We start from the raw sequence: 56,794 nt of genomic DNA on the forward strand, positions 1-56,794 counted from the left end.
GGACACAGGCGCGAAAGTCTATCTCAAATCGCCCCGCGCGTCGCGGCTCCAGCGGCGTCACACTGGGCATAAAACCGCGCAGGTAGCATAAAAATAAAGCTGAATCGGTTCAGCCGAGCATGCCGGCCAGGCGCCAGGCCAGCGGCATCATCAGCGCCGTCAACACCCCGGTCAGCGTCATGCCGAGAGAAGCGAAGGCACCGGCGGTGGGGCCCAGCTCGAAGGCGCGCACAGTACCGATGGCGTGGCCGTTGATGCCCAGTGCCAGCCCCAGCAGGCGCTGATCGGTGATTTTCAAGAGCCGGCCGAACAGGCTGACGCAGGCGGTGGCCGCGACGCCGGTGATCAACAATCCCCCCATCAGGATCGGCACGGAGCCGCCCAGGCGCTCGGTGATGCCCATGGCGATGGGAGCGGTCACCGATTTGGGTGCCAGCGAGGCCAGCAGTTCCGGCGGCGCCCCCAGTGCCCAGGCGATCAGCAACGCATAGCAGGCGGCCAGCACCGTCGACACCGGCAGGCAGACCAGCAGCGGCCGCCACAACGCGCGTATGTGGTGCATCTGCTGGTAGAGCGGTACCGCCAGGGCCACCGTGGCCGGGCCCAGCAACAGCATCAGCCACTGGGCGCCCTGGCGATAGTCGACGTAGGCGATGCCGGCCGCCTTGAGCGTCGCGGCGAGCAGCAACGAGGCCAGCAGTACCGGCGGGCACCAGCCGGGAGAGCCGAGCCGCCGAAACAGCGCCATGCCGGCCAAGTAGGCGCCGATGGACAGGGCGATGGCCAGCATTGGGGTATCGAGGTGATCGACCACGGCGAGGTTCATGAGGTCTTTCCTTGGGCGGTGGTGGTCGCCTCGGAGGGCGTCGCCGGCAGCAGGCGGCGCATCAGCCACAGGGTGCTGGCAACGCTCAGCAGGGTGCCCAGGGTCAGCGCCAGCCCCACGGCGAGCCAGTGCCCCGAGATCTGGTCGAGCACCCAGAACACCCCGACCACGCCGGGCATGATCAGCATCGCCAGCAGCATGATCAGCGGCTGTGCCGCCGCTGCCACGTCTTCGTGCATGCGGCCTCGTAGTACGAAGACACCAGTCAATAGCATCAGTCCGACGACGCCGGGGGACAGCGGCAGTTCACCCAGGCTGACCACCAGGTCGCCGACCAGCCACAACAGCGAAAGCCATAAAAAGCCTCGTAACACGGACATTGCAATCCTCTTGGGTCATTGTCACTGGCCGGGGCCAGGGGAATTGAGCCATTGTGCCGACTCATGGTGCCTTGGTCAGCAGGGGCTCTCGTTGCAGCGCGTCATCCGCTACCCTGTGTAGACTGACTATTCGCCTACCGCCCGACGGGGTCGGGCATGACAGGGAGATTGATGATGAGTGATATTGCCAGCTGGCTGGGTGCCGAGGCAGAGGACCTTTTGACTCATGAATGTCGCGGTATCGCCAAGGAGCAACTCCACCTGCCGGGATCGGACTTCGTCGACAGGGTGATGATGGACTCCGACCGCTCGCCGGCGGTGCTGCGCAGCATGCAGACGATGTTCAACCATGGCCGTCTGGGGGGCACCGGTTACCTCAGCATCCTGCCGGTGGATCAGGGGATCGAACACTCCGCTGGCGCCTCCTTCGCACCCAACCCGATCTACTTCGATCCGGCCAACATTGTGGAGCTGGCGATCGAGGGCGGCTGCAACGCCGTGGCTTCTACCCTGGGTGGCCTGTCGTCGGTGGCGCGCCGCTATGCCCACCGCATCCCGATGATGCTCAAGTTGAACCACAACGAGACGCTGACCTATCCGGCGATCTACGATCAGACCCTGTTCGCCGAGGTCGACCAGGCCTTCGACATGGGGTGCGTCGCCGTGGGTGCGACCATCTACTTCGGTTCCCCCGAGAGCCGTCGCCAGATCGAAGAGATCAGCGCGGCCTTCGAGCGCGCCCACGAGTTGGGCATGGTGACGGTGCTGTGGGCCTATCTGCGTAACCCGGCCTTCAAGCATGAGGGCACCGACTATCATGTGGCCTCCGACCTCACCAGTCAGGCGGTCCACCTGGCGGCGACGCTCAAGGCGGACATCGTCAAGCAGAAGCTGCCCGAGAACAACGATGGCTATCGTACCATCGGCTTCGGCAACACCCACGAGAAGGTCTACAGCGAGTTGACCAGCGATCACCCGATCGATCTGGCCCGCTATCAGGTGGCCAACGCCTACATGGGGCGTGCCGGGCTGATCAACTCCGGCGGTGCCTCCACCGGAGAAGGCGATCTGACCCAGGCGGTGCGTACCGCGGTGATCAACAAGCGGGCCGGTGGCATGGGCCTGATCTCCGGGCGCAAGGCCTTCCAGAAGCCGATGCGCGACGGGGTAAGCCTGCTCAACGCCATTCAGGACGTCTATCTGGCGCCGGATGTCACCATCGCCTGATCCAAGCCTGCCTCAACAACCGCGCAGGATAGAGGATCAGGCCGCCTAGGCCGACCATCAAGGTCGCTAGATACAGCAGGGGCACGGCCTAAGCCGTGCCCCTGCTCGTTTCTGCTGGTCACGCTTTCGGTCGCAACAGGCCGGGCGTGCCGGCCCGCGCTGGACTTAACCCAGCAGCGCCTTGGCGCGTTCCACCAGGTTGTCCACGGTGAAACCGAAGTGCTTGAACAGGTCGCCCGCCGGGGCCGACTCGCCAAAGCTGGACATGCCGATGGTGTCACCGTCGAGGCCCACGTACTTGCTCCAGTAGTCGCGATGGCCTGCCTCGATGGCCAGACGGGCGCGAACACTGCGCGGCAGGACGGACTCACGGTAGTCGGCGTCCTGGCTGTCGAAGACGTCGGTGGCCGGCATCGATACCACGCGCACCTGCTTGCCTTCGGCTTCCAGGGTTTCGGCGGCCTGCATGGCCAGTGTCACCTCGGAGCCGGTGGCGATCAGGATCAGCTCAGGGGTGCCTTCGCTGTCCTTGAGTACGTAGCCACCGCGCTGGATGTTGGCCAGCTGGCTCTTGTTGCGCTCTTGGTGAGGCAGGCCCTGACGGGACAGTACCAGCGCGGTGGGGCCGGCGCTGCGCTTGACCGCGTGGGCCCAGGCGGCTGCGGTCTCGACCGCATCGCAGGGACGCCAGGTGCACAGGTTCGGGGTGGTACGCAGACTGGTCAGCTGCTCGATCGGCTGGTGGGTCGGGCCGTCCTCGCCCAGACCGATGGAGTCGTGGGTGTAGACGAAGATGGCGCGCTGGTTCATCAGCGCCGCCATGCGCACGGCGTTGCGCATGTATTCCATGAAGATCAGGAAGGTGGCGCCGTAGGGCACGAAGCCGCCGTGCAGGGCGATACCATTCATGATGGCGCCCATACCGAACTCGCGTACCCCGTAGTGCAGGTAGTTGCCGCCTGCTGCTTCGGCGCTGATGGCCTCGGCACCCTTCCAGAAGGTCAGGTTGGAAGGCGCCAGGTCGGCGCTGCCACCCAGCAGCTCCGGCAGTTGCGGGCCGAGCTCGTTGAGGCAGTTCAGCGAGGCCTTGCGTGAGGCCACGGACTCGCCCTTCTCCTGGGCGGCCTCGACCAGCGCTTCGCTGTTGAGCTCGCTCGGCAATTCACCCTTCTGGCGACGCAGGAATTCGCGGGCCAGCTCCGGGTGCTCCTGCTGGTAGCGCTCGAAGCGAGCCTGCCAGTCGGCCTGGTGCTTCTGGCCACGCTCGCAGGCGTCCCAGCCCTGGTAGATATCCTCGGGGATATGGAAGGGCGCGTGGGGCCAGTCGAGTTGCTTGCGCGCCGCTGCGACTTCCTCTTCGCCGAGTGCCGCGCCGTGGCATTCTTCCTTGCCCTGCTTGTTGGGGGCGCCGAAGCCGATGACGGTCTTGCAGATGATCAGGGTCGGGCGATCCTGCTGGGTGCGGGCCATCTCGATGGCGGCCTTGATCTCCTCGGGCTTGTGCCCGTCCACCGCCGGTACCACGTGCCAGCCGTAGGCTTCGAAGCGCTTGGCGGTATCGTCGGTGAACCAGCCTTCGACCTCGCCGTCGATGGAGATGCCGTTGTCATCGTAGAAGGCGATCAGCTTGCCGAGCTGGTGGGTGCCGGCAAGCGAGGCGACCTCATGGGAGATGCCTTCCATCAGGCAGCCGTCGCCGAGGAAGCAGTAGGTGTAGTGGTCGACGATCTCGTGGCCCGGGCGGTTGAACTGACCCGCCAGGGTGCGCTCTGCCATGGCCATGCCGACGGCGTTGGCCAGGCCCTGGCCGAGGGGGCCGGTGGTGGTCTCGACGCCGGGAGCGTAGCCGTACTCGGGGTGACCTGCGGTCTTGGCGTGGAGCTGGCGGAAGTTCTGCAGTTCTTCCAGACCCAGGTCGTAGCCTGACAGGTGCAGCAGGGAGTACAGCAGCATGGAGCCGTGGCCGTTGGACAGCACGAAACGGTCGCGATCGGCCCACTTGGGATCGTCAGGGTTGTGAACGAGGTAGTCGTTCCACAGCACCTCGGCGATATCGGCCATACCCATCGGGGCTCCGGGGTGGCCGGAGTTGGCCTTCTGGACGGCATCCATGGAAAGGGCGCGAATGGCGTTGGCCAGTTCGAAACGGGACGGCATTGAGGGCTCCTCGCCTGGGGCAAAGTGGCAATCTGACGTTGGCCTGCCCGGTGGGGGCGGCGCAGCGGCGTCAAGGATAGGCGCCGCCTGTCGTGCCTGTGGACAACGAGGGCGGGAGGGGCGGCGCGGATCGATCGGGGACATATTGTCGCCGGAAATGACAGATCCATCAAATGCCGGGGACTTGATCCATGCCTGGCAGGGTCTGCCATGGCCCGGCCTGTCGCTAGGAACCGGACGGTCGAGCGTGTAGAATTTCGTCCCGCCAGGTCCACGCGGAATCTGCATAGTGCGATCGTCGATCACGGTCGCTCCCGTTTCCATCTTGCCAGGCCCGCCTGCCGATTATCCTACAGAGGGTCGAGGACGCCATGAGCGAATACTCCCTGTTTACCTCCGAGTCCGTGTCCGAAGGACACCCGGACAAGATTGCCGATCAGATTTCCGATGCCGTGCTCGATGCCCTGATCGCGCGGGACAAGAATGCCCGTGTGGCCTGCGAGACCCTGGTCAAGACCGGTGTCGCCATCGTGGCCGGCGAGATCACCACCTCCGCCTGGGTGGATCTCGAGGAGCTGGTGCGCAAGGTGATCATGGATATCGGCTATACCTCCTCCGACGTCGGTTTCGACGGCGAGACCTGCGGGGTGCTCAACCTGATCGGCAAGCAAAGCGTCGAAATCGCCCAGGGCGTCGATCGCGAAAAGCCCGAGGATCAGGGCGCCGGTGATCAGGGCCTGATGTTCGGCTATGCCACCAACGAAACCGACTCTTACATGCCGGCGCCGATCCACTACAGCCATCGGCTGGTGGAGCGCCAGGCCGAGCTGCGTAAGCGTGGCCTGCTGCCCTGGCTGCGTCCCGATGCCAAGAGCCAGCTGACCTTCCGTTACGACGATGCCGGCAAGCCCTGCGCGGTCGATGCCGTGGTGCTGTCCACCCAGCATGATCCGGACATCGACCAGGAGCAGCTGCGCCAGATGGTCCAGCGCGAGATCATCGAGCAGGTACTGCCGGCGGAGTGGCTGTCCGACAGCACGCGTTATCACATCAACCCGACCGGCAAGTTCGTCATCGGCGGCCCGGTGGGTGACTGTGGCCTGACCGGGCGCAAGATCATCGTCGACACCTACGGCGGCATGGCGCGACATGGTGGTGGCGCCTTCTCCGGCAAGGACCCGTCCAAGGTCGACCGCAGCGCCGCCTACGCCGGCCGCTACGTGGCCAAGAACGTGGTAGCGGCGGGACTGGCCGAGCGTTGCGAGATCCAGGTGTCCTACGCCATCGGTGTCGCCGAGCCGACCTCGGTGTCGATCAACACCTTCGGCACCGGTCGTATCGATGACGAACGTATCGTCGAGCTGGTGCGCGATCACTTCGACCTGCGCCCCAATGCCATTACTCGCATGCTGGATCTGCTGCATCCCATGTATCAGCTGACCGCAGCCTACGGTCACTTTGGCCGTGAGCCCTTCGAGACCAGCTATAGCTGGACCGATACCGAAGGCGAGATCCACACCGAGACTTTTACCGCCTTCCCGTGGGAGAAGGTCGACCGGGCCGACGCTCTGCGCGCCGCCGCCGGTATCTGAGCCCTCATCCGACAGTATCGGCACGGTGTCCGCGCCTGCCGACATGACAAGGCCCGCCTGGTTCGCCAGGCGGGCCTTGTCGCATTGTGGCGGCGGGGGGGCCGCGAATGTGCGAAGAGACGTTGGCAGAGCGGTCGCAAGTCTTCTGGTGACCTGGTGGTGATTGTGCGTCTTTGCCTACCTCTTTGTCGCCGGGTTATGCGTCAAACGGCGACATCATCTCATTCCTTTTCATATCCGCGCATGCGGGCGGAGAAGCCTTTGGCTCACGGCTAATATTAGATGGAGACAGGATGCAGATGCCGCTTAGTCGGCAGCGCGGTATCGCATCAGCGCGTCATCATCTGTCAGGCAGCCAGTGATGGTCGTTGGTTCTCGGTAGTCAAAGGTTCGATGTGTCGTTGTCCATCGCCAGATCGTTGTCGAGAAACCACTGTCGAGAAACCGCTGTTCGAGAAACCATCGGCGGCCAAGTGGCCTGCACGGGAAAGTGACGCCCACGTCGCCGGAAAAACGGTTAGAAAGCGGTTGGAAGGCGGCCAGAACGTGAGAATGATTAGCGATAAAAAACGCCGGCGAGCCGCCTGAAAGATGTCAGGAAAGAGGCGCTTTCGGCGACAGGCATATATGGCCTGTGTGAGTTGGACGTCGGTATATATCCATGTCCTTGGCATTTGGGGCGCTGGACAGAAGGCGGTTCGTGGAAGCACATGTCTTGGCCGCGATTGAAGTGTGGCCGGCACGATGGTGTGGTCGGCACGATGGAAAGAGGCCATAGCGCCCGTGACAGGAATACTGGCTGGTGCCCCGGGCGGCACGAAGAAGAGCCGATGTGCGGGTGAGACAGGATCAGGGACATGAGCGCTGCGCCAAGACGGTAGCAACGACAGGGGGATCAGAAGATGGGCGAAGCAAGGCACCACTATCACTTCTATCAGCGCCATCATCAGGGGCACTTTCAGCGTCTTCACGCGGACCCGACCTGCTCGCGAACCAGGCTGGCGTCACAGCAGGAACTCTGGCGCAAGGAGTCGCCGTCGCGCAAGGGGGCTGGCGATGACGGGACCACCGAGGCTGGAGGGCGATACTCCCATGACGTGGTATCGCCGGAAGGTGACGATGATTATCTCCAGTATCGTGAGCTATTCATGACCAAGCTGGCGCTGGAGGCTACCGCCGCACTGGCAACGTTCCTGGTGACTGCCGCCGCCATCATGATGATTCTGCTTCAGCACCAGGGACTCTTGACCGCCGTCATCGTCATTGCACTGAGCGTGCCCGCCTTTGTGCTGTCGACGCAGCGCCTTTCGTGCCTGGGGCATGATGCAACGATGTTCGAGAGCGAACCCTTGGGAGATATTCGATTATGAGCATCGGTCAACAGGTGCTGCTCGGCGTCGCCATCACCTCGCCGTTGCTGGTGCTGACATGGTGGTCGGTACGACGTACCGATCGCCATCTGAGAAAGCGTCGCCAGTAGCACCTCAGCATACGGGCTCTCCGTACAGCCGCGCCGTTCAGGTATGCCGTCTGATCACGCCGTTCGAACGTGCCGATCGGTCGAGGCGTTCGGCCGAGGCGTTCGGCCGTCATGTCAGGTCGTGGTCTGCGATGGTGACCTTCGGTCGTGACCAAGGAGGGCCAGATGGCCGGGCGTCTCGTCTCTTGTCAGAGTTTCGTATCTCGTCAGAAAAGCACCACCCTCTCGTCTCTCCATTCCTCAGCCAGCTGGCGATGCCTGCTGTTCGTGGTGTCGCTGGTCCTGCCGTCGTGGGCCAACGCCAGCTGTCCTGACTGGACGGCGAGCACGGCGTCCAGTCGCATCACCGAGTTGACCAGCCACCTGCGGCAGTGGGAGCAGGCCTACCGAAAGGACGGCAGCTCGCCGGTCAGCGATGATGTGTTCGACCAGACCGAACGTCGGTGGCGCGAACTCCAGCGCTGTTTTCCCGAGCTCGAGGTGGCGGACTTCAAGGATAGGGCTTCCGCGCCGACAGCGGATAGTGCCATCCCCTGGCAGCGCCATCCTGTGGCGCATACTGGGCTGCGCAAGGCGCAGGACGCTGCCGAGGTGCAGCGTTGGCTGGTGACTGAAGGTCCAGGCTCGCCGCCTGCGGCACCGGCCGACCGCGCTACCGATGTCTGGATTCAGCCCAAGGTAGATGGCGTGGCGGTCAGCCTTGTCTATCACGAAGGCCGCCTGGCGGGCGTGTACAGTCGTGGGGACGGGCGGACCGGCCAGGACTGGACACGCCATGCCGCGGTCATCCCGTCGATTCCCCAGCGCCTGGCAGGTGATTGGCAGTCGCTTGCCGACGGCGATGGTCTGGTGTTTCAGGGTGAGCTGTATGAGCACCTTGAAGATCATGTCCAGCAGCGGGATGGCGGGGCAGGGGCACGCTCCCATGTGGCCGGCTGGCTTGCCCGCGATGAGTTGTCCCCTGCGCTGGGCCAGCGTATCGGTCTGTTCGTCTGGTCCTGGCCGATGGGGCCGCGGGCGCTCGAGGAGCGACTGTCAGGGCTCGAGCGCCTGGGCCTGGGTCAAATATCGCGATACACCCACCCTGTTGAATCCCAGGAGGACGCCGCCGCCTGGCGCGAGCGCTGGTATCGCTCGCCGCTGCCCTTCGCCACCGATGGCGTGGTACTACGGCGTGGGCGCAGGCCCGACGGTGTGACCTGGCAGGCCGAGCCGCCGCACTGGGCACTGGCCTGGAAGTATCCTCCGCGAGAGGCCCTGGCGGAGGTAGCCGACATAGCGTTCCGCATTGGTCGCAGCGGTCGCATCACCCCGGTGGCCCGGCTTGTGCCGGTGGAGGTGGATGGACGCAGGCTGAGCCAGGTCAGCCTGGGGAGCCTGTCACGCTGGCGTGAGTGGGATCTGCGGCCCGGCGATCAGGTGATCATCGAGTTGGCCGGGCTGATCATCCCTCAGCTAAAGGGGGTGGCCTGGCGCGCAGCCGAGAGGCCTGACCTCGAGGTTCCCGCGGAATCGGACTTTCACCTGCTGAGCTGCTGGCACCCGACCCCGGGCTGCCGGCAGCAGTTTCTGGCTCGCCTGGCCTGGCTCAGTAATTCATCGGCGCTGGATCTCGACGGCGTCGGGGAAGGCACCTGGAAGGCGCTGGTGGACGCTGGCCTGGTGGAGGGGTTGCTGGACTGGCGGGAACTGACGCCAGAGCGACTGGCCCAGGCAGGCGGCATCGGCAAGGTCACCGCAGAGCGTCTTGGTGTTGCCTTCTCCGAGACCAGCCATCGCGGCTTCCCGCAGTGGCTAAGCGCCCTGGGAGCGCCCTCGGCCGGGGGTATCTCCGAGCACGACTCCTGGCGCACGCTGTCGGCGTTGGACGCTGCCGGCTGGCGCCACCGCCCCGGCGTCGGTGATGTCGGCGCCAGGCGCTGGCGCGCGTTTCTATCGCATCCCGAGGTCGACGCCCTGGCGCGGCAACTGGCCGACGCCGGTATTGCTGGCTTCGTCGGGGCCTTCGACGATGACGCGACACGTTCGATTGCCACGCCGGGCTCAGCTAGCCCTTCGCATGGCCCTTCGCATAGCCCTTCGAACCGCTCTCCAGCTAGTCTCTCACACCGCGCACCAGCTTCCCCCTCAGCGACTCGACTGAAAAGTGATGCTGGCGCCCGGCTAGAGATCGGCGCAGCGCCCTGGTGGTTGGCGAGTCCGCCATGGTGACTCCTATAGTGAAGGCTGGATAACCAGCAGGAGGCGAGCATGACTCCGACCGAGGCTTCGCAAAGGGCGCAGTGGGCTCAGCGTCAGGGTGACTACCGGGTCGCCGATATCGGCCTGGCCGACTGGGGGCGCCGCGAGATTCGCATCGCCGAAAGCGAGATGCCGGCCTTGATGTCCCTCAGGGCCCGGTACCGTGAGGTCCAGCCGCTGAAGGGCGCACGTATCGCTGGCTGTATCCATATGACGATTCAGACCGCGGTGCTGATCGAGACCCTGGTCGACCTTGGTGCGAGCGTACGCTGGTCGTCCTGCAATATCTTTTCCACCCAGGACCACGCCGCCGCGGCCATCGCCGCAGCAGGCATCCCGGTATTTGCCTGGAAGGGCGAGAGCGAGGACGAGTTCTGGTGGTGTATCGAGCAGACGGTGGATGGCGCCGACGGCTGGACCCCCAATCTGGTGCTGGATGATGGCGGAGACCTGACGCTGCTGTTGCACGAGCGACATCCGGACAAGCTTGACGCCATCCACGGCATCAGTGAAGAGACCACCACCGGTGTCCATCGACTGCTCGAGATGCTCAGGGCAGGCACCTTGAAAGTGCCGGCCATCAACGTCAACGACGCCGTCACCAAGTCGAAGAATGACAACAAGTATGGCTGCCGTCACAGTTTGAATGACGCCATCAAGCGCGGGCTCGATCACCTGCTGGCGGGGAAGCAGGCATTGGTGATGGGCTATGGGGACGTGGGCAAGGGGTCGGCGGCCTCGCTGCGCCAGGAGGGCATGATCGTGCGTGTCGCCGAGATCGACCCGATCTGTGCCATGCAGGCCTGCATGGATGGCTTCGAGGTGGTTTCTCCCTATCGCGGCGGTGTCAATCGTGGCGTCGACAGTCTCGATCTCGAACTGCTCGGCAAGACCGACCTGGTGGTGACCTGCACCGGTAATATCGGCGCCTGTGACGCCGCCATGCTGGGCGCTCTCAAGAATGGCGCGGTGGTCTGCAATATCGGCCACTTCGACAGCGAGATCGATACCGCCTACATGCGAAAGCAATGGCTCTGGGAGGAGGTCAAGCCCCAGGTGCACAAGATCTACCGTGACGCCGGGCCGGGGCAGACGTACGATCCCGACAGCCGCAATGTTATCTACCTGCTGGCCGAGGGGCGTCTGGTCAACCTGGGCAACGCCACCGGCCACCCCTCGCGGGTGATGGACGGCTCCTTCGCCAATCAGGTGCTGGCGCAGATGCACCTGTACGCCCGGCGTTTTGCCGAGCTGGGCCCCGACGAGCGCGACGGCATGATCGATGTCACGGTGCTGCCACGCCATCTCGACGAGGAGGTGGCACGCTACATGGTGGAGGGCTTTGGCGGCGTGATCACTCAGCTGACCGAGGCTCAGTCGGAGTACGTCGGAGTGCCGGTGGAGGGGCCATACAAGCCAGACCACTATCGTTACTGAGGCTTGCCGGATAGGGGGCTGTGCGCCCCGCCAGCCTTGATCGGGGCAGGGAACCAGGGCTAGGTAGTCAGCCTGGGGCGAGCCTGGGGAATAGCGGGGCAGGGGGCGGCACCGGTCATCGTTTCGTCATGGTCGCGCCACGGCAGTGTCACCGGGACAGGACAGGCTGGGAGGGCGTCACAGGAGACTGCCCATGGCCACATCACTGACCGCTCGTACCCTGTTCATTTCCGATCTTCACCTCGGCACCCGGGATTGCCAGGCCGCCTTGCTGTCGCGGCTGCTGCGCCGCGTGCGCCCGGAGCGCCTGTATCTGGTAGGGGATGTGATCGACCTTATCGCCATGCACCGTCGGGCGTCACTGCCGGCGGAGCAGCAGCGTCTGGTGGGGCGACTGTTGCGCCTGGCCAAGGGCGGATGCGAGATCATCTACATCCCCGGCAACCACGACGCGGCCTTGCGTCAGCTGTGTGGCATCCGTATGCACCGGGTGCGCATCGAGCGCCGGGCGATTCACGAGACCGCCGATGGTCGTCGCCTGCTGGTGAGCCACGGCGACGAGTTCGATACCCATGTGCGCCTGGCCCCCTGGCTGATGGCGCTGGGTGATGGCATGCATCAGTTCGTGCTGTCGCTCAATCGCTGGTGCAACAAGGCGCGCAGCCTGCTGGGCCTGCCTTACTGGTCGCTGGCGGCGGCGGTCAAGGGGCGCATCGGCGCGGCCCAGCGCTATGTCGAACAGTTCGAGCAGGCGGCCATCCACCAGGCGGCCCGGGAAGGACTCGATGGCTACGTCGGCGGGCATATTCACAAGGCAGGATTTCGTGCCCAGGATGGCGTGCTCTACTGCAACGACGGTGACTGGGTGGAGCATTGCACGGCGCTGATCGAGCGCCCCGACGGCAGCCTGGCGCTGATCGACTGGGAAGGGCAGGTGATCGAGGCCGAGCCTTCGATGCCCCGCGCCTGCCCCGAGGGCGCCCTGGCGGGGGCCTGAGAGGCCTCCCCCATCGCTCGTGTTGTATCCGTTCGCTTTACCGGCCTTGCTCAGTCGTTTTCTTCAGGCTTCCTGGCCGACAACGCCGCTCCGACTGACGGGTAGCGCATTGGCCTTTGCCAGTGTTCTGCCAGCCTCCAGTAATTCTTCCGCCAGCTGCGGGTCATTGACCGTACGCGCCATGGCCAGACTGCCGATCATTGCAATCGTCTGGCCGAGCGCGCGCTTTCGCGTGTCGGTGTCCATGTCAGAGGTGTCGACAAAGCGCGTCAGGAAGCCTTCCAGCAGGGCGGTATAGGTGGTGCGCACCTGCTCGTCGCGCTGTGCCACATCGCTGACCAGGCAGGCCAGTGGGCAGGTTGCCTCGTCCTTGGCGAGAGATTGGCTCAAGTAGGCCTCGATGCGGGCTTCTCGACTTTCGAGGTGATCGAGCGCGATGGCCCCGCGCCTGGCAGCATGACGGATGGCATTGGCGTAGAGCGTCGACTTGCTGTCGAAGTGGGCGTAGAAGGCGCCCCGGGTCAGGCCGGCGGCGGCCATCACCTCGTCGATACTGACGGCATCGTAGCCTTTTCGGGTAAAGCAGCGGGCAGCTGCGTCGAGGATACGGGTGCGGGTCTCGTGCTTGCGTTCGCGGCTCCAGGGCATGGGCCGTCTCCGATGGCAGAATATGTTATTGAACATATGGTGTCAGCGGCCATGCTGCAAGACGAGCGAGCACGACTCGCGCACACGTCGGCGTATATATCGGCAAGGGCCGGCGGTTTATCGTCTGGTAACCAGGAGGTTGGCATGGCAAGCGTACATATCGTGGGTCCCGCGTTCTCGAACTTCGTGCGCAGCGTGATGCTGGTGTGTCACGAGAAGGGTATCGAGCACAGTGTCGGGATGGAGGTCGAAGGACGTCGGGTCGAGCTGCATTCACCGGAGTTCAAGGCGCTCAACCCCTTCGACAAGATCCCCGTGCTGATTCACGGCGAACACCGTCTGTACGAGAGCGTTGCCATCTGCCGCTACCTGGAGGGCGCCTTCGATGGGCCCGACCTGCTACCCAGGGATGACTGGACGCGGGCTCAGGTGGACCAGTGGTGTGCTGCGCTCGCCACCCAGGCCGACCAGGCCATCGTGCGGCGCTACCTGCTGGAACTGGTCTTTCCCAAGGGGCCCAATGGCGAGGTGAGGGAAGACCGGGTACGCGAGGCGGCCCCGGAGGTGGCACGGATACTGACCATCCTGGAACACCAGTTGGCGGGGAGAGACTTTCTCGTCGGTGATGGCTTCACCCTGGCCGATGCCCTGGCGGCGCCGATGCTCGACTATCTGGAGGCCACGCCGCCCGCCTCCTCGCTGATGGAGGCGGCGCCAAATGTCCGAGCCTACGTGGAGCGTCTGAGATCGCGGCCTTCCGGCAAGGCGGTATTGGTAGCGCCCGTGTTTCCCCGCTAGTCACTCTCGGCGCTAGCGACTTTCGCCTTTCAGCTTCACTGCACCAGTCCAAGCATCCCGCTCAGGTACAGCGGAATCACCAGCGGCGCGGCCAGGGTGGTGATCAACACCGCCAGGGCGCCCTTCCCGGGCGCGATGCCGAGTTCCATGGCCACTACCACCACGTTGGCGGCCATGGGCACCACCCCGATCAACAGCAGCGCCAACGCCATGTCCTGTGACAGCCCGGTGGTGGCCTTGAGCAACAGGACGGCGCCCAGCATCAGCAGTGGCCACAGGGTATAACGCACCGCCACGCAGGCGCCGATAAAGCGCCCATCCAGCGAGCGCACGGAAACACGACCCAGGGTCATGCCGATGATCATCATGCCGAGCAGGGTGTAGGTTGCCGGAAACACCGACATGGCATCGGTCACCGCCGCTGGCACCGTCATGCCGACCCCTTCCACCAGCAGCGCCGCCAGAAAGGCGTAGATCAGCGGCAGCCTGGCGATCTTGAGCAGGCTGTCGCGCACCGTAAAGCGGCCGCGGGCGCTTAGATAGAAGCCGACGGTGAACTCGTAAAGGGTGACGCCGAGTGCGCAGAACAGGTACAGGGTGACACCGGAGGGGGGCAGCAACACCAGCGCCACCGGCAAACCAAAGTAGCCGGTGTTGCCGGTACCGGCAGAAAACGCCAGCACCGAGCCTTCCTCATCCCCCAGCCAGCGCTTGCCCAGCCGATTGATGAGCACGGCCACCAGGCTTGCGATCACGAACAGGGCGGCGGTCAGGGCGAGGTAGACCGGCGTCGGACCGCCCAGTACCAGCGCGCGGAAGAAGGTCAGCGGAGCGATCAGGTAGATTAGCAGGGTGGCGATGGGACGAGGGTCGACCTTGAGGCGCCTGGCGGACAGGACGCCGAGGGCGACAAAGGCGAGCAGGGTCCACAGGGGGCCCATCAGCGAGGTCGGGTCGACGGCCATGTTTATCATCCTTGGGTGCCAGGCCCCGTATCATGCCGTCTGGGCGCGCCGGTGTCAGCCCGGGCCGGCTGCCGAGGTCATTTTTTAGAACAGATGGTTATGAGCTTCCCTTTTCTTATATGAAGAGAATTGAAGTTTACCCGCGAAACTTTCATTGGTCGGGGTGAGGTCGAGTCGTCACAATGGCACCCATCACCTTTACGGCCGCCGATTTGCGGTAGCCCGACACGCTTCACGAGGACCCCGAGATGAGCGCACAAGAGCACCCGCTGGGCATCAGCTTCGAATTCTTCCCCCCGAATACCGACGCCGGGCGGGAGAAGCTGATGCGCAACCGGGACCTCTTGGCCGAGCGCAATCCGCGGTTCTTTTCCGTCACCTACGGTGCCGGCGGTTCCACCCAGAATCGCACCATCACCACCGTCAACGCGGTGCGCGAGTGCGGCATCACCACCGCGCCGCACCTGTCCTGCGTCGGCAGCGAGAAGGCCCAGCTGCGCGAGCTGCTGACCGACTACAAGGCCCAGGGCATCAACAGCCTGGTGGCCCTGCGCGGCGACCTGCCTTCCGGCATGGGCGGCATCGGCGAGCTGCGCTACGCCAACGAGCTGGTGGAGTTCATCCGCGAGGAGACCGGTGATCACTTCGAGATTGCGGTGGCGGCCTACCCGGAGTCTCACCCCCAGGCGGCGAGCTTCGAGTCGGATCTGCAGAACTTTGCCCGCAAGATGAATGCCGGTGCCAATCTGGCGATCACCCAGTACTTCTTCACCGCCGACGCCTACTTCCACTTCGTCGAGCGGGCTCGCCAGCTTGGCGTGGAAGCACCGATCATCCCCGGCATCATGCCGATCACCAACTACTCCAAGCTGGCGCGCTTCTCCGACGCCTGCGGTGCTGAGATCCCGCGCTGGATTCGCAAGCAGCTCGAGGCGTACGGTGATGACAGCGCCGCCATCGCCGACTTCGGCGAAGAGGTGATCTCGCGCCTGGCCCAGCGCCTGCTCGACGGCGGCGCCCCGGGACTGCACTTCTACACCCTCAACCAGGCCGAGCCGACGCTGAAGATCGTCGACAACATCACCGGCCGCTCATGACACCAACAACAACGCTGGACGGGTCGCGCTAGCCAGTCGCGACCACAACAACAAGAACGTCGGCCCCGCCCTGTGCGGGGCCGACGTCGTTCTGGGGGAGGGTAGAGAAACGAAGAAGCCTGGCGGTTGGGCGCAGGCTAACGGCGGGCGGCCGTCGTCATGAGGGGAGTCCCAGGCACGAAAAAGCCCCGCCATGGGGCGGGGCCAGAGGGCGGGGCTCAAGGTGCGGGGTTATAAAGGGGGGCAGGGTTCAGCCTGCGGTGGCGCTGCGGGTGCCGCCGCCGCTGGCGCGCTGCATCACGAACAGGCCGATGGCGATGGCCAGCCCCGCCAGGTCGGTGACGATGCCGCCGTAGATCAGGCACAGGGCGCCGATCAGCATCACCAGCCGCTGCCAGGCCTTCACCGGTCCGAAGAACCAGGCCTGGACGGTGGCCGCCAGCAGCACGATGCCGATGGTGGCGGTGGTGCCGACCCGCAGGATCTGGGGCCAGTCGCCTTCCATCAGCATGGCCGGGCTGTAGAAGAACATGAACGGCACGATGAAGGCTGCCAGACCGATCTTGAACGAGGCCACCGAGGTGCCCATGGCGTTGTCGCCGGAGATACCCGCCGCCGCGTAGGAGGCCAGCGCCACCGGCGGGGTGATCGCCGAGACCACCGCGAAGTAGAACACGAAGAAGTGAGCAACCAGCGGCTGGATGCCGATGTCGATCAGGCCCGGGGCGACCACCGAGGCTGCCACCGCGTAGGCGGCGGTGGTGGGCATGCCCATGCCCAAGAGGATCGAGATGCACATGGCGAAGAACAGCGCCAGCAGCTGGCTGACACCGGCCAGGCCCAGCAGCAGCGACGAGAAGCGCGCGCCGACGCCGGTCAGGGCGATGACGCCGACGATCAGGCCGGCACAGGCACATACCGCGATGATCTGGATCGACATGGTGCCAGCCAGGCTGAGGGCCCGCAGGATGGAGCGAATGCCCATCTTGTGGGGTGACAGCCAGCTCACCACCGCGGCGGAGGCGGTCGCCAGCGTGCCGGCGCGGATCACCGAGTAGCCCATGAACAGCGCTGCGATCAGGATGATGATCGGGGCGAACAGGTAGACCTGCTTGATCAGCTTGGAGAACTGCGGAATCTCTTCCTTGCGCATGCCGCGCATGCCCTTGCGGGCCGCCTCGAAGTCGACCATGAAGTAGACGGAGGCGAAGTACAGGATCGCCGGGATCAGCGCGGCCACCGCGATCTCGGTATAAGGGATACCGGTGATCTCGGCCATGATGAAGGCGCCGGCACCCATGATCGGCGGCATGATCTGGCCACCGGTGGAGGCGGCCGCTTCGATGGCGCCTGCGCTTCTGGCCGGATAGCCGACCTTCTTCATCAGCGGGATGGTGAGCGAGCCGGTGGATACCACGTTGCCGGCGCTGGTGCCGTTGATCATGCCCATAAGGCCGGAGGCGAAGATCGAGACCTTGGCGGGGCCGCCACGGGCGCGACCGGCGCCGGCGAAGGCGAAGTTGACGAAGTAGTCACCGACCTTGGAGGCCTGCAGGAAGGCCGCGAAGATGATGAACAGGATGATATAGGTGGAGGACACCGCCGTGGTCGGGCCGAGGATGCCGGCGTCGGTGTAGACCTGGCTGAAGAAGCGCCCCAGCGACAGCCCCGGATAGCCGAGGAAGCCCGGCAGCCAGGGGCCCATGAAGACGTAGGCCAGGAAGATGGCGGAGATCACCACCAGCGCCAGACCAGCGACGCGGCGGGTCAGCTCGAGGATCAGCAGCGAGCCGGAGATGGCGGCCCAGCTGATGCCCATGGGCGCGAAGGAGGTGCCGGTGGAGGCGCGCAGCGGACTGTTGAAGACCACCAGCAGGTAGCCGGCCACGGCGGCGGCGCAGACCATCAACACGACGTCGGCCAACAGCAACTGGTGGCGGGCCTGACGGGGAAACCAGGAAAGCGCAATGGCACCGACGGTGGCCAGGATCAGCGGCGCGCCGTAGTGCCAGTTTTCGATGGCCGGCTCGATGCGCATGGCGCCGCCGGCCATGGTCTGCTGCATCAGCACCACCTGGATCAGGGCGTAGCCTGCGGGCAGCAGCAACGCCAGGGCGATCACGCTGGCCCAGCGCGGCGCACCGTCCTGGCCGTCCTCGACGAAGCGCGAGCCGGTGTAGAGGCCGAAACCGAGGATCAGCGCGCCGGCGATATGGATGATGCGGAACGACCAGGTCTCGATGGGGTAGATATTGAGCGAGACCAGGTGAAAGACGGTGTAGGCCACGGCGAGTACGCCGAACAGCCACCACTTGCCGCCCTGGAAGACACGGCGATTGGGTTCGACGGCTTCGTCGTCGACGCCCGAGGCGACGATGGGTTCGACCGAAGCGTCGGCCGCATCCTCGTCGCGGGGAGAATCTGGGGTGTGGGTCATGGAGCGATACCTTGAGAAACGGACGACCGGCCTGGTGCCCGCCCGCGGACTGGCCGCGGGCGGGTGATCCTGATTACTGCTTGATCATGGACGGATCGATCTCGTAGCCGTTTTCCTCGTACCAGCGCGCGGCGCCGGGGTGGAACGGCAGCACGGTGTTGTACTGAATGTTCTCGGGAATGGTGGTCGCGGCACTGCGGTGCACGTCGAGCATCTTGTCGTTGTTTTCCATGGTCAGCTTGGTGACCTCGTAGACGAAGTCCTCGGGCAGATCGCAGCCGGCGATGGCGAAGTTCCACATGGACACCGCACGGGCGTCTTCCTCGAGGGTGGTGTAGGTGCTGGCCGGGATCTGGAAGGCCGAGACCGGGAACTTGTCGAGGACCTGCTGCTGCTCTTCCTCGGTGAATTCGACGATGTTGACGTCGGTCTGCACCTCGAGCTGGCTGACCGCGGGGATCGGGATGCCGGCGGCGAAGGCGATCACGTCGAGCAGGCCGTCCTGCAGCTGCCCGCCCAGGTCAGACCAGCCGCCGTTGCGGCGATCGAAGTTGACGCCCAGCTCTTCGAGGATGGCCGGGAAGTAGGTGTCGGAGGTGGAGGCTGCCGGGCCGAAGCCGATACGAGCGCCGTCGGGAATCTCGGAGATCGAGGTGATGCCGCTGTCGGACAGGGCGGTGATGGAGAACGGCGTCTCGTACATCGGGAACATGGCGCAGACGTTGTCCATCTTCACGCCGGGGGCCAGCGGGCTCTTGCCGTTCACCGCGTCGGAGGCGGGACCCATGGTGGTCAGGCCGAAGGCCACGTCGCCGCCGTGCACCAGCGCCAGGTTCTGGGTCGGGCCACCGGTGACTTCGCCGCCGCCGGACAGACCGAGCTGGTCGGCGACCAGGTTGGCCCAGCCGGAGCCGTAGACGAAGTAGGTGCCGCCCTGGCTCGCGGTGCCCACGGTGAAGCTTTCAGGCCAGTCTTCACGGTCTGCCTGGGCGGCAGCGGACACCAGCAGGGTGCCGGCGAAGGTGGTGGCGAGGACGCCGGTGAGGAGCCGGGTAGAGGTGCTCATGCAATGTCTCCCAATGCGATGGACGTTGTGGTTATCGTGCTGCGGTCTCAAGCCTAGACGCCAAGACCGAGCCTGACCGGACGTCGGTCAACGCAAGAGGTATCGCAAGGGATGTGCCCGACCCAAGGATTTATCTGTAAATCAGTTGGTTATAAAAGGCGCTTTAGACATTGGTCGAAAATGCTGACAAGGCCTTTGTCCGAAGTTTCGCACGTTTGCCGAATTAGAGTGTGCGGATATCCGCACACCCTTGGGCGTAAAAGCGTCGCGTGCTGGATCAGTGGCGTTTGCCGGGGTCGAGAATGCGAACCGGCTGGATCTCTTCAGTGGCGGGGGCTTCGGAGTCCTGGTTGACCCGGGTGGCGAGCTCCTCGACCACGTCGTCCTCGATCGGTAGCTGTTCGAAGAAGTCGCAGCTGACGCACTCACGGTAGCGCACGCCGTTCTGCTCCCAGGCGCGGATACGGTCCATGGCGGCGCAGCGGGGGCAGACGACGCCGGCGATAAAGCGTTTCTTGACGGTCATGTCGGTCTCCATAAATGGCAACGCCCCCGCTGGTGGCGGGGGCGTCGACGAGACGGATGGTCAGGCGGCGCGGATGCCGCTGTGGCGCAGCAGCGGTTCGATGCTCGGCTCGCGGCCGCGGAAGGCCTTGAACAGTTCGGCGGCATCCCTGGCACCGCCTTGCTCGAGGATCTCGCGGCGGAAGCGAGTGCCGGTCTCGGCGTCGAAGGTGCCGGCCTCCTCGAAGGCACTCCAGGCGTCGGCGGACAGCACCTCGGCCCACTTGTAGCTGTAGTAGCCCGCCGCATAGCCGCCGGCGAAGATGTGGCCGAAGCTGTTCTGGAAGCGGTTGAATTCGACTCGCGGTACCACCGAGACCTTGGCGCGGACATCGTCCAGCAGCGCCTGGATGTCGGCGGCAGACGGCGCGGCCGGCTCCAGGTGCAGGCGGAAGTCGAACAGCGACAGCTCGACCTGGCGCAGCATGCCCATGGCGGACTGGAAGTTCTTGGCCGCAGTGAGCTTGTCGAACAGCTCGTCGGGCAGTGGCTCGCCGGTGTCGACGTGGCCGGAGATCAGATCCAGCCCTTCACGCTCCCAGCAGAAGTTCTCCATGAACTGGCTCGGCAGCTCCACCGCGTCCCAGGCCACCCCGTTGATGCCCGAGACGTCGGCCACCTCCTGGCGGGTGAGCATATGGTGCAGGCCGTGGCCAAACTCGTGGAACAGGGTGGTGACCTCGTCGTGGGTCAACAGCGCCGGCTTGTCGCCCACCGGGCGGGTGAAGTTGCAGGTCAGGTAGGCCACCGGCAGCTGCAGCTCGACGCCATGACGACGACGCACCCGGCACTCGTCCATCCAGGCGCCGCCGCGCTTGCCTTCCCGGGCGTAGAGATCGAGATAGAAGCCGGCGATGGGCTGGCCGTTCTCGAGCACCCGGTAGAAGCTGACGTCCTCGTGGTAGCTGGGGGCGTCGGGATCCTGCTCGACCTGCACGCCGTAGAGGCGCTCGACCACGCTGAACAGCCCGGCGACCGCCTTGGGCGCAGGGAAGTAGGGGCGCAGCTGCTCCTGGGAGATGGCGTAGCGGGCCTCGCGCAGTTTCTCGCTGGCGTAGCCCACATCCCAGGGGGCGAGTTCCTCGAGCCCCAGCTCGTCACGGGCAAAGGCCTCGAGCTCGCTGAATTCCTGTTGGCCCTGGGGCAGGGCCCGTCTGGCCAGGTCGTCGAGGAAGCCGATGACCTCGCTGGGGCTGTCGGCCATCTTGGTCGCCAGCGAGTAGTCGGCGTAGCTGGAGAAGCCCAGCAGCTCGGCCATCTCGCGGCGCAGCGCCAGGGTCTCTTCCATGATCGGGGCGTTGTCGTACTCGCCTGCGTTGGGGCCCTTCTCGGAGGCCCGGGTGACGAAGGCGGTGTAGACCTCACGGCGCAGCTCGCGGTCTTCGGCGTAGCTCAGCACCGGGAAGAAGCTGGGGAAGTCCAGGGTGATGCGATAGCCCTTGTTGCCCTTGGCCTCGGCGTTGGCCGCCAGGGTGTCCAGGGCGCTCTGGGGCAGGCCGGCCAGACGACTGTCATCGTCGAGTTCCAGCGCCCAGGCCTGGGTCGCGTCCAGCAGTTGGTTGGAGAAGGTGCTCGACAGACTCGACAGGCGCGTGCGGATTTCCGCCGAGCGCTGTTTCTTGTCTGCCGGCAGGTCGACGCCGGCCAGGCGGAAGTCACGCAGGGCGTTGTCCACCGAGCGCTGGCGAGCCTCGTCGAGCTCGGCGAAGGCCGGGCTGTCCTTGAGCGCCTGCCAGGCGCGGAACAGGCCTTCGTGCTGGCCGATCCAGGTGCTGTAGGCGGAGAGCTTCTCGAGGCAGCCGTCGTGGGCCTCGCGCAGCTCCGGTGTGCTCATGGTCGAGTTGAGGTGCGATACCGGCGACCAGGCCTGGGCCAGGCGATCGCTCATCTCTTCCAGCGGCGCCGCCAGGCTGTCCCAGCTGGGGGTGTCGCGCTCGGCTTCGGCCACCAGCTTCTCGACGCCTTCGCGCAGCTCCTCGAGCAGCGTGTCCACCGCAGGGGCGACGTGCTCCGGGCGAATCTCGCCGAAGGGCGGCAGGGTGTGGCGTTCTAGCAGCGGATTGCAGGACATGGGCACCTCTCGGGAATTCGACAATGGTTCAGTAAATGCGGGCGACTGCCGGCGGTTTCAATGTGCTAGTCTTGCGGCCTTCGTTTTTCTCGATCTGGACACCGAAAGACCATGAACCAAACGCTGGAACGCTGGAGTTCGCGCCGCGCCTTTATCCTGGCCGTGACCGGGGCCGCCGTCGGTCTTGGCAATATCTGGCGCTTCCCCTACATCACCGGGGAGAACGGGGGCGCCGCCTTCCTGCTGCTCTATGTAGGCTTCGTGGTGGTGCTGGGCCTGCCGGTGATGATGGCAGAGATCATGATCGGCCGGGCCGGTCGGCGCAGCCCGATGCAGTCGCTCGCTGAGCTTGCGCGTCAGCGCGGCACCTCGAGCCACTGGAAGTGGCTGGGGCTGTTCGGCGCCTTTACGGTGTTCTGTATCCTGTCGTTTTACTCGGTGGTGTCCGGCTGGTCCATCGACTTTATGGTCAAGGCCTTCAGCGGAGGCTTCGCTGGCCAGAGCGCGCCGCAAATCGGCGCAGGCTTCGACGCCTTCCTGGCTGACCCGCTGCGGATGACGCTCAACCATACGCTGTTTCTGGTGATGACCATGGTGGTGGTCGCCGCCGGCGTGGCCAAGGGCTTGGAGCGCCTCAATAACCTGCTGATGCCGGCGCTCTACCTGCTGCTGATCGTGCTGGCCGGCCACGCCGTGACCATGGACGGCTTCGGTCCGGCCATGGCCTGGCTGTTCACCCCGGATTTCTCGGCGCTGACGCCGATGGTGCTGGTGCACGCCATGGGACATGCCTTCTTCACCCTGGCGGTGGGGGCCTGCGCGCTGATGGCCTACGGCGCCTATATGCCCGACCACCAGAGCCTGCCTGGCGCCGCCGGCGCGGTGGCGGTGCTTGATGTGCTGGTGGCGCTGCTGGCCGGTATTGCGATCTTCTCGGTGGTGTTCACCCAGGGCATGGATCCGGGGGAGGGTCCAGGACTGGTATTCGTGACCCTGCCGGTGGCCTTCGCCGAGCTGCCCGGTGGTCCCTTCTGGCTGGGACTTTTCTTCCTGCTGCTGCTGCTGGCGACTTGGACTTCATCGATCAACCTGGCCGAACCGATGGTCTCGACCCTGGTGGGCTGGGGGCTGTCGCGGCGCATGGCCGCCCTGGCGGTGGGCCTGTGCGTATGGCTGGTGGGGCTGTTGTGCGTGCTGTCGTTCTCGAGTCTGAGCGACGTCCAGCTGATCGGGGAGATGAACTTCTTCGGCGTGGTCAGCACCATTCCGCCGGAGATCTTCCTGCCGCTAGGCGGTCTGTTGATCGCCATCTTTGCCGCCTGGGTGATGCCTGAGCAGGAAGCGCTGCGGGCGCTGGATGCGGGGCCCAATGGCTTTCGCGTGTGGCGCGCCGTGGTACGCTGGGTGTCGATTCCGCTGGTACTGGTGGTGCTGTTCAGCGGTCTGCTGTAGTGCCGCGACCGACCGGCGCACAACCTTCAGGAGAGACCGCGATGGCAGACAGGGTGGCAACGGAAGCGCACGATGGTACGCCGGGGTATCCGGTGATCCGTTCCTGGCAGGGGGTGAGTCCCAGGCTGGGAGCGCGGGTCTATATCGACCCCCAGTGCATGGTATTGGGTGACGTGGAGCTGGGCGACGACTGTTCGGTGTGGCCGATGGCGGTGATTCGCGGAGACATGCACCGGATTCGCATCGGCTCGCGCACCAGCGTGCAGGACGGCAGCGTGCTGCACATCACCCACGCCAGCGACTTCAATCAAGGCGGCTGGCCGCTGACCATCGGCGATGAAGTCACCATCGGCCACAAGGCGGTGCTGCATGGCTGCACCCTGGGCAACCGGATCCTGGTCGGCATGGGCGCCATCGTCATGGACGGGGCAGTGGTCGAGGACGAGGTGATCATCGCCGCCGGTGCGGTGGTGCCCCCCGGCAAGCGCCTGGAAAGCGGCCACGTCTACGCCGGCAACCCGGCCAAGGCGCTGCGCCCGCTGAAGGATTCTGAGCGCGCCTTCTTCCCCTACACCGCAGGCAACTACGTCAAGCTCAAGGATCAGTACCTGGTCTCGGCCCAGGGCTGACGACAGAGCCGCAGTGGTGAAGAACACGGATCTGCCCGCGCAGGTCCGTGTTTTTTTATCCAGTATGTTTCCAACCAATTGTTTCTATTGAACTGCCGGGCGATAATCTGGTCATTTATCCAGTATATGCCTTTTCGAGGAGTCCGCCCGGCATGGCCAACTTCCGCACCCACCTCAGCGTGGCCGCCGCCGGCGGCGCGGTGCTGGCCCATGGCGGCTGGCAGGCGGGGCTGTGGTCGGCGCTCGACAGCCTGCCGATGCTGGCGCTGACGACCCTGGGCGGCATCCTCCCCGATATCGACTCCGACAGCTCCAAGGCGATCCGGCTGATCTTCAATCTGATGGCGGTGCCGGCGGTGGTGGCTGGCGCGGTGATGCTGCAGGAGCGGTTCTCCGACGGCACCTTGCTGTTGGTGTGCGGCGCCATCTATCTGGCGGTGCGCTATGTGGCCGGCGCGATCTTTGCCCGCTTCACCGTCCACCGGGGGCTTTGGCACTCGCTTCTGGCGGCGGCCATGTGCGGCCTGGCGACCGCGGCGCTCAGCCACCATCTGTTCGCACCACCGGACGCCATGGCCTGGGCCCACGGCGGCGCCCTGACCTTTGGCTTCGCCATCCATCTGTTGCTCGATGAGCTCTACAGCGTGGATCTGAACGGGGCGCGACTGAAACGTTCTTTCGGTACCGCCTTCAAACCGTTTGACTGGGGCGATCCCGGCAACTCTCTGGCGATGCTGTGCGTGACCCTGAGTCTGGCGCCCTGGCTACCGTCCTGGGACGCGCTGCAGGGGCTGGTCGATCAGGGCGTGGCGCTGGTGTCGGGGCGCTGGCGATAGTCGTCGGGCTTGAGGGCGTGCTTCTTGAGCTTGTCGTAGAGGGTCTTGCGCGGGAGTCCCAGGTGCTCGCAGACCTCGTTGATACGGCCGTGGTGGCGGGCCAGCGACTGGCTGACCAGCTGTTTCTCGAACAGCTCCACCTGCTGGGGCAGCGGCAGCTCGCCACCGTCGCTGCCGACGCCTTCCATCAAGGCGTCGAGGCGGTAGTCGCAGGTGCTGCCGAGCAGCACGTAGCGCTCTGCCAGGTTGCGTAGTTCACGGGCGTTGCCGGGCCAGTCGTGGGCCAGCAGCGCGGTGACGCCGGCCGCGTCCAGCGGCGGCGCTTCCATGCCGCTGCGGCTGGCGGCCACCGCGGCGAAGTGGTGAAACAGCAGCGGGATGTCCTCGCGGCGCTCGCGCAGCGGCGGAATCATCAGGGTCACCACGTTGAGGCGGTAGTACAGGTCCTCGCGGAACTCGCCGGCCTCGGCGGCCGCTTTGAGGTCGATCTTGGTGGCGGCGATCACCCGAATGTCGAGTGTCACCGGGGTATTGCTGCCCAGGCGCTCGACCTGGCGCTCCTGCAGTACCCGCAGCAGCTTGACCTGCAGCGCCAGCGGCATGGACTCGATCTCGTCGAGGAAGACGGTGCCGCCGGCGGCATGCTCGAACTTGCCGATGCGCCGCTCCACCGCGCCGGTAAAGGCGCCTTTCTCGTGGCCGAACAGCTCGGATTCGATGGTGCTCTCGGGCACCGCGCCGCAGTTGATGGCGACGAAGGGCTTGCCGCCGCGGGCGCTGCGCTCGTGGATCGCGCGGGCCACCAGGTCCTTGCCGGCGCCGGTCTCGCCGAACAGCAGCACGTCGGCCTCGACCTGGCTGATGCGCTGGACCATCGACGACAGCCGCTTGATCGCCGGGGTGCGCCCTACCAGACGTGGGCCTGGCGCGGTCTGCTGGGCCTCGAGCTCGGCCTTGAGGAAGCGGTTTTCCAGGCTCAGTCGACGCTTCTCCACGCCTCGCCGCACGACCTCGCCCAGGCGTTCACCGGGAAACGGCTTCTCGAGAAAGTCCCAGGCGCCTTCCCGCATGGCCTCCACCGCTGTGGAAACGTCGCCATGACCGGTAATCAGTACCACCGGCAGGTCCGGGTCGCGCTGACGAATCTCTCTGAGCAGGCTCATGCCGTCCATGCCGGGCATGCGGATATCGCTGATCACCACCCCGCTGAAGTCCCGGTCCAGGGTGGCCAAGGCCTGTTCGGCGCTGGGAAAGGGCAGCGGTCGATAGCCTGCCAGTTCCAGCGTCTGGCCCAGGGTGACCCTCAGGTGCTCTTCGTCGTCGATGATCATCACGGGGGCTTCGTCGGTCATGTGGCGTGGCTCTCATCGTGGGGCGGGAGGACGTGCTCGGCCTGGGGCAGCTCGATGGTAAAGCGTGCTCCGCCCAGAGGCGAGACACCGGCCTGCAGGCGGCCGCCGAGATCATCGATGATCCGTGCGGAGATGGAAAGCCCGAGCCCCAGTCCGGCGCCGGGGGCCTTGGTGGTGTAGAAGGGCTCGAACACCTGGCGGCGCTGGTCCTCGGGGACGCCGGGGCCGTTGTCGTCGACCCACAGCCTGACGCGGCCATCGGCGGCGGCCACGCCCAGTATCAGGCGTGGCGACGGCGTCTGTGCCATGGCCTGGAGCGCATTGCCGATCAGGTTGACCAGCACCTGCTCGAGTCTGACCAGGTCGGCCAGTACCCAGGGCGCTTCCTCCGGGGTGTCGAACACCACCTCGACCTGTTGCTCGCCGAGGCGTGCCTTGAACAGGCGCAGGGCGTAGTCGAGGCAGGCGCGGGTCGACACCGGGCTTGGCGGCTCACCGCTCTTGCGCGAGAACTGGCGTAGCTGGGCGCTGATCTCGGCCATGCGGCCGGTGAGTTCGATGATCTCGCCGAGGTTGGCGTCGACGGTGTCGTGGCGCTGTCGGGCGAGAAAGCCCCGGGCGTTCTCGGCGTAGGCGCGGATGGCCGCCAGTGGCTGATTGAGCTCGTGGTTGATGCCGGCGGCGAGCTGGCCGAGCACCGCCAGCTTGGCGGCCTGGGTCAGCTCGTCACGGGTCTGGCGCAGAGTCGCCTCGGTGCGCCGGCGCTCCTCGATTTCGTCGGATAGCCGGCGATTGGTGGCGAGCAGGTCGCGGGTCCGGCTGGCCACGTTGCGCTCGAGTTCGTCGCGGGCTTGCGCCAGGGTGGTGCGCTCACGCTCGGCGAAGGCTTCGCGCTCCCGGCGCAGTCGGTGGCGCTGCCAGCCGATGCCTCCTGCCAGTGCCAGCAGGCCGTATAGACCACCCCCCATCAGCATCGCCTGCCACTGGGCCTCGATCACCGGGGCCATGGGCTTGAGGATATGCATCTGCCAGCCCAGGGTGGGAAAGTCCCGAGTGACGCCAAGGTAGTGCCCGGACGCCAACGGGCCGCTGTCGAAGCCCACCAGTCTGGCGTCGTTGGCGAGGTGATCGAGGACCTCGAGGCCGCTCGGTTTCAGCGCTTCATCGGCGTAACGCCGCGAGTCGCGCAGCTCGGCCAGGCGCGGTGGCGCCAGCGGGGTGAGAGAGGTCAGGCGCAGCTCGGGTTGGCTGGCCATGAACACGATACCGTTCTGATCCACCACCAGCAGGCTGGTCCCCGGACTCTGCCAGCTCGCCTCCAGCGTATCGACGCGGACCTTGACCACCATCACCCCGGCCGGGGTGGCGTCGGGATTGACCTCGTCGAGCCAGACCGGTGCCGAGAAGTAGTAGCCGCGATCCATCGATACCACGCCGAGGCCGTGGAAGCGGCCGTAGTGCCCGGCGATGGCGTCCTGGTAGTAGGGGCGAAAACGATAGTTTTCACCGATGAAGTTGTCGGGACGGTGCCAGTTGCTGGCCGCCAGGGTGGTGCCCTCGGCGTCGAGCAGATAGATGTCGGAGACACCGGTGGTGCTGCGAAAACGGTTAAGTAGTCGGTTGAGCGGCATCACGTCCTGGCCGTGCGGGGCGCTCAGGTATCGCTTGACGGTTTCGCGGGTGGCGAGCAGCTCTGGCAAGTATTCGTGACGGGACAGGTAGCCGGTCAGGCCGGTGGCGGAAAGCCTGAGTTCGGTATCAGCATCACGCTTTAGCGAGGCCAGCGCCTGCTCGCGGGCCAGGCTGGCGCTCTGCCACAGCACCAGGGTGAGGCCCAGCGCCAGCGCCAGCGCCAGGGAGCGGCGATTCAGCCAGCGTGACCAGCGTCGCATCGACTAGCGCGACCGGCGCGGTGGCATGACCTGGGCGCGCCGTAGCGCTCGCTGCGAGCGGGTCTCGGCGCGCTCCATCTCGAGCAGGCCCTCTTCGACGTAGACCAGATGTTCGTGGGAGAGGGCCTGGGCGTCTTCGGCGCGTCCCTCGAGGATGGCATCGAGCAGTGCCCGGTGCTGTTGCATCAGGCGGGGGCGTGCTTCCGGCTTCTCGAACAGGTGGGCGAGATTGTCGACGATGCTGCGCTCCAGTAGGTGGAAGATGCCCCGGATGGTGTGCAACAGAAGGACATTGTGGGCGGACTCGGCGATCGCCAGGTGGAAGGCGGCGTCGGCCTTGGCTTCGCCCTGGGGGTCTTCGCCGAGAAAGGAGGACTCAAGCTCTTCGAAGCGCTGGATCAACAGCGCCCTGTCGGTGGGGGTCGAGCGCAGCGCCGCATAGTAGGCCGACAGGCCTTCCATGGCGTCTCGGAATTCAAGCAGGTCCAGGTGGAACTCGCCGTGGCGAGACAGCATCTCCAGCAGCGGATCGCTGTAGCCGCTGTTGAGGGCCTCGGTGATATAGGTACCACCGCCCTGGCGGCTGACCAGCAGGCCGCGGGCGGCCAGTTTCTGGATCGCTTCGCGCAACGACGGGCGCGAGACGCCGAAGCGCTCGGCCAGTTCGCGTTCGGGGGGCAGGCGCTGGCCGGGGGTCAGGCTGCCTTCCAGAATCAGCGCCTCGAGGCGCTCGGTGATCACATCGGCCAGGCGAGGCTGGCGCACGGGCTGGTAGGCCATGGCGGTTTATCATCGACGTGGGAACGAGGCCGCCAGTGTAACGACAACTAATTGGTATTACCAATAAGCGAGGTTGTCCTGTTGCCTATCCTGATCCTCGTTCTTCCCAGATTATCAACCTGTTACGTTCACGGTCGTTGCGACATAGACCAAAGTATAGCGCAAAGTCCGAGCAAAAATCGGCGTCTGGTTTGACACTCTGGAAGAGCGAACCTACTGTGCCTAGATTCGGCGTTGTCAATTGGTTTTACCAATTTACTCCAACTCTATCCCTGGCGGTCGTTGGCAAGACCGATGATGCTCCGGGGGCCTCGGTTCCGGCGGTGCAGACGAGGCGTGCAGCGGTAGCCTGCTCGCCTCTGTTGTGCCGCTATTGATACCGGGAACAACGACAACGTCCTGCCGTGCCTGACCCTGAGGACCCCGCGATGACCGCCGTCAAGCTTTATCCCCCTCGCCCCGACAAGGTCTACCTGTTCGGAACCTGTCTGATCGACATGCTCTATCCCGAGGCTGGCCTCGATGCCGTTCGGCTGCTCGAGCGGGAAGGGATCGAGGTGATCTTCCCCGACGACCAGACCTGCTGCGGCCAGCCTGCCTACACCTCGGGCTATCACACCGAGGCCAGGGCGGTGGCCAGGGCCCAGCTCGATCTGTTCCCCGAGCCCTGGCCGATCATCGTGCCGTCCGGCTCCTGTGGCGGCATGATGCGTACCCACTATCCCTCGCTGTTTGCCGGCACCCCCGAGGAGGCAAGGGCCAGGGAGGTCGCCGGTCGGGTGTTCGAGTTGACCGAATTCCTGGTGCACGTCTGCCACCTGACGCTTGAGGATCGAGGCGCGCCGGAGAAGGTCGCCATGCATACCTCGTGTAGCGCCCGTCGCGAAATGGGCCTCGCCGAGACCGGCCCCGCGCTGCTGGCCAAGCTCGGCCAGGTCGAGCTGGTGGAGCAGGAGCGGGCCAGCGAATGCTGTGGATTCGGCGGGACCTTTGCGGTGCGCCATCCGGAGGTGTCCGGGGCCATGGTCGAAGACAAGAGCCGTGCCATCGAAGCCGCCGGCGCAGAGCGTTTCGTGACCTCCGACTGTGGCTGTCTGATGAACATCGCCGGGCGTCTGGCCCACCGCGACAGCACGCTCGAAGGCGAGCACATCGCATCCTATCTGTGGCGGAGGACCTCATGAGCCAGCCTGTACAGACCTTTACTCCCCAGGCGTTCCATCGTCAGGCCCACGAGGCGCTGGAGAATCCGCAGATCCGTGCCAACTTCCGCAAGGCGATGGACGGCCTGATGGGCAAGCGGCGCAAGGCCTTCGACGACTGGGACCTGGAGACCCTGCGTGAGCTGGGGGCCAATATCCGGCTACGTGCACTGTCGAAGCTGCCCGACCTGCTGGAGCAGCTCGAGGCCAACTGCGAGGCCAATGGCATCCGCGTTCACTGGGCGGAGAACGGCGAGCAGGCCTGCGAGCTGATCACCGAGATCTGTCAGCGTCATGGCGCGTCCTCGGTGATCAAGGGCAAGTCCATGGTGTCCGAGGAAATGCACCTGAACGCCCACCTGGAGAAGGCGGGCATCGATGCCCTGGAGTCGGATCTGGGCGAGTATCTGGTGCAGCTCAACGAGCAGACGCCGTCTCATATCATCATGCCGGCGATTCACCTCAACACCGGTGAAATCTCCGACATCATGCATGAGCGCACCGGCACCGAGCGCACCACCGACGTGGACGCGATGACCGCAGCGGCCAGGGCCCAGCTGCGCGAGCGTTTCATGACGGCGGATGTCGGGGTGTCCGGGGTCAATTTCGCGGTGGCCGAGACCGGTACCCTGTGCCTGGTGGAGAACGAAGGCAACGGGCGCCTGACCACCACCGCGCCGCCGGTGCACATCGCCGTGACCGGCATCGAGAAGGTGGTCGAGCACCTGGCCGACGTGCCGCCGCTCTACGCCCTGCTGACGCGCTCCGCCACCGGCCAGCACGTGACCACCTACTTCAACATGATCAGCTCGCCACGCAAGGCCGACGAACACGACGGTCCCGAAGAGGTGCATCTGGTGCTGGTCGACAGCGGTCGCTCGCGGGTCTACCAGGACGATGAACTGCTTGACACCCTGCGCTGCATCCGCTGCGGTGCCTGCATGAACCACTGCCCGGTGTACACCCGGGTCGGCGGTCACACCTACGGCACCACCTACCCGGGGCCGATCGGCGCCATCCTGATGCCGCACCTGATGGGGCTTGAAGCGACCAAGGATCTACCGTCGGCGTCGAGCCTGTGCGGCGCCTGCGGTGAGGTGTGCCCGGTCAAGATCCCGATTCCGGACCTGCTGGTGCGGTTGCGTCGCGAGGCCGTGGGCGACGGCGTCGGCAACGTGCCCGGTGCCGGCGTCAAGCGCTCGCGCAAGGAGGTCGCCGCGTGGAAGAGTTGGCAGTGGCTGGCGACCCATCCGGGGGCCTGGCGAGGCGCCACCCTGATCGCCGGCAACTTCCGTGCGCTGGCGCCATCCCACCTGGGGCCCTGGACGGAGTACCGCAGCGCCCCGAAGCCGGCCAAGACGTCGCTTCACACGCTGATCAAGCGTCTTCGCAAGGAGAAGGGCGAATGAGTGCGAGAGACAATATCCTGGGTCGTCTGCGTGATCGCCAGGGCGGGCCGCTGTCGGCCCCCGACAGTGACTTCGGCGTGGTCACCGGGCGCCAGTGGTCGCGCCACGAACGACTCGAGCGCTTCGAGCATTGGATCTCCTCGGTGCATGGCGAGGTGATTCACTGTGACTCTGCCGGCTGGACCGAGACCCTCGCCAGCGTGCTGGCGGACAAAGGCGTCAAGCGCCTGGCGCTGGGCCGGGAGCATCCGGTAGCGCAGCAGGCCCGTGAGGCCCTGGCGGATCATGAGGTCGAGCTGGTCGACGCCGACCGTGACATCGAAGGCTGGAAGCGTGAGCTGTTCGACGGCGTCGAGGCTGGTCTTACGTCCACCCGTGGCGCCATCGCCGAGACCGGCAGTCTATGGCTGTGGCCGACCCCGGATGAACCGCGTCTGCTGAGCCTGGTGCCGCCTTTGCATATCGCCGTGCTCGATGCCGACAGCGTCGAAGACACCTTCTTCGATGTCGTCACCGGGCAAGGCTGGGCGAGCGCCATGCCGACCAATGCGCTGCTGATCTCGGGGCCGAGCAAGACCTCGGATATCGAGCAGACGCTGGCCTACGGCGTACATGGCCCCAGGGAGCTGGTGGTCATCCTGCGCGACGCCTGAATCACGGGGCTTGCGTGCGACGCCTGCGACATCGGAGTGATTGGCGTCCTGACGCGCGTCATGCAAGTTGGCTATAGTGTGCGTTCCCGACGATGTTCTGTTGTCGGCGCAGGAAGCGAAATTCAACTGATGGAGGCAGGCATGTCCAAGCAGCAGTGTCCGGGGTCGAAACGCCCACTTTGCAAGGCCATTTCCCCGTTGCTGGTGATCAGCGGGGTGTCCATGGCGGTCTTGCTGAGCGGATGCCAGGACGACGGCGGTAGCCAGGGCGGGCGGTTTGTCGAGGCGCCGGATGTTGCGCTGGGCGAAGCGATTGAGGGCGAATTGACCTCGCAAAGCGGGATCAACCTCAAGGATGGCTCGCGCCACGACCGTCGCTGGGTCTGCGGCGAGGCCGAATCTGGTGTGCTGTACCGGCTCGATTCACCCTTTGCCGCCAGCCTCTCGGTGTATTCCGAAGACGGCAAGTGGCAGGGAGGTGCGAGCAGCACCCAGGAGGCGCCGGCATCGCTGTTGCTGTCTTCCGCCGAGGGGTGCTCGCTGGTGGTCGTCAGCAGCGACGACATGGCAGGCTTTGGCCCCTACTCGCTGAAGCCGACTGAGGCCCAGGCGTCCGAGACGCTGGGCGACGATCAGGACGTCGTCGGGGCGCTGGGAGGCGAGGCGGCGAGCTACAGCTTCTCGCTGGAGCAGGCTCGCCAGGTCTCTCTGGTGCTTGCCGGGGCGTCTGACGCATCGCTGGTGCTCAGTGGCAATGGTGTCGAGCATAAGGCCGCGCGCTGCGGTGATGACCAGCAGACCCTGAAGGCGTTCCTCGATCCTGGTGACTATGAGGTGCGTGTGACGCCTGGTCAGCCGGTCAAGGAACGCGTGGACGTGGAATGCCAGGATGACTTCGTCAGCGTCGGTGACGGCTATCGTCTGTCGATGCAGCAAGCCGATCTTTCCAGCGGCGAGCGTAATGCCGGACCGCTGCGCGCCGGTGACAGCATCACCGGTACCCTGGCCGACGCCTCCTCCAGCAACACCTACAGCCTCAAGATCGACGAGCCCACCAGCGTCAATCTGGCGCTCGCCTCCAGCGATTTCGACACCGTGCTGCGGGTACGCGGCGGCCAGACCAATATCGAGGTCGATGATTCGGGCAGCGGTACCGACTCTCATCTCGACAGCGTACTGATGCCGGGCGACTACCGGGTGGTGGTCAGCGGCTACGGGGGCGAGTCCGGCGGCTATTCGCTGGAGCTTTCGACCTCGCCCTTCGACGGCGAATTGAAGAACGAAGGGGCCATCGAGCCAGGTGAGTCTGTGCAGGGCATGGCCGGCGGGTTTCAACCCAATGCCTACACCCTGGACATCGAGCAGCCCTCCGAGGTGACGATTGCACTGTCGTCCTCTGCCTTCGACACCCAGCTCTATCTCGAGGGCAACGGTGTGTCGCTCAGCGACGATGACGGCGGCGGTGGTACCAATTCGCGGCTGAGCGAGGTGCTCGAGCCCGGCAGCTATCGCATCGAGGTGGCAAGCTACTCGGGGGTCGCTTCCGGCATGTTCCGGCTGGAGACCGACGTCACTGCCTTCGATGGCGAAATGCGCAACAGCGGTGAGCTGCAGCAGGGAGAGACGGTGCGCGGCATGGTGGGGGCCAGCGGTGTCAATCAATACAGTTTCACCCTGGAAGACGCCGCAGAGGTGACCCTGGAGATGAACTCCAGCGCCTTCGACGCCATGCTTGGCCTGCGCGGCGAAGGAATCGACACCAGCGATGACGATGGTGGCTCGGGTACCAATTCGCGTATCAGCGCGATCCTCGAGGCTGGTACCTACAGTGTCGATGCGCGAAGCTTCAGTGGCTCCGGCACCTACTCGCTGAGCCTGTCGCAGACGCCCTTCAGCGGCGAACTGCGCTCCGAGGGTGAAATTCACACCGGCGAGACCCTCTACGGTCAGCTCGATGCCAGCGGCAGGCTCAACTACCAGCTGGTGGTTGAAGAGGCTGGCGTCATCAGCATCGAGACTCAGTCTGACGCCGTGGATACGCTGTTGGAGCTCGAGGGTGAGGGCGTCTTCTTCCAGGACGACGACGGTGGCAGTACCCAACTCGGCTCGCTGATCGAAACCCGTCTGGAGCCAGGTGTCTATGACGTTACCGTCAGCGGCTATGGCGGGGGCGGCGGCATCGTCCAGATCGACGTCAGGGGCTAACCCCTAGCGCCAAACGCCACTCTTCGGAGTGGCGTTTTAGTATCTGAACGGCTGCAATAGCGAATAATCAGACAGGGAGCGCACCATGACGGCCATCACCACCACCAAGCCCACCATTTCCATCGATGAGTTGACGGCGATGCTGACCGAACGCCTGCCCATCGAGCGATTGGTCCAGGATCCGCTGCGCCGGCTGGCCTACGGTACCGATGCCAGCTTCTATCGGCTGGTGCCGAGCCTGGTGGTGAGGCCGGAGACCGAACAGGAGCTTGTCGAAGTCATTGGCGCCTGCCGCGAGGGCAACTGGCCGATGACCTTCCGCGCCGCAGGTACCTCGCTGTCCGGTCAAGCCATCACCGATGGGGTGCTGATTCAGCTGGGACGTGGCTGGCGCGATGCCAGGGTGCTCGATGACGGTGCCAGAATTGACCTGCAGCCCGGTGTTATCGGCGCCAGGGCCAACGAGCTGCTGGCGCCCTTTGGGCGCAAGATCGGGCCGGACCCGGCGTCCATCGCCAGTTGCATGATCGGCGGCATCGCCGCCAACAATGCATCGGGCATGTGCTGTGGCACCGCCCAGAATACTTATCGGACCCTGGACAGCCTGCGCATGGTGCTGCTCGATGGCACGGTACTGGATACCGCCGATGCCGACAGCGTGGCAGCCTTTCGTCAAAGCCATGCGGCCCTGCTCGATGGGCTGGAGCGACTGTCGACCAATGTGCGCACCGATCTCGAGCTGGCCAAGCGCATTCGCCACAAGTATCGCCTGAAAAACACCACCGGCTACGCTCTCAACAGCCTGGTGGATTTCCGTGACGGTGTGGACATCCTGGCCCACCTGATGATCGGCTCCGAGGGTACCCTGGGCTGTATCACGCGGATTACCTATCAGTCGGTGCCGGAGCCGCCACGCAAGGCCGCCGCCCTGATCTTCTTCCCGGATCTCGGCAGCGCCTGCCGTGCCACCATCGCCTTGCGTGGCACCGGCGTGGCGGCGGTGGAGCTGATGGATCGTGCGGGGCTGCGTTCGGTGGAGCGGCAGCCGGGCATGCCGGAGCAGCTGCGTGAGCTACCGGACGGCGCCACGGCATTGCTGGTGGATGTCCGCGAGGAGGATGGGCCTCGGCTGGAGGCGCGTATCGAGGAGGTCGGCCAGGCGCTGGAAGGCATCACCACCCTCGAGCCCATCGCCTTCACCGAAGACCCGGTCAGCTACGCGCTCTACTGGAAGGTACGCAAGGGACTGTTCCCCGCCGTCGGTGCTGTGCGTGATCTCGGAACTACCGTGGTGATCGAGGACGTGGCCTTTCCCATCGAACGGCTGGAGGAGGGTGTCGCCGCCCTGACCGAGGCGTTCAAGCGCCATGGCTACGACGACGCCCTGCTGTTTGGTCACGCCCTGGAAGGCAATCTGCACTTCGTCTTCCCTCAGGGCTTTGAGCGTCCGGGGGAGAAGGAGCGCTACCAGGCGCTGATGGCCGACGTGGCCCAGTTGGTAGCCGTGGACTTCGGTGGCTCGCTCAAGGCCGAGCACGGCACCGGCCGCAACATGGCACCCTTTGTGGAGCTGGAGTGGGGCGAAGAGGCCTATGCTCTGATGTGGCAGATCAAGGCGTTGTTCGATCCGGGCCATCTGCTCAACCCCGATGTGATGCTGACGCGCAACCCGACGCTGCACCTCGAAAATCTGAAGCCATTGCCCGAGGCCGACCCCATCGTCGATCGCTGCATCGAGTGTGGCTTCTGCGAAGCCGTGTGTCCTTCACGCGAGCTGACGCTGACGCCTCGCCAGCGCATCGTGCTGACCCGCGAGCGAGCTCGCCTGGCAGCCCTGGATGAGTTGAGCGATGAAGAGCGAGAGCGTCGCGATGCCTTCGAGCAGAGTGCGCTTTACGATATCGATGTCACCTGCGCCGCCGATGGCATGTGCGGGACGCGCTGCCCGGTCGGTATCAATACCGGCGAGATGGTGCTCGCCATGCGCCAGGAACGTCATGTCGGCAAGCAGGAATTGGCAAGGCGAATCGGGCGTCACTTCTCCGGGGCTACCAAGATTGCCCGGGGCGGCCTGCGTGCGGCCAGCCTGGGGCGTGGGATCATCGGCGACGCTTTGATGGCCCGAGCCAGTCAGGGTGTTCACAAGGCCAGCGGCAAGCGTGTCCCACAGTGGATACCGGCGATACCCGCCGCCGCCCCGATTCGGGTGCTCAAGTCGTCGCGGCCATCGGCGGGCGCATCGTCCACCGAGGGGCCGCGCGATTCGGTGGTGTACTTCCCTTCCTGCGCCACTCGGGTGTTTGGCGCCGACAAGCGGGACGACTCGGCGCGTGCGGTGATGGAGATCGTACTGAGTCTGCTCGACAGAGCCGGGTATGACGTCATCATTCCCGAAATGCCAGGCCACCTGTGTTGCGGGATGGCGTTTTCCTCCAAGGGGATGGATAACGAGGCGACGCACAAGGCGCGCGAACTCAACCGGGAGTTGCTGGTCGCGAGCCAGAACGGTCGTTTCCCGGTGCTGTTCGATACCAGTCCTTGCAGCTTGCAGGTCGAGGGGCATCTGGATGAGCGCTTGAAGGTGCAGGAGCCGGTGGCCTTCGCCCATGACCACCTGTTGCCGCGCCTGGAGGTGACGCCGCTGGACTGCAAGGTGGCGGTGCACGTGACCTGCTCCAGCCATCGCAAGGGGCTGACCGACTCCTTCGTGGAGCTGGCGCGTGCGTGTGCCAGGGAGGTGGTGGTGCCGGATGGTATCAGTTGCTGCGGATTTGCCGGCGACAAGGGCTTGCGCGTACCGGAACTGACGGCTTCATCGCTGCGCGATCTGTCGGGGCAGGTGGCGGGCTGTGACTTTGGTGTCTCCAATTCGAGAACCTGCGAGATGGGAATGACCCAGCACTCCGGCCTTACCTATCACTCCATACTGGAGTTGCTGGACCGCGCGAGTCAGCCGACTGCTCAAGGGGGCGTATCGGAAGAGCGCACCGTCTCGCTGTAAGGCCCTGCTCCAGATCGTGACTGAAGCCTGAACCGCTGTCGATGACGCCCCGAAGACAGCTCGATGAACTTTTTTGCATAAGGGTATTGCCAAGGGCGGAGGGGATGCGTAAAGTACGCATCCGCTGCCGGCGACGAGCAAACGTCACAGGCGGTGAAGGGTGGTAAAGTGATTGTTTTGAAAAGGCTTTTTCAAGTCTTCGAAAAATTCTCCACTTGACGGGCAGCGAGAAATCGGTAAAATGCTCGCCACTCGATCGGAGTTGTCAAGACGGTATCGCAGGATGCGCGTCAGGCTCGCTTCGCTTTCTCTTGGGTCCTGCAGGCGTCGCTTGCACGGCGAAAAAAAGAAAGCCTTGACGAAACGCTTCGATTCTGTAGAATACGCCTTCCTCGCAGGGCGCTGCGCCAGCAGGCGCTGCAAAGCGAGACGCTCTTCCGGCCGGGTGCCGCAAGAGCAGCTCTTTAAGCTCTCTATAGAGCCCAGAGCACGCTCTTTAATAATTTGATCAGGTAATTCATGTGGGCGCTTGCCGATGAGTCAGTGACACTGTCACTGAAATATCAAGGCAAGCGACTCGTCAAACGAGACGTTTGAACCTTGAGCCAAGTTTGGTCCGCTTAACGGACTATCAGACTTTAAACTGAAGAGTTTGATCATGGCTCAGATTGAACGCTGGCGGCAGGCCTAACACATGCAAGTCGAGCGGAAACGATCCTAGCTTGCTAGGAGGCGTCGAGCGGCGGACGGGTGAGTAATGCATAGGAATCTGCCCGGTAGTGGGGGATAACCTGGGGAAACCCAGGCTAATACCGCATACGCCCTACGGGGGAAAGCAGGGGATCTTCGGACCTTGCGCTATCGGATGAGCCTATGTCGGATTAGCTAGTTGGTGAGGTAACGGCTCACCAAGGCTGCGATCCGTAGCTGGTCTGAGAGGATGATCAGCCACATCGGGACTGAGACACGGCCCGAACTCCTACGGGAGGCAGCAGTGGGGAATATTGGACAATGGGCGAAAGCCTGATCCAGCCATGCCGCGTGTGTGAAGAAGGCCTTCGGGTTGTAAAGCACTTTCAGTGAGGAAGAAAGCCTTGAGGTTAATACCCTCGAGGGAGGACATCACTCACAGAAGAAGCACCGGCTAACTCCGTGCCAGCAGCCGCGGTAATACGGAGGGTGCGAGCGTTAATCGGAATTACTGGGCGTAAAGCGCGCGTAGGCGGCTTGATAAGCCGGTTGTGAAAGCCCCGGGCTCAACCTGGGAACGGCATCCGGAACTGTCAGGCTAGAGTGCAGGAGAGGAAGGTAGAATTCCCGGTGTAGCGGTGAAATGCGTAGAGATCGGGAGGAATACCAGTGGCGAAGGCGGCCTTCTGGACTGACACTGACGCTGAGGTGCGAAAGCGTGGGTAGCAAACAGGATTAGATACCCTGGTAGTCCACGCCGTAAACGATGTCGACTAGCCGTTGGGCTCCTTGAGAGCTTTGTGGCGCAGTTAACGCGATAAGTCGACCGCCTGGGGAGTACGGCCGCAAGGTTAAAACTCAAATGAATTGACGGGGGCCCGCACAAGCGGTGGAGCATGTGGTTTAATTCGATGCAACGCGAAGAACCTTACCTACCCTTGACATCGAGAGAACTTTCCAGAGATGGATTGGTGCCTTCGGGAACTCTCAGACAGGTGCTGCATGGCTGTCGTCAGCTCGTGTTGTGAAATGTTGGGTTAAGTCCCGTAACGAGCGCAACCCTTGTCCCTATTTGCCAGCGATTCGGTCGGGAACTCTAGGGAGACTGCCGGTGACAAACCGGAGGAAGGTGGGGACGACGTCAAGTCATCATGGCCCTTACGGGTAGGGCTACACACGTGCTACAATGGCCGGTACAATGGGTTGCGAATCCGCGAGGTGGAGCTAATCCCATAAAGCCGGTCTCAGTCCGGATCGGAGTCTGCAACTCGACTCCGTGAAGTCGGAATCGCTAGTAATCGTGAATCAGAATGTCACGGTGAATACGTTCCCGGGCCTTGTACACACCGCCCGTCACACCATGGGAGTGGACTGCACCAGAAGTGGTTAGCCTAACTTCGGAGGGCGATCACCACGGTGTGGTTCATGACTGGGGTGAAGTCGTAACAAGGTAGCCGTAGGGGAACCTGCGGCTGGATCACCTCCTTAAACGACACGTCATCTGACTGTCGGTAAGTGCTCACAATGAATTACCTGATCAAGCAAGAGCAGTGACTGTTTGGGTTAAATGCTAAGACCCAGCGTGACAAATGGGTCTGTAGCTCAGTTGGTTAGAGCGCACCCCTGATAAGGGTGAGGTCGGCAGTTCAAATCTGCCCAGACCCACCATTTCTCAGCTGGTTCTAGTCAACAACCCAAATCGATATGGGGCCTTAGCTCAGCTGGGAGAGCGCAACACTGGCAGTGTTGAGGTCAGCGGTTCGATCCCGCTAGGCTCCACCATTTCTTCGGTCTCAAGTAAACAGTCGTCAAGTTCTAAGCAAGATACTTGTTCGCCATCAGGCGGTATCAAGTCTCTCGCTTAGAGCTTTTGCTCTAACGCTCTTTAACAATGTATATCATGCTGACAAAGTAAGATACGTTTCAAGCGTATCCGGCAATTGTCGTGACATCATCGATTGACAGACCCTTTGGGGTTATATGGTCAAGCGATGAAGCGCATACGGTGGATGCCTAGGCAGTCAGAGGCGATGAAAGACGTGGAAGCCTGCGATAAGGTTCGGCGAGGTGGCAAACGACCTGCGACCCGGACATCTCTGAATGGGGAAACCCACCCAAGGTAACTTGGGTATCTCATGTTGAATATATAGACATGAGAGGCGAACCGGGGGAACTGAAACATCTAAGTACCCCGAGGAAAAGAAATCAACCGAGATTCCCCTAGTAGCGGCGAGCGAACGGGGACCAGCCCTTAAGCAACACAACTGGTAGGTGAACAGACTGGGAAGTCTGGCCATAGTGGGTGATAGCCCCGTAACCGAAACCTGAGTGTTGTGAAATCGAGTAGGTCGAGGCACGTGAAACCTTGACTGAAGACGGGGGGACCATCCTCCAAGGCTAAATACTCCTGACTGACCGATAGTGAACCAGTACCGTGAGGGAAAGGCGAAAAGAACCCCGGAGAGGGGAGTGAAATAGATCCTGAAACCGTATGCGTACAAGCAGTGGGAGCCAACTTGTTTGGTGACCGCGTACCTTTTGTATAATGGGTCAGCGACTTATTTTCAGTGGCGAGCTTAACCGTATAGGGGAGGCGTAGAGAAATCGAGTCTTAACTGGGCGACCAGTCGCTGGAAATAGACCCGAAACCGGGCGATCTATCCATGAGCAGGTTGAAGGTTGAGTAACATCAACTGGAGGACCGAACCAGGATCTGTTGAAAAAGATTTGGATGACTTGTGGATCGGAGTGAAAGGCTAATCAAGCCCGGAGATAGCTGGTTCTCCTCGAAAGCTATTTAGGTAGCGCCTCACGTATCACCGCCGGGGGTAGAGCACTGTTTCGGCTAGGGGGTCATCCCGACTTACCAACCCGAGGCAAACTCCGAATACCGGTGAGTGCAAGCGTGGGAGACACACAGCGGGTGCTAACGTCCGTTGTGAAAAGGGAAACAACCCAGACCGTCAGCTAAGGTCCCGAAATCCTGGTTAAGTGGGAAACGATGTGGGAAGGCTTAGACAGCTAGGAGGTTGGCTTAGAAGCAGCCATCCTTTAAAGAAAGCGTAATAGCTCACTAGTCGAGTCGGCCTGCGCGGAAGATGTAACGGGGCTCAAACCAGGTACCGAAGCTACGGGTTCGTCGAATGACGAGCGGTAGAGGAGCGTCGTGTAAGCCGATGAAGGTGTGTTGAGAAGCATGCTGGAGGTATCACGAGTGCGAATGCTGACATGAGTAACGACAAGGGGAGTGAAAAACTCCCCCGCCGGAAGACCAAGGGTTTCTGTTCGACGCTAATCGGAGCAGAGTGAGTCGGCCCCTAAGGCGAGGCCGAAAGGCGTAGTCGATGGGAAACGGGTCAATATTCCCGTACCTCACAGTATTGCGATGGGGGGACGAAGAAGGCTAGGTGAGCCAGGCGTTGGTTGTCCTGGTGAAAGCCGGTAGGCTGAGGATTCAGGTAAATCCGGATCCTCAAGGCCGAGAGGCGAGACGAACTGACTACGGTCAGGAAGTCATCGATGCCACGCTTCCAGGAAAAGCCTCTAAGCTTCAGATACTGTGAGACCGTACCCCAAACCGACACAGGTGGTCAGGTAGAGAATACCAAGGCGCTTGAGAGAACTCGGGTGAAGGAACTAGGCAAAATGGTGCCGTAACTTCGGGAGAAGGCACGCCGCATTAGGGTGAAGGTCCTCGCGACCGGAGCCTGACGCGGTCGAAGATACCAGGTGGCTGCAACTGTTTATTAAAAACACAGCACTCTGCAAACGCGCAAGCGGACGTATAGGGTGTGACGCCTGCCCGGTGCCGGAAGGTTAAGTGATGGTGTTAGCTCACGCGAAGCTCCTGATCGAAGCCCCGGTAAACGGCGGCCGTAACTATAACGGTCCTAAGGTAGCGAAATTCCTTGTCGGGTAAGTTCCGACCTGCACGAATGGCGTAATGATGGCCACGCTGTCTCCACCCGAGACTCAGTGAAATTGAAATCGCAGTGAAGATGCTGTGTACCCGCGGCTAGACGGAAAGACCCCGTGAACCTTTACTACAGCTTCACACTGGACGCTGATGTTGCTTGTGTAGGATAGCTGGGAGGCTTTGAAACCCTGTCGCCAGATGGGGTGGAGCCAACCTTGAAATACCAGCCTGGCATCATTGGCGTTCTAACTCAGGACCGTAATCCGGTTCGAGGACCGTGTGTGGTGGGTAGTTTGACTGGGGCGGTCTCCTCCCAAAGAGTAACGGAGGAGCACGAAGGTACCCTCAGCACGGTTGGAAATCGTGCAGTGAGTGCAAGAGCATAAGGGTGCTTAACTGCGAGACAGACACGTCGAGCAGATACGAAAGTAGGTTCTAGTGATCCGGTGGTTCTGTATGGAAGGGCCATCGCTCAACGGATAAAAGGTACTCCGGGGATAACAGGCTGATACCGCCCAAGAGTTCACATCGACGGCGGTGTTTGGCACCTCGATGTCGGCTCATCACATCCTGGGGCTGAAGTCGGTCCCAAGGGTATGGCTGTTCGCCATTTAAAGTGGTACGCGAGCTGGGTTTAGAACGTCGTGAGACAGTTCGGTCCCTATCTGCCGTGGGCGTTGGAGATTTGAGAAGCGCTGCTCCTAGTACGAGAGGACCGGAGTGGACGTACCTCTGGTGTTCCGGTTGTCACGCCAGTGGCATTGCCGGGTAGCTATGTACGGACGGGATAACCGCTGAAAGCATCTAAGCGGGAAGCCCCCTTCAAGATGAGATCTCCCTGAGGCCTTGAGCCTCCTAAAGGACCCAGCAAGACCAGCTGGTTGATAGGCCGGGTGTGGAAGCGCTGCAAGGCGTTGAGCTAACCGGTACTAATGGTCCGTGAGGCTTGACCATATAACACCCAAAGGGTTTTGGTCGATGATGTCCCGAATCAATTGACGGATACGATGAAGCGTATCGTCGGCATGATATATATTGTCTTTTTTCCGCCTGACGACCATAGCGAGTGGGAACCACCTGATCCCTTGCCGAACTCAGAAGTGAAACCGCTCAGCGCCGATGGTAGTGTGGGGTCTCCCCATGCGAGAGTAGGTCATCGTCAGGCATTTATTCAGAAGAAGCCCGGTTATCGAGAGATAACCGGGCTTCTTCGCATGCATGGGAAGACCCCTCTCTTTATATGTGGGGCCGCACTGCGTGCGGTCCGGCCGCTCGCAAGCTCGCGTCGTTCGTCACCCCTTGCGGCGTTGCCGCAAAAGCTCGGGGTGACTCACCCCCATGCGACTACCCTGTCGGGAACAGGGGAGAACCGCCGCAGGCGGGCCTTGAGGAACGCAGGGCGAGTCTCAGGGATGAGACGAGTAGAAACATTGTTACCTTGGTTGCGTCATCCGGCAGTCTTCAGGGACAGAGTGGCGCCTTGGGCGTGCGCTGTAGATCAGAAGGTCGGCCCGTCTATCAGGCATTTATTCAGAATCAGAAGAGGCCCGATTATCGGAAGATAATCGGGCCTTCTTTTTTGTAAAGAACGCATGCATGGGCTCTCTACGTTCAGCTCGCGCTTCATCCCATGCGGCCCCTCAGGGAACAGGGTAGGCATGTACCGAAAAGAAGCCCGCTTCCGAGAGGAGTCGGGCTTCTTTTGTTCAGGGCAGCGTCGACTCTCTAGAGCTGACAGTGCTGATCGAGAGAACGCCCTTCCTCGAAGGCGGTGAGGCTTTCCAGCGTGGTCGATGCGATCTCACTCAGGGCTTCCCGGGTGAAGAAGCCCTGGTGGCCGGTGACGACGACATTGGGGAAGCTGATAAGGCGGGCAAAGACGTCGTCCAGCGGGATGTCGTCGCTGCGGTCCTCGAAGAACATGCCGGCTTCCTGCTCGTAGACGTCGAGACCCAGGTAGCCGAGCTTGCGACGTTTCAGGGCTTCGATACAGGCGCGTGTGTCGACCAGGGCGCCGCGGCTTGTGTTGATCAGCATCACCCCGTCCTTCATTCGGGAAAAGGCCGACTCGTCGATCAGGTGGTGGGTGTCTGGGGTGAGCGGACAGTGCAGCGAGATGATGTCGCTGTGTGCCAGCAATTCATCGAACTCGACCTGCGCGATGTCGGCTTGGTTAGGGATGCGGATGGGGGCTGGGTCGGTGACCAGCACGCGGCAGCCAAAGCCGCTCAGGATACCCGCCAGGGAGCGGCCGATCTGGCCGAAGCCGACGATCCCGACGGTCTTGCCGGCGAGGTTGAAGCCGAGCAGGCCATTGAGGTCGAAGTTATCCTCACGCACCCGGTTGTAGGCCTTGTGGATCTTGCGGCTGAGCGTGAGCATCAAAGCGACACAGTGCTCGGCAACGGCGTCGGGGCTGTAGGACGGTACGCGACACACCTGGATGTTAAGCCGGCGAGCGGCGTCGAGGTCAACGTTATTGAATCCTGCGCACCTGAGCGCGACCAGGCGTACCCCTACCACGGCCAAACGCTCGAGCACGGTGCGATCGAGCTCATCGTTGACGAATACGCACACTGCATCGAGTCCCTGGCAGAGGGTCACGGTGCGGGTGCTGAGGCGTTGCTCGAAGTGCACGATACTCAGCTGCGGGTGATGCTCATCGGAAAAGAAGGGGCGTTCGTAGGGCTGAGAGCTGAAGAAGCCTACCTTGAGCATGGTGCTTGCCTCGCGGGTCAGGGACAGTGGCGGAATCGGCTGAAGCGCTGTGTGGTTGCGGTGACGTCAGGCTTGCGTCTCGTAGAGTTCGATAGGTGTTCCGTCAGGGTCTGCGAAGAAGGTGAAGCGGGCACCGGTGAACTCGTCGACTCGGATAGGTTCGGGTCGCGCGCCACGCCGCTTCAGCAACGCGACGCTGGCGTCCAGGTCTGATGTTGCCAGGGCAAGGTGACGAAGACCGCAGGCCTCGGGATAGCTTGGCCGAGGCGGCGGAGAGGGAAAGGAGAACAGCTCGAGCTGGATGCCTCCAGGCAGGGCCAGGTCCAGTTTGTAGCTGTCACGCTCGTGGCGGTAGGCCTCGTTGAGGATGCGGGCGTCGAGCACCTCAAGATAGAAGCGCCGGGCGCGTTCGTAGTCGGCGGTGATCAGGGCGACGTGGTGCACTCCGGTCAACGGCAGACGCTCACTCATGGGGGCCTCTTGCAAAGAAGGGGCGCCGCGCGGCGCCCGATGTTGTGGCCTAGCGACAGAGCTCGCTGAGCACCTCGATCAGCGAGTCCATCTCGTCATCGGTGCCGATGGAGATACGCAGATGATCGCGCAGCGTCTCGGTATTGAAGTGGCGTACCAGGATGCCGCGCTCGCGCAGACCGACGAAAAGCTGGGCTGCGTCGTGCTTGGGGTGCGACGCCAGCACAAAGTTGGTCTGTGACGGCAGCACCTCGAAGCCCAGGTCATCGAGACGCTGGCGAGTACGTTCGCGGGTGGTGATCACCGCCTGACGCGTGGCCTCGAAGTAGTCGCCGTCTTCCAGTGCGGCGATGCCGATGGCGCTGGCCAGGGCGTCCACCGGGTAGGAGTTGAAGGAGTCCTTCACCCGGGTCAGTCCCTCGATCAACTCCGGTGAGCCCACCGCATACCCAAGGCGAAGCCCTGCCAGGCTGCGCGACTTGGAGAAGGTGCCGGTCACCAGCAGGTTGGGGTAGCGCTCGACCAGGGGGACAGCGCTCTCGCCACCAAAGTCCACGTAGGCTTCGTCCACCAGCACCACGCGGTCGGTGACCTTGTCGAGCAAGGCCGCGATGGCCTCGCGGCCATGGCCGTGACCGGTGGGGGCATTGGGGTTGGCAAAGATCACGCCGCCGCTGTCGCTGGCCAGGGCGTCCAGGTCGACACGCCACTGATCGTCCAGCGCGAAACGCTGGCTGTCGATGTCGTACATGCGGCAGTAGACCGGATAGAAGCTGTAGGAGATATCCGGCATCGCCAGCGGCTTGTCCTGGCGGAAGAATGCCTGGAAGGCCAGCGCCAGCACCTCGTCGGAGCCATTGCCGGCGAAGACGTTGGCGGAGGTCGTGCCGAGGGCCTGTGCCAGGGCCTTACGCAGGGCGCTCGAGGTGGGGTCCGGGTAGCGCCGCAGATGATCCGCCGAGAACTCGCGCAGGACCCGTTCCACGCCAGGCGCGGGCGGGTAGGGGTTCTCGTTGGTGTTGAGCTTGATCAGCTTCTCGCGGGGCTGTTCGCCCGGCACGTAGGGGGTCAGTTCCCGAACGTTGGGACTCCACAACTGGCTCATGGTCTCTCGCTTGGCAGGCTTGGCAGAATCGAAGGCTTGATTACCACTTTGGTCATGGTGACCGCTGCCAGGGCCCTGCGCAAGTCGCTGACGTGCTAGGCTGCGAGCGCTGACCGTTTGCCGCCTAAGAGACTCCATGACCGCTCAGATCCTCGCCACTCTGCTACCGGTATTTCTGATTTCGGGGGCCGGTACCCTCTATGGCAAGTTGCGCTCTCCCGACATCCGTAGCCTCAACACCCTCAACATGGAGCTGTTCGTGCCCATGCTGGTATTTGTGGTGCTGGCCGACCGCCAGGCGCCGCTTGAGGACTACGCCTGGCTGGCGTTGGCCGGCGCCGTGGTGGTAGTGGGGTCGGGGCTGCTGGTATGGCCGGTGGTGAAGTGGCTCAGGCTCGAGCCGAAGACCTTTGTGCCGCCAATGATGTTCAACAATTCCGGCAACATGGGCATCCCGCTGCTGATCCTGGCCTTCGGCGAGCAGGCGCTGCCGGCGGCAGTGGTGCTGTTCATCGTCGAAATGCTGCTGCACTTCTCGCTGGGACTGAAGATGCTCAGTCCCCATACGCCGCTTTGGCGCCTTTTGCGCATGCCCATCGTGCTGGCGAGCCTCGCTGGCCTGGCGGTCAATCTGTCCGGGCTTTCGCTGCCGGGCTGGCTGCTGGAGGCGATGCATATGCTCGGTGGTGTGTGCATCCCGCTGTTGCTGTTCGCCCTGGGCGTGCGGATGCTCGATATCGACTTCGGTGACTGGAAGACCGGGCTGCTCGGGGCGGTGCTGTGCCCGCTTTCCGGGTTATTGCTGGCCTGGCCGTTGATCATGCTGCTTGAACTAGAGGGACTCAAGGCCGCGTCGCTGTGGGTGTTCGCTGCCCTGCCGCCGGCGGTGCTCAACTACCTGGTGGCCGAGCAGTATCGCCAGCAGCCGCATTCGGTGGCGTCGCTGGTGCTGATCGGCAACCTCGGTAGTCTGATCGTGATGCCGATCGTGCTTGGCCTGGTGTTCGCCCACGTGATGCCTCCGGTGTCGTGAGCCGGCAGCGATACAGGGCTGTGCGCAACGAAGCTGGGAGGTTATGCTGTCGGCAGGCTGCCGATTCGTCGGTTCCATGCTCAATGGTTAGGAGGACTAATATGCAACTCAGGACTTTGCTGGCGGGATCCGCCATGCTCGCCCTTTTGGCCGGCTGTGCGAGTGGCCCCAGCGACGAGGGATCCGGTGGTGAAGCCATCCAGGCGACCTCGGCGACCTACCAGGGGACCCTGCCGTGCCGTAACTGCGACGGCATCGCCCTGACGGTTACCATGGAAGGTGAAGACCAGAGCGCCCCGGCGCAGCGCACCTTCGATCTGACCGCGGCCTACCAGAACCATCCCCAGAATCCGCCGAACGAGAACTACTCCGGCAACTGGGATGTGCTGACCGGTACCGCCGACAATCCGGAGGCCACCGTCTACGAGCTGGTCCCCAACGGTGAAGGCCAGACCTACTACTTCATGCGCGTCAATCCGCAGACTCTGGAGCTGATCGACCCCCAGCGTCGTCGCTTCCAGAACAACGACATGCTGCAGCTGACCCGCCAGCAGTAAGTCGCACGACATGCAAGTGTCGAACACAAAGGGCGGCCCCAGGTGGGCCGCCCTTTGGCGTCTTGACGTGATGGTATTGTGCCGACAGGCTCGCTCGGCACCGCCTGGAGGCTGTTTCGAAGCGCTGGCGGTGCTAACGCTGATCGCAGGGCTCATGCCCCACTGGGCGATTCGCCTGGAACGGCAGCCGCGCTCCCTTGGGCCTTCAGCCGGGCAAGCACACTCCTGGCGTCCATCGATCCCTCTAGGATACCCGACGTCCTGAGGCGTCGATCCAGATCCTGGCCGCTGGCCTCTTCATCCAGCTCCTTGAGGGCCGTCGTGACCTCTGCCTGGTGTTGCTGGAACGTGCGGATGCGTTCGTAGCTGGTTGCAATTTCGTCCATGTGTCGCTGGAGCCCGGTACTGCAAGCGCCCAGCTTCCGCCCAAGGCCAGCATTGCCGCTTCGCGCCTTGGCCAGTTTCATTTCGCGCTGGTAGTGGCGCAGTGACTGAGCCGCTTGCCCGAGCTCCTCGCGCAGGGTCTGTTCCTGTCGCGACAAGGCCTCGGCGTGCTGTCGCTGTGAGGTCAATTGGCTTTCGACCTCGGCGATGCGGCTGGCCACGGCCAAGGCCAGCGCTTCATCGTCCTGTTCGAGGGCCGCGCGAGCCTGGTGCTCTCTGGCTTCGAGCTGCTCGGCCAGTTGCTGGTTGTGGCGCTCGAGCTGTCTGCGTTCGGCGATCAGGCCGGCGAGATCGAGGCGTGCCTGGTGCAAGGCCTGCTCGGCCTCACGGATCTCCTGGGCCATGATCCGCAATGCGTTGGCATCCACCAGCTTCTCTACCGGTTCGTGAGCTGTCGCCCGAACCAGGGTGTGCAGTTTCGTCCAAAGTGACATGGTGGCTACTCCGTGTATTCCTTGAGAAGTTGCTGGGTGCGGGCCTCGGAGATGCGGTTGTGGAAGCGCCGGCTCTCGTGGTCATCGCGTAGCGTCTTGGACAGGGTGATGGTGGTGGAGACCAGAAACAGTGAACACACGCCGAGATAACCTTTGACCAGCAGGTCGATGGGCGCCATCACGATACCGACCGCCATGGCGGCCAGCGCGATGGCAAAGGTGACCTTGACGAAGAACAGCCAGCCTGACGAATTGTTGCTCGCTTCATTTTCCATGGAGATCTCCTGCTTGCTGGGTGGTGGAGCCGACATCGCCTACAGGGTGTGGCGAGCGCGGCGTCGATGGCACTATGGCGAGGTCGGGGCGCGGTACGCCAGCAGGATCCGGAAGGTAGCGTGTTGTTGAGCCGTGAGTCGCGTATTCTGCTACCTTGGCCGGGGCTTTCGGCGATGAGGGATGTGAGTCATGGCGCAGACGGTGGCGATTGTGGATGCGCTCAAGGCGGCACTGCGGGCCAATGGCGTCACCTATCAGCAGGTGGCGGCGGCGCTTGGCCTGTCCGAGGCCAGCGTCAAGCGGCTGTTCGCCGAGCGCCAGTTTTCGCTGCAGCGCCTGGATCAGGTGTGTGCCCTGGTCGGTCTCGAGATCACAGACCTTGTCCGCCAGCTGGAGCCCCAGGCGCTGGTCGACGCGATCGCCCCAGAGCTTGAGCAGGAGCTGGTCTCTGACATGTCGCTGCTGCTGGTGGCCTTCTGTGCGCTTAATCGCTGGCGCTTTGAAGATATCTGTGCGACCTATTCGCTCGGCGAGCCTCAGGTGATAACGCACCTGGTGCGGCTCGATCGCATGGGATTGATCGAGCTGCTGCCGGGCAATCGCATCAAGCTGCTGATCAGCTATGACTTCCAGTGGCAGCCGCAAGGGCCTATCCAGCGCTTCTTCGAGTCCCGGGTCCAGGAGGATTTCCTGGCGTGTCGCTTCGATCGCCCGGGCGAGATAAGACTGTTCGTCAATGGCATGCTGTCGGTGCGCTCCAATGAGGTGATGCAGCAGAAGCTTCGGCGGCTGGCGCTGGACCTTCGCCACTGTCATCAGGAAGATCTGTCGCTGCCGCTCGAGCAGCGCTTTGGTGTCAGCCTGATGATCGCCATGCGCCCCTGGGAGATGGAGGTGTTTCGCCGCTACCGCCGTGTTGAGGACGACAAGTGCTACCCGGGACACGGCGGCAAGCCGCAGTGTTGACCATCGCTGACGAACGAACCCGATTGAACCGATAGAGAGAGGATTCATGGCCAAGGCCAAGAGCGCCTTCGTGTGCACCGAGTGCGGTGCCGAGTACCGCAAATGGCAGGGGCAGTGTTCCAGCTGCCAGGAGTGGAACACCTTGACCGAGGTGCGTCTGTCCTCGCCTGCCAGAAGCGGGTCGAGCGCCGGCGCGACGGCGCGCGGTGGCTACGCCGGCAGCCTGTCGCGTGAGGTGGTGGATCTGGCCAACGTGGATCTGTCGGAGGTACCGCGGTTGTCGTCGACCTTTGCCGAGTTCGACCGCGTACTCGGTGGCGGTCTGGTGCCGGGCTCCGCGGTGCTGCTGGGCGGCCACCCCGGGGCCGGCAAGTCCACCTTGCTGCTGCAGACCGCCTGCAAGCTGGCTCAGGAGCGCAGCGTACTCTACGTCACCGGCGAGGAGTCGCTGTCCCAGGTGGCGATGCGCGCCCACCGCCTGCAGTTGCCGACCCAGGGACTCAAGATGCTGGCGGAGACCAGCGTCGAGACCATCCTGGCGGTGGCCGAGCGCGAGCGCCCCGAGGTGCTGGTGATCGACTCGATCCAGACCATGCATCTGGAGGACATCTCGTCGGCGCCGGGTGGTGTGGCCCAGGTACGCGAATCCGCGGCGGCACTAACCCGTTTCGCCAAGCAGTCCAGCACGGTGCTGCTGCTGGTCGGCCACGTCACCAAGGACGGCAGCCTGGCCGGGCCCAAGGTGCTCGAGCACATGATCGACGCCTCCCTGCTGCTGGAAGGGGGCGCCGATTCCCGCTTCCGTACCCTGCGCGGCCAGAAGAACCGCTTCGGCGCGGTCAACGAGCTGGGCGTCTTCGCCATGCTGGAACACGGCATGAAGGAGGTGAAGAACCCCAGCGCGATCTTCCTTTCGCGTCAGCAGGAGCAGGCCCCCGGCAGCCTGGTGATGGTGGTGTGGGAAGGCACCCGGCCGATCCTGGTGGAGGTGCAGGCACTGCTCGACGAGTCGGCGCTGGGCAACCCGCGCCGCGTCGCGGTGGGGCTGGACGCCAATCGCCTGTCGATGCTGCTGGCGGTGCTGCACCGTCACGGTGGCCTGTTTACTGGCGACCAGGACGTCTTTCTCAACGTCGTCGGCGGGGTCAAGGTGCTGGAGACCAGTGCCGACCTGGCGGTATTGCTGGCGGTGGTGTCGAGCCTGCAGGGCAGGGCACTGCCGCGCGAGCTGGTGGTATTCGGCGAGGTTGGCCTGTCCGGGGAGATTCGCCCCGTGCCGAGCGGCCAGGAGCGTATCGTCGAGGCCGCCAAGCACGGTTTTACCCGTGCCATCGTGCCCCGGGGTAACGCTCCCAAGAACTCCCCGGCGGGGATGGAGGTGGTGGCGGTGGACAAGCTCGCCGACGCCCTCGAAGTGCTGTAACCCCATCCATGAACTGATCACCAGGGCGCCAGACCATACCCTGATCACAGCCGGTTACCCGGGTTGTGATCAGGACGATGGTGACTGCGCCGTGCCGATTCCGCCGGTCCTGCTGGTGTAGAATGGGCCCATCATTGCCAAGGAGACTTCCATGAGCGCCATCCGCTTGACCCAATACAGTCACGGTGCCGGCTGTGGCTGCAAGATCGCCCCCGATGTGCTCGACAGCATCCTGGCCAAGGCCGGTCCGGGAGCGAGCCACTCGAAGATGATCGTCGGCAACCAGGGACGAGAGGACGCCGCCGTCTTCGACCTGGGCGACGGGCGCGGCATGATCAGCACCACCGACTTCTTCATGCCGATCGTCGATGACCCCTTCGACTTCGGCCGCATCGCCGCCACCAACGCCATCAGCGACGTCTACGCCATGGGCGGTGACCCGGTGATGGCGTTGGGCATTCTGGGCTGGCCGCTGGACAAGCTGGGCGCGGACATCGCCGGTGATGTGGTGGCCGGGGCTCAGGCGGTATGTCGTGAGCTGGGCCTGGCGCTGGCGGGCGGCCACTCCATCGATGCCCCGGAGCCGATCTTCGGTCTCGCGGTCAACGGTCTGGTGGAACTCAAGCACCTGAAGCTCAACAAGGGCGCCAAGCCCGGCGATCTGCTGTTTCTGACCAAGCCGCTGGGGGTGGGCATGCTGACCACGGCGGAGAAGCAGGGGCTTCTGGAAAGCGGTCACCATGGCCTGGCGCGGGAAACCATGCTGATCAGCAACCGTATCGGTGCCGCCCTTGCGCGCATCGAAGGGGTGCGTGCGATGACCGACGTCACCGGCTTTGGCCTGGCTGGCCACCTGTCCGAGGTGTGCGCGGCCAGTGGCGTGGCGGCTCGCATCGACTTTCGCCGCCTGCCGCGCCTGGCCGAGGCCGAGGCTTACCGGCGCCAGGGCGCGGTACCCGGCGGCACCCGTCGTAACCGTGACGCCCTGGGGGCCAGCCTGCCGCAGATGGATGAGGCCCACTGGCAGTGGCTGTGTGATCCGCAGACCTCGGGCGGTCTGTTGATCTCGGTACACCCGTCCTGGGAGGACGATGTCGAGCGGGTCGGCCGCGAGTTCGGTATCGAGCTTGCACCCTTCGGCGAGGTCGTCGAGGCCAGCGGTGAGGCGCTGATCGAGGTGCGCGGATGAAGTTGCCGCTGGTCCCGGCGGATCCCGCCCTGCTGGTCGAGGGGCGCACCTTGATCGACGTGCGGGCGCCGGTGGAGTTCGCCCAGGGCAGCCTGCCCGGGGCGGTCAACCTGCCGCTGATGAACAACGAGGAACGCCATCAGGTCGGGATCGCCTACAAGCAGTCCGGCCAGCAGGCCGCCATCGCCCTGGGCGAGCGGCTGGTGTCCGGCGAGATCAAGGCCGCGCGCATCGAAGCCTGGAAGCGCCAGCTCGAGGCGGCCCCGGACGCCATCATCTACTGTTTTCGGGGTGGCCTGCGCTCGCAGATCGCCCAGCGCTGGCTGCTTGAGGCCGGCGTCGAACGACCGCGCATCGAGGGTGGCTGGAAGGCAATGCGCCAGACGTTGTGCGCACGCATCGATGACGCCGCCGCCCAGCCCATGCTGGTGGTGGGTGGCCTGACCGGCTGCGCCAAGACGTCCATCGTGCAGGCCCTGGACAACGGTCTGGATCTGGAGGGCTGCGCCCGTCACAAGGGCTCGGCCTTCGGCCGCCATCCACTGATCGCCCCCAGCCAGATCGACTTCGAGCACGCCATGGGCCTGCGACTGCTGTCATTGCACGGGCCGCTGGTGCTGGAAGACGAGTCGCGCCACATCGGCGCGGCCAATATACCGCTCGAGTTCTGGCGGGGAATGGAGCCGGCGCCGAGGATCCGCGTCGAGATGCCGCTGGACTGGCGCCTCAACCAGATCCACAAGGACTACATCGACGACCTGTGGACGATCTATCGCAATCAGTTCGGCGAGCGCCTCGGTTGGTCACTGATGCGCAAGCAGTTGTCGACGGCGCTGGGGCGACTGAAGAAGCGCCTGGGGAGCGCGCGACTGGCCCGCCTGCAGCGGCTGCAGACGCTGGCCTTCCGCGAGCACGAGGCCGGAAACCGCCAGGCCCACGAGGCCTGGCTGGCGCCTTTGCTTACCGAGTACTATGACCCCATGTACCGCTATCAGTTGGAGAAGCACACCGAGCGTCGCTTCCTGCATGTCGGTGACTGGGACAGCTGCCTCGAGTTCGCCAAGACCTGGAGTCAGCAGCAGTGGGACGCGGTGGCGAGTTAGACAATTAGACGTCCGGTGCCGTGCGCAGCCACTGGCTCAGCAGGCGATCCAGCAGCGGCGCCAGGGTATCCAGGCGCCGTGCCTCGGCAAGGATCGTTTCCGGCGACTGGGTCCTGGGGCTTGCGTCGGCGCCTTGCGGCAACGGCATCGTCTCGAGAAAGGCCGTCAGGCTCTCCTGGTGATGATGCAGGTGGCAGGCCAGGCCAACCACCCGGCCGGCGTCCCAGGCGAAGCCGAGCACCGGGCTTGTCGGCGTGCCGCCCAGCGGCAGGGCGTCATCGGGTAGTCCGAACACCTGGCGATGCCACAGCAGGGCGGGGAAGTCGTCGGGCAGGTCGAAGGGGCTGTCGTCGGCCAGGCTGACGGTCTGCCAGCCGGCTTCGGCCTGGGTTCCACGGCCCACCGGAGCGTCCAGCGCTTCGGCGATGCGCCGGGCGCCGGCGCCGAGCCCGAGCAGCGGCTTGTGGCCGTCGAGCATCTGGTCGATCAGCTTGCGTTCGGCCTTGAGCCAGGGCGCCTGGTCGCGGTCCTCGAGATCGTCGAGGATGATCAGGGCGTCGCAGTCCCCGGGGCGCGGCACCAGCTCACCGTCGTAGAGGTGGAAGACGGTGAAGCTGTGGCCCATGCTGGCAAGCCAGTCGCCGATGCGTGCGGGGCCCAGGTCAGGATGGTGCTTGAGCAGATGAAGGTGCATGGGGGCCTCGCTCAGATTGAGGGTGGGCGGCGCCATCCCTCGATGAAAATGCAACCAGAACGAAAGGTTACATGAATCCGGACGTCCGAGAACAGATTCTTACCATCATCAGCGAGATTCCTTCGGGGCGGGTGACCAGCTACGGACGCATCGCCGCCATGACCGATGGGGCCAGCGCACGCATGGTCGCGCGGGCGCTGCGCGATCTGCCGTCGGGGCATGAGCTTCCCTGGTTCAGGGTGGTGACGGCCTCGCGCAAGCTCGCCGACCACGGCGGGGCCGACGAGCAGCGCAAGCGTTTGATCGATGAAGGTGTGGCCTTCGATGAGCGTGGACGGATCGCCCAGGAGCGCTTCTGGCCTTGAGTCGCCCAGTCCGCTTTCGGCCATCGCCGTTTTCCCGACATTCGACACGCGACCCTCGACTCTCGCCCCTTGAACCTTGAATAAAGGGACCGGCAGCCCGTTTATTGCCAGCACAGGAGCCATCATGGCAAAGCCAGGATTTCACCAGCGCCTGCAGGCGCTGACTCTACGTCAGCAACAGGCCTTCATGGCCGCGTTGACCGAGCGCATGCTGCCCAACTATGCGCTCTACGCCGATACCAGCGGTCACGGGGATCTGGCGGGCATGAGGGCGATCCTCGACCTGGTGTGGGAGCAGTTGACGGTCAAGGACGCCAAGATCGACTTCGATCTCCAGGCCGAAAAGCTCGGCGAGCTGGAGCCTCCTCAACAGGACGACAGCTTCGGCGCCCGTCGTGCCCTCGATGGGGTGGTCGCGCTATCGGCGATCCTCGATACCCTGAGAGGCGATGCGCCGGACGCGGTGCTTGAGGTCAGCAAGGTCTCGAAGGCAGCGGTGCGCTCCTTTATCGAGCTGACTGAGGGAGAGGACGACGCCGAAAAGCTCGCGCAACTGGTCAAGCAGCACCCGTTGATGGAAGACGAGAACGACTTTCAGGATGCGGCGCTGGAGGCGGCCGAGGAAGAGCCGAGCAAGAAGCACGTCAAGGCGTTGAGAAAGCTTGGACGCAACGGTGGTGTCAGCAATCTGGGGCTGACCCTGGACTGAGGTCGGTTTCAGTCCGTACAAACGACCACCCCCACCGGGCTACCCGGCGGGGGTGGTTGGTTGCTGGCTCTGCAAGCCCTGGCTGAAGAGCCAGCCAAAGGCGTCGGTCAGAGGCGCATGGTGATGCCCTTGTCGGCCATATAGCGCTTGGCCTCGGGGATGGTGTACTCGGCGAAGTGGAAGATGCTGGCCGCCAGCACCGCATCGGCGTGGCCTTCGGTCACGCCCTCGACCAGGTGGTCGAGGTTGCCGACACCGCCGGAGGCGATGACCGGCACCGCCACCGCATCGCTGATGGCGCGGGTGACGCCCAGGTCGAAGCCGGCCTTGGTGCCGTCGCGGTCCATGCTGGTCAACAGCAGTTCGCCGGCCCCGTACTCGACCATCTTCTTGGCCCATTCCACCGCGTCGAGCCCGGTGGGGCGACGGCCGCCGTGGGTGAATATCTCCCAGCGAGGGGCTTCGCCTTCCTCGCTGACGCGCTTGGCGTCGATCGCCACCACGATGCACTGGCTACCGAAGCGCTCGGCGGCTTCACGCACGAACTCAGGGTTGGTTACCGCTGCGGTATTGATCGAGACCTTGTCGGCGCCGGCGTTGAGCATGGTGCGGATATCGTCACAGGTGCGGATGCCGCCGCCTACCGTCAGCGGGATGAACACTTCGCCGGCGATGCGCTCGACCATCTCCACCGTGGTGTCGCGGTCCTCGTGGCTGGCGGTGATGTCGAGAAAGGTGATCTCGTCGGCGCCCTGCTGGTTGTAGCGCTGCGCCACCTCCACCGGGTCGCCGGCGTCACGGATGCCGACGAAGTTGACACCCTTGACCACTCGGCCGGCGTCGACGTCGAGACACGGGATGATGCGTTTGGAAAGAGCCATGGAGCCTCCTCAGCCTTGGGTCAGTTCGTCGCACAGGCGCTGCCCTTCGGCGACGTCCAGGCTGCCTTCGTAGATGGCGCGTCCGGTGATGGCGCCGAGAATGCCCGGCTCGCCAGCCGCCACCAGGGCGCGCAGGTCATCGAGGTTGGTCACGCCGCCGGAGGCGATGACCGGAATGCCACCGTCCCGGGCCAGGGCTGCCGTGGCCTCGACGTTGACGCCGTTCATCATGCCGTCGCGAGCGATATCGGTGTAGACGATGCTGGAGACGCCGTCGTCGGCAAAGCGCTTGGCCAGATCCACCGCCATCACCTCGGACACCTCGGCCCAGCCGTCGGTGGCCACACGGCCATCATGGGCGTCGAGGCCGACGATGATATGGCCGGGGAAGGCGCGACACATTTCGGTCACGAAGTCAGGCTCCTT

45 protein-coding genes, 2 tRNA genes and 3 rRNA genes (1 of these 50 only partly in view) are annotated in these 56,794 nt (G+C 64.0%); 29 read left to right on the forward strand and 21 right to left on the reverse strand.

Translation table 11 applies throughout. The features are described from left to right. Window positions 1-109 precede the first annotated feature (109 nt). Window positions 110-826, reverse strand: coding sequence for an LrgB family protein (locus NFI08_RS07280; protein ID WP_045992246.1), 717 nt, complete (start codon window positions 824-826; stop codon window positions 110-112). Further along, a complete protein-coding gene (locus NFI08_RS07285) occupies window positions 823-1,206 on the reverse strand; it encodes a CidA/LrgA family protein (RefSeq protein WP_045992245.1) in 384 nt (127 codons plus the stop codon). Before NFI08_RS07285 ends, NFI08_RS07280 begins: the two co-directional genes overlap by 4 nt. Before the next feature lie 174 nt (window positions 1,207-1,380). Between NFI08_RS07285 and NFI08_RS07290 the strand changes: the two genes are divergently transcribed. After that, complete coding sequence (locus NFI08_RS07290) at window positions 1,381-2,433, forward strand: class I fructose-bisphosphate aldolase (protein WP_045992244.1); 1,053 nt, start codon at window positions 1,381-1,383, stop codon at window positions 2,431-2,433. Window positions 2,434-2,598: 165 nt separating this feature from the next. Here the strand turns inward: NFI08_RS07290 and tkt are convergent, their stop codons facing one another. Next, entirely contained in the window at window positions 2,599-4,590 is a 1,992-nt protein-coding gene (gene tkt / locus NFI08_RS07295) for a transketolase (protein WP_108131765.1), read from the reverse strand. Window positions 4,591-4,961: 371 nt separating this feature from the next. Between tkt and metK the strand changes: the two genes are divergently transcribed. From metK to NFI08_RS07320, 5 genes are all read left to right on the forward strand, one after another. Then, complete coding sequence (metK, locus tag NFI08_RS07300) at window positions 4,962-6,182, forward strand: methionine adenosyltransferase (protein ID WP_045992242.1); 1,221 nt, start codon at window positions 4,962-4,964, stop codon at window positions 6,180-6,182. A 902-nt stretch (window positions 6,183-7,084) separates the two neighbouring features. After that, window positions 7,085-7,552, forward strand: coding sequence for a hypothetical protein (locus tag NFI08_RS07305; RefSeq protein ID WP_108449996.1), 468 nt, complete (start codon window positions 7,085-7,087; stop codon window positions 7,550-7,552). A gap of 275 nt (window positions 7,553-7,827) precedes the next feature. After that, a complete protein-coding gene (gene ligB, locus NFI08_RS07310) occupies window positions 7,828-9,873 on the forward strand; it encodes an NAD-dependent DNA ligase LigB (RefSeq protein ID WP_349588351.1) in 2,046 nt (681 codons plus the stop codon). Window positions 9,874-9,912: 39 nt separating this feature from the next. Beyond that, the gene (gene ahcY, locus NFI08_RS07315; RefSeq protein ID WP_045992240.1) at window positions 9,913-11,340 is read left to right on the forward strand and encodes an adenosylhomocysteinase; all 1,428 of its coding nucleotides are present in this window, start codon (window positions 9,913-9,915) and stop codon (window positions 11,338-11,340) included. A 193-nt stretch (window positions 11,341-11,533) separates the two neighbouring features. Continuing rightward, window positions 11,534-12,337 carry a UDP-2,3-diacylglucosamine diphosphatase gene (locus NFI08_RS07320; RefSeq protein WP_045992239.1) on the forward strand — a complete coding sequence of 268 codons (804 nt, stop codon included), beginning with the start codon at window positions 11,534-11,536 and terminating at the stop codon, window positions 12,335-12,337. A 63-nt stretch (window positions 12,338-12,400) separates the two neighbouring features. Here the strand turns inward: NFI08_RS07320 and NFI08_RS07325 are convergent, their stop codons facing one another. Next, the gene (locus NFI08_RS07325; RefSeq protein WP_249742728.1) at window positions 12,401-12,985 is read right to left on the reverse strand and encodes a TetR/AcrR family transcriptional regulator; all 585 of its coding nucleotides are present in this window, start codon (window positions 12,983-12,985) and stop codon (window positions 12,401-12,403) included. 144 nt (window positions 12,986-13,129) lie between these two features. Between NFI08_RS07325 and NFI08_RS07330 the strand changes: the two genes are divergently transcribed. Further along, window positions 13,130-13,783, forward strand: a complete 654-nt coding sequence (locus tag NFI08_RS07330; protein ID WP_349588357.1) for a glutathione S-transferase family protein — start codon at window positions 13,130-13,132, stop codon at window positions 13,781-13,783. 35 nt (window positions 13,784-13,818) lie between these two features. On the opposite strand, the gene NFI08_RS07335 is transcribed toward NFI08_RS07330, so the two are convergent. Then, complete coding sequence (locus NFI08_RS07335; RefSeq protein WP_349588360.1) at window positions 13,819-14,748, reverse strand: AEC family transporter; 930 nt, start codon at window positions 14,746-14,748, stop codon at window positions 13,819-13,821. Window positions 14,749-14,996: 248 nt separating this feature from the next. Here NFI08_RS07335 and metF point away from each other — a divergent pair, with 248 nt between their 5' ends. After that, complete coding sequence (gene metF / locus NFI08_RS07340) at window positions 14,997-15,845, forward strand: methylenetetrahydrofolate reductase [NAD(P)H] (RefSeq protein ID WP_108131758.1); 849 nt, start codon at window positions 14,997-14,999, stop codon at window positions 15,843-15,845. Window positions 15,846-16,095: 250 nt separating this feature from the next. Here metF and NFI08_RS07345 read toward each other — a convergent pair whose 3' ends face one another. From NFI08_RS07345 to prlC, 4 genes are all read right to left on the reverse strand, one after another. Further along, window positions 16,096-18,282: a TRAP transporter permease gene (locus NFI08_RS07345; protein ID WP_349588363.1), complete on the reverse strand. Its 2,187-nt coding sequence runs from the start codon at window positions 18,280-18,282 to the stop codon at window positions 16,096-16,098. A 73-nt stretch (window positions 18,283-18,355) separates the two neighbouring features. Continuing rightward, window positions 18,356-19,348 carry a TAXI family TRAP transporter solute-binding subunit gene (locus NFI08_RS07350; RefSeq protein ID WP_045992233.1) on the reverse strand — a complete coding sequence of 331 codons (993 nt, stop codon included), beginning with the start codon at window positions 19,346-19,348 and terminating at the stop codon, window positions 18,356-18,358. Between the two features lie 277 nt (window positions 19,349-19,625). After that, window positions 19,626-19,874: a YheV family putative zinc ribbon protein gene (locus NFI08_RS07355; protein ID WP_045992232.1), complete on the reverse strand. Its 249-nt coding sequence runs from the start codon at window positions 19,872-19,874 to the stop codon at window positions 19,626-19,628. Between the two features lie 60 nt (window positions 19,875-19,934). Further along, window positions 19,935-21,983: an oligopeptidase A gene (prlC, locus tag NFI08_RS07360; RefSeq protein WP_349588368.1), complete on the reverse strand. Its 2,049-nt coding sequence runs from the start codon at window positions 21,981-21,983 to the stop codon at window positions 19,935-19,937. Window positions 21,984-22,094: 111 nt separating this feature from the next. On the opposite strand from prlC, the gene NFI08_RS07365 reads away from it, so the two are divergent. The 3 genes from NFI08_RS07365 to NFI08_RS07375 all read left to right on the forward strand — a co-directional run bounded on the left by NFI08_RS07365 (window position 22,095) and on the right by NFI08_RS07375 (window position 24,900). Beyond that, window positions 22,095-23,435 carry a sodium-dependent transporter gene (locus NFI08_RS07365; protein ID WP_222569884.1) on the forward strand — a complete coding sequence of 447 codons (1,341 nt, stop codon included), beginning with the start codon at window positions 22,095-22,097 and terminating at the stop codon, window positions 23,433-23,435. Window positions 23,436-23,476: 41 nt separating this feature from the next. Further along, window positions 23,477-24,064 (forward strand): gamma carbonic anhydrase family protein, encoded by a 588-nt coding sequence (locus tag NFI08_RS07370; RefSeq protein WP_108449989.1) that lies wholly within the window; start codon window positions 23,477-23,479, stop codon window positions 24,062-24,064. Between the two features lie 152 nt (window positions 24,065-24,216). Next, window positions 24,217-24,900, forward strand: a complete 684-nt coding sequence (locus NFI08_RS07375; RefSeq protein WP_045992228.1) for a metal-dependent hydrolase — start codon at window positions 24,217-24,219, stop codon at window positions 24,898-24,900. Here NFI08_RS07375 and NFI08_RS07380 read toward each other — a convergent pair. From NFI08_RS07380 to NFI08_RS07390, 3 genes are read right to left on the reverse strand one after another with little or no spacing between them, the layout of a single operon-like run. Then, window positions 24,864-26,252: a sigma-54-dependent transcriptional regulator gene (locus NFI08_RS07380; RefSeq protein WP_213227304.1), complete on the reverse strand. Its 1,389-nt coding sequence runs from the start codon at window positions 26,250-26,252 to the stop codon at window positions 24,864-24,866. The two genes, NFI08_RS07375 and NFI08_RS07380, sit on opposite strands and share 37 nt — an antisense overlap. Further along, window positions 26,249-28,144 (reverse strand): sensor histidine kinase, encoded by a 1,896-nt coding sequence (locus tag NFI08_RS07385; protein WP_349588373.1) that lies wholly within the window; start codon window positions 28,142-28,144, stop codon window positions 26,249-26,251. Before NFI08_RS07385 ends, NFI08_RS07380 begins: the two co-directional genes overlap by 4 nt. A 3-nt stretch (window positions 28,145-28,147) precedes the next feature. Continuing rightward, entirely contained in the window at window positions 28,148-28,924 is a 777-nt protein-coding gene (locus NFI08_RS07390) for a GntR family transcriptional regulator (protein WP_349588376.1), read from the reverse strand. 428 nt (window positions 28,925-29,352) lie between these two features. On the opposite strand from NFI08_RS07390, the gene NFI08_RS07395 reads away from it, so the two are divergent. The 5 genes from NFI08_RS07395 (at window position 29,353) to NFI08_RS07415 (ending at window position 37,394) form a co-directional block, all read left to right on the forward strand. After that, on the forward strand, window positions 29,353-30,108 hold the full coding sequence (locus NFI08_RS07395) for a (Fe-S)-binding protein (RefSeq protein ID WP_349588379.1): 756 nt from the start codon (window positions 29,353-29,355) through the stop codon (window positions 30,106-30,108). After that, window positions 30,105-31,535: a LutB/LldF family L-lactate oxidation iron-sulfur protein gene (locus NFI08_RS07400; RefSeq protein ID WP_349588382.1), complete on the forward strand. Its 1,431-nt coding sequence runs from the start codon at window positions 30,105-30,107 to the stop codon at window positions 31,533-31,535. The genes NFI08_RS07395 and NFI08_RS07400 overlap by 4 nt, the downstream gene beginning before the upstream one ends. Continuing rightward, a complete protein-coding gene (locus tag NFI08_RS07405; RefSeq protein ID WP_349588385.1) occupies window positions 31,532-32,188 on the forward strand; it encodes a LutC/YkgG family protein in 657 nt (218 codons plus the stop codon). Before NFI08_RS07400 ends, NFI08_RS07405 begins: the two co-directional genes overlap by 4 nt. Before the next feature lie 141 nt (window positions 32,189-32,329). Further along, window positions 32,330-34,393, forward strand: coding sequence for a hypothetical protein (locus NFI08_RS07410; protein ID WP_349588388.1), 2,064 nt, complete (start codon window positions 32,330-32,332; stop codon window positions 34,391-34,393). Window positions 34,394-34,478: 85 nt separating this feature from the next. Continuing rightward, entirely contained in the window at window positions 34,479-37,394 is a 2,916-nt protein-coding gene (locus tag NFI08_RS07415; RefSeq protein WP_349588391.1) for an FAD-binding and (Fe-S)-binding domain-containing protein, read from the forward strand. Window positions 37,395-37,538: 144 nt separating this feature from the next. Here the strand turns inward: NFI08_RS07415 and NFI08_RS07420 are convergent, their stop codons facing one another. Beyond that, window positions 37,539-37,817 (reverse strand): hypothetical protein, encoded by a 279-nt coding sequence (locus tag NFI08_RS07420; RefSeq protein WP_286985465.1) that lies wholly within the window; start codon window positions 37,815-37,817, stop codon window positions 37,539-37,541. A 217-nt stretch (window positions 37,818-38,034) separates the two neighbouring features. Between NFI08_RS07420 and NFI08_RS07425 the strand changes: the two genes are divergently transcribed. The 5 genes from NFI08_RS07425 to rrf all read left to right on the forward strand — a co-directional run bounded on the left by NFI08_RS07425 (window position 38,035) and on the right by rrf (window position 43,165). Further along, window positions 38,035-39,572, forward strand: a 16S ribosomal RNA gene (locus tag NFI08_RS07425). Window positions 39,573-39,675: 103 nt separating this feature from the next. Further along, window positions 39,676-39,752 (forward strand) — tRNA-Ile (locus NFI08_RS07430). Between the two features lie 38 nt (window positions 39,753-39,790). Further along, window positions 39,791-39,866 (forward strand) — tRNA-Ala (locus tag NFI08_RS07435). 200 nt (window positions 39,867-40,066) lie between these two features. Continuing rightward, a 23S ribosomal RNA gene (locus NFI08_RS07440) occupies window positions 40,067-42,954 on the forward strand. 95 nt (window positions 42,955-43,049) lie between these two features. After that, window positions 43,050-43,165 (forward strand): 5S ribosomal RNA (gene rrf, locus NFI08_RS07445). The 16S, 23S and 5S rRNA genes sit together here with 2 tRNA genes alongside, the layout of an rRNA operon. A gap of 560 nt (window positions 43,166-43,725) precedes the next feature. Here rrf and NFI08_RS07450 read toward each other — a convergent pair. The 3 genes from NFI08_RS07450 to hisC all read right to left on the reverse strand — a co-directional run bounded on the left by NFI08_RS07450 (window position 43,726) and on the right by hisC (window position 46,294). Beyond that, window positions 43,726-44,718, reverse strand: coding sequence for a 2-hydroxyacid dehydrogenase (locus tag NFI08_RS07450; RefSeq protein WP_124805031.1), 993 nt, complete (start codon window positions 44,716-44,718; stop codon window positions 43,726-43,728). 66 nt (window positions 44,719-44,784) lie between these two features. Beyond that, window positions 44,785-45,189, reverse strand: coding sequence for an SMU1112c/YaeR family gloxylase I-like metalloprotein (gene gloA2, locus NFI08_RS07455; protein ID WP_108448384.1), 405 nt, complete (start codon window positions 45,187-45,189; stop codon window positions 44,785-44,787). 49 nt (window positions 45,190-45,238) lie between these two features. After that, a complete protein-coding gene (hisC, locus tag NFI08_RS07460) occupies window positions 45,239-46,294 on the reverse strand; it encodes a histidinol-phosphate transaminase (RefSeq protein ID WP_349588396.1) in 1,056 nt (351 codons plus the stop codon). Window positions 46,295-46,430: 136 nt separating this feature from the next. Here hisC and NFI08_RS07465 point away from each other — a divergent pair, with 136 nt between their 5' ends. Further along, window positions 46,431-47,327, forward strand: coding sequence for an AEC family transporter (locus tag NFI08_RS07465; protein ID WP_045994656.1), 897 nt, complete (start codon window positions 46,431-46,433; stop codon window positions 47,325-47,327). A 101-nt stretch (window positions 47,328-47,428) separates the two neighbouring features. After that, window positions 47,429-47,884 carry a copper resistance protein NlpE N-terminal domain-containing protein gene (locus tag NFI08_RS07470; RefSeq protein WP_045994657.1) on the forward strand — a complete coding sequence of 152 codons (456 nt, stop codon included), beginning with the start codon at window positions 47,429-47,431 and terminating at the stop codon, window positions 47,882-47,884. Between the two features lie 152 nt (window positions 47,885-48,036). Here NFI08_RS07470 and NFI08_RS07475 read toward each other — a convergent pair whose 3' ends face one another. Together NFI08_RS07475 and NFI08_RS07480 are read right to left on the reverse strand one after the other, a co-directional pair. Then, window positions 48,037-48,762, reverse strand: a complete 726-nt coding sequence (locus NFI08_RS07475) for a PspA/IM30 family protein (RefSeq protein WP_349588400.1) — start codon at window positions 48,760-48,762, stop codon at window positions 48,037-48,039. A 5-nt stretch (window positions 48,763-48,767) separates the two neighbouring features. After that, on the reverse strand, window positions 48,768-49,037 hold the full coding sequence (locus NFI08_RS07480; protein ID WP_045994659.1) for a YiaA/YiaB family inner membrane protein: 270 nt from the start codon (window positions 49,035-49,037) through the stop codon (window positions 48,768-48,770). Between the two features lie 190 nt (window positions 49,038-49,227). Here NFI08_RS07480 and NFI08_RS07485 point away from each other — a divergent pair, with 190 nt between their 5' ends. The 4 genes from NFI08_RS07485 to mnmH all read left to right on the forward strand — a co-directional run bounded on the left by NFI08_RS07485 (window position 49,228) and on the right by mnmH (window position 53,719). After that, on the forward strand, window positions 49,228-50,004 hold the full coding sequence (locus NFI08_RS07485) for a helix-turn-helix domain-containing protein (RefSeq protein ID WP_213230837.1): 777 nt from the start codon (window positions 49,228-49,230) through the stop codon (window positions 50,002-50,004). A gap of 46 nt (window positions 50,005-50,050) precedes the next feature. Further along, complete coding sequence (gene radA / locus NFI08_RS07490) at window positions 50,051-51,427, forward strand: DNA repair protein RadA (RefSeq protein WP_045994661.1); 1,377 nt, start codon at window positions 50,051-50,053, stop codon at window positions 51,425-51,427. Window positions 51,428-51,578: 151 nt separating this feature from the next. Continuing rightward, window positions 51,579-52,616 (forward strand): selenide, water dikinase SelD, encoded by a 1,038-nt coding sequence (gene selD, locus NFI08_RS07495; RefSeq protein WP_045994662.1) that lies wholly within the window; start codon window positions 51,579-51,581, stop codon window positions 52,614-52,616. Further along, window positions 52,613-53,719: a tRNA 2-selenouridine(34) synthase MnmH gene (gene mnmH, locus NFI08_RS07500; RefSeq protein ID WP_108448388.1), complete on the forward strand. Its 1,107-nt coding sequence runs from the start codon at window positions 52,613-52,615 to the stop codon at window positions 53,717-53,719. Before selD ends, mnmH begins: the two co-directional genes overlap by 4 nt. Window positions 53,720-53,723: 4 nt before the next feature. Here mnmH and NFI08_RS07505 read toward each other — a convergent pair whose 3' ends face one another. Continuing rightward, the gene (locus NFI08_RS07505; RefSeq protein WP_108131591.1) at window positions 53,724-54,413 is read right to left on the reverse strand and encodes a type 1 glutamine amidotransferase; all 690 of its coding nucleotides are present in this window, start codon (window positions 54,411-54,413) and stop codon (window positions 53,724-53,726) included. Window positions 54,414-54,484: 71 nt separating this feature from the next. Here NFI08_RS07505 and NFI08_RS07510 point away from each other — a divergent pair, with 71 nt between their 5' ends. Both NFI08_RS07510 and NFI08_RS07515 read left to right on the forward strand, forming a co-directional pair. After that, on the forward strand, window positions 54,485-54,778 hold the full coding sequence (locus tag NFI08_RS07510) for an MGMT family protein (protein ID WP_045994664.1): 294 nt from the start codon (window positions 54,485-54,487) through the stop codon (window positions 54,776-54,778). Window positions 54,779-54,902: 124 nt separating this feature from the next. Next, a complete protein-coding gene (locus tag NFI08_RS07515; protein WP_108131089.1) occupies window positions 54,903-55,487 on the forward strand; it encodes a YjaG family protein in 585 nt (194 codons plus the stop codon). A 107-nt stretch (window positions 55,488-55,594) separates the two neighbouring features. Here NFI08_RS07515 and hisF read toward each other — a convergent pair whose 3' ends face one another. After that, complete coding sequence (gene hisF / locus NFI08_RS07520; RefSeq protein WP_045994666.1) at window positions 55,595-56,368, reverse strand: imidazole glycerol phosphate synthase subunit HisF; 774 nt, start codon at window positions 56,366-56,368, stop codon at window positions 55,595-55,597. A gap of 9 nt (window positions 56,369-56,377) precedes the next feature. Beyond that, window positions 56,378-56,794, reverse strand: partial view of a 1-(5-phosphoribosyl)-5-[(5-phosphoribosylamino)methylideneamino]imidazole-4-carboxamide isomerase gene (gene hisA / locus NFI08_RS07525; protein WP_108131090.1) — the 3' portion only. It continues 324 nt past the right edge of the window; the window shows 417 of its 741 coding nt (coding positions 325-741); the start codon falls outside the window, past its right edge; the stop codon is at window positions 56,378-56,380.

The sequence above is a fragment of the Halomonas sp. EF61 genome, from assembly GCF_040147045.1.
Classification (GTDB): Bacteria; Pseudomonadota; Gammaproteobacteria; order Pseudomonadales; family Halomonadaceae; genus Halomonas; species Halomonas litopenaei.

Coding starts and splice junctions, on each gene's coding strand:
- NFI08_RS07280 (WP_045992246.1), bottom strand. CDS start 826: ATGAACCTCGCCGTGGTCGATCACCTCGATACCCCAATGCTGGCCATC.
- NFI08_RS07285 (WP_045992245.1), bottom strand. CDS start 1,206: ATGTCCGTGTTACGAGGCTTTTTATGGCTTTCGCTGTTGTGGCTGGTC.
- NFI08_RS07290 (WP_045992244.1), top strand. CDS start 1,381: ATGAGTGATATTGCCAGCTGGCTGGGTGCCGAGGCAGAGGACCTTTTG.
- tkt (WP_108131765.1), bottom strand. CDS start 4,590: ATGCCGTCCCGTTTCGAACTGGCCAACGCCATTCGCGCCCTTTCCATG.
- metK (WP_045992242.1), top strand. CDS start 4,962: ATGAGCGAATACTCCCTGTTTACCTCCGAGTCCGTGTCCGAAGGACAC.
- NFI08_RS07305 (WP_108449996.1), top strand. CDS start 7,085: ATGGGCGAAGCAAGGCACCACTATCACTTCTATCAGCGCCATCATCAG.
- ligB (WP_349588351.1), top strand. CDS start 7,828: ATGGCCGGGCGTCTCGTCTCTTGTCAGAGTTTCGTATCTCGTCAGAAA.
- ahcY (WP_045992240.1), top strand. CDS start 9,913: ATGACTCCGACCGAGGCTTCGCAAAGGGCGCAGTGGGCTCAGCGTCAG.
- NFI08_RS07320 (WP_045992239.1), top strand. CDS start 11,534: ATGGCCACATCACTGACCGCTCGTACCCTGTTCATTTCCGATCTTCAC.
- NFI08_RS07325 (WP_249742728.1), bottom strand. CDS start 12,985: ATGCCCTGGAGCCGCGAACGCAAGCACGAGACCCGCACCCGTATCCTC.
- NFI08_RS07330 (WP_349588357.1), top strand. CDS start 13,130: ATGGCAAGCGTACATATCGTGGGTCCCGCGTTCTCGAACTTCGTGCGC.
- NFI08_RS07335 (WP_349588360.1), bottom strand. CDS start 14,748: ATGGCCGTCGACCCGACCTCGCTGATGGGCCCCCTGTGGACCCTGCTC.
- metF (WP_108131758.1), top strand. CDS start 14,997: ATGAGCGCACAAGAGCACCCGCTGGGCATCAGCTTCGAATTCTTCCCC.
- NFI08_RS07345 (WP_349588363.1), bottom strand. CDS start 18,282: ATGACCCACACCCCAGATTCTCCCCGCGACGAGGATGCGGCCGACGCT.
- NFI08_RS07350 (WP_045992233.1), bottom strand. CDS start 19,348: ATGAGCACCTCTACCCGGCTCCTCACCGGCGTCCTCGCCACCACCTTC.
- NFI08_RS07355 (WP_045992232.1), bottom strand. CDS start 19,874: ATGACCGTCAAGAAACGCTTTATCGCCGGCGTCGTCTGCCCCCGCTGC.
- prlC (WP_349588368.1), bottom strand. CDS start 21,983: ATGTCCTGCAATCCGCTGCTAGAACGCCACACCCTGCCGCCCTTCGGC.
- NFI08_RS07365 (WP_222569884.1), top strand. CDS start 22,095: ATGAACCAAACGCTGGAACGCTGGAGTTCGCGCCGCGCCTTTATCCTG.
- NFI08_RS07370 (WP_108449989.1), top strand. CDS start 23,477: ATGGCAGACAGGGTGGCAACGGAAGCGCACGATGGTACGCCGGGGTAT.
- NFI08_RS07375 (WP_045992228.1), top strand. CDS start 24,217: ATGGCCAACTTCCGCACCCACCTCAGCGTGGCCGCCGCCGGCGGCGCG.
- NFI08_RS07380 (WP_213227304.1), bottom strand. CDS start 26,252: ATGACCGACGAAGCCCCCGTGATGATCATCGACGACGAAGAGCACCTG.
- NFI08_RS07385 (WP_349588373.1), bottom strand. CDS start 28,144: ATGCGACGCTGGTCACGCTGGCTGAATCGCCGCTCCCTGGCGCTGGCG.
- NFI08_RS07390 (WP_349588376.1), bottom strand. CDS start 28,924: ATGGCCTACCAGCCCGTGCGCCAGCCTCGCCTGGCCGATGTGATCACC.
- NFI08_RS07395 (WP_349588379.1), top strand. CDS start 29,353: ATGACCGCCGTCAAGCTTTATCCCCCTCGCCCCGACAAGGTCTACCTG.
- NFI08_RS07400 (WP_349588382.1), top strand. CDS start 30,105: ATGAGCCAGCCTGTACAGACCTTTACTCCCCAGGCGTTCCATCGTCAG.
- NFI08_RS07405 (WP_349588385.1), top strand. CDS start 31,532: ATGAGTGCGAGAGACAATATCCTGGGTCGTCTGCGTGATCGCCAGGGC.
- NFI08_RS07410 (WP_349588388.1), top strand. CDS start 32,330: ATGTCCAAGCAGCAGTGTCCGGGGTCGAAACGCCCACTTTGCAAGGCC.
- NFI08_RS07415 (WP_349588391.1), top strand. CDS start 34,479: ATGACGGCCATCACCACCACCAAGCCCACCATTTCCATCGATGAGTTG.
- NFI08_RS07450 (WP_124805031.1), bottom strand. CDS start 44,718: ATGCTCAAGGTAGGCTTCTTCAGCTCTCAGCCCTACGAACGCCCCTTC.
- gloA2 (WP_108448384.1), bottom strand. CDS start 45,189: ATGAGTGAGCGTCTGCCGTTGACCGGAGTGCACCACGTCGCCCTGATC.
- hisC (WP_349588396.1), bottom strand. CDS start 46,294: ATGAGCCAGTTGTGGAGTCCCAACGTTCGGGAACTGACCCCCTACGTG.
- NFI08_RS07465 (WP_045994656.1), top strand. CDS start 46,431: ATGACCGCTCAGATCCTCGCCACTCTGCTACCGGTATTTCTGATTTCG.
- NFI08_RS07470 (WP_045994657.1), top strand. CDS start 47,429: ATGCAACTCAGGACTTTGCTGGCGGGATCCGCCATGCTCGCCCTTTTG.
- NFI08_RS07475 (WP_349588400.1), bottom strand. CDS start 48,762: ATGTCACTTTGGACGAAACTGCACACCCTGGTTCGGGCGACAGCTCAC.
- NFI08_RS07480 (WP_045994659.1), bottom strand. CDS start 49,037: ATGGAAAATGAAGCGAGCAACAATTCGTCAGGCTGGCTGTTCTTCGTC.
- NFI08_RS07485 (WP_213230837.1), top strand. CDS start 49,228: ATGGCGCAGACGGTGGCGATTGTGGATGCGCTCAAGGCGGCACTGCGG.
- radA (WP_045994661.1), top strand. CDS start 50,051: ATGGCCAAGGCCAAGAGCGCCTTCGTGTGCACCGAGTGCGGTGCCGAG.
- selD (WP_045994662.1), top strand. CDS start 51,579: ATGAGCGCCATCCGCTTGACCCAATACAGTCACGGTGCCGGCTGTGGC.
- mnmH (WP_108448388.1), top strand. CDS start 52,613: ATGAAGTTGCCGCTGGTCCCGGCGGATCCCGCCCTGCTGGTCGAGGGG.
- NFI08_RS07505 (WP_108131591.1), bottom strand. CDS start 54,413: ATGCACCTTCATCTGCTCAAGCACCATCCTGACCTGGGCCCCGCACGC.
- NFI08_RS07510 (WP_045994664.1), top strand. CDS start 54,485: ATGAATCCGGACGTCCGAGAACAGATTCTTACCATCATCAGCGAGATT.
- NFI08_RS07515 (WP_108131089.1), top strand. CDS start 54,903: ATGGCAAAGCCAGGATTTCACCAGCGCCTGCAGGCGCTGACTCTACGT.
- hisF (WP_045994666.1), bottom strand. CDS start 56,368: ATGGCTCTTTCCAAACGCATCATCCCGTGTCTCGACGTCGACGCCGGC.